Source organism: Spirillospora sp. CA-128828 (assembly GCF_050945415.1).
Classification (GTDB): Bacteria; Actinomycetota; Actinomycetes; order Streptosporangiales; family Streptosporangiaceae; genus Spirillospora.
Genome location: NZ_CP191986.1, coordinates 2,950,386 through 3,007,222, shown reverse-complemented (window position 1 = coordinate 3,007,222; position 56,837 = coordinate 2,950,386). Strand labels below are relative to the sequence as shown.

At 72.4% G+C, this 56,837-nt stretch carries 54 protein-coding genes (2 of these 54 cut by a window edge); 22 read left to right on the top strand and 32 right to left on the bottom strand.

Annotated features, from left to right (window positions below; genetic code table 11):
- Positions 1–194 carry the final stretch of an ABC transporter ATP-binding protein gene (locus ACQPXG_RS14970; RefSeq protein ID WP_433468277.1) on the top strand. It extends 1,081 nt beyond the left edge of the window, so only the last 194 of its 1,275 coding nucleotides appear in the window; the start codon falls outside the window, past its left edge; the stop codon is at positions 192–194.
- On the opposite strand, the gene ACQPXG_RS14965 is transcribed toward ACQPXG_RS14970, so the two are convergent.
- Complete coding sequence (locus tag ACQPXG_RS14965; protein ID WP_433468276.1) at positions 195–1,604, bottom strand: PLP-dependent aminotransferase family protein; 1,410 nt, start codon at positions 1,602–1,604, stop codon at positions 195–197.
- Positions 1,605–1,687: 83 nt separating this feature from the next.
- Between ACQPXG_RS14965 and ACQPXG_RS14960 the strand changes: the two genes are divergently transcribed.
- The gene (locus ACQPXG_RS14960; protein WP_433468275.1) at positions 1,688–2,293 is read left to right on the top strand and encodes a TIGR03086 family metal-binding protein; all 606 of its coding nucleotides are present in this window, start codon (positions 1,688–1,690) and stop codon (positions 2,291–2,293) included.
- On the top strand, positions 2,290–2,709 hold the full coding sequence (locus ACQPXG_RS14955; RefSeq protein ID WP_433468274.1) for a hypothetical protein: 420 nt from the start codon (positions 2,290–2,292) through the stop codon (positions 2,707–2,709). Before ACQPXG_RS14960 ends, ACQPXG_RS14955 begins: the two co-directional genes overlap by 4 nt.
- Here the strand turns inward: ACQPXG_RS14955 and ACQPXG_RS14950 are convergent.
- Positions 2,658–3,050 (bottom strand): MerR family transcriptional regulator, encoded by a 393-nt coding sequence (locus ACQPXG_RS14950; protein ID WP_433468273.1) that lies wholly within the window; start codon positions 3,048–3,050, stop codon positions 2,658–2,660. The genes ACQPXG_RS14955 and ACQPXG_RS14950 overlap by 52 nt on opposite strands.
- A gap of 129 nt (positions 3,051–3,179) precedes the next feature.
- Between ACQPXG_RS14950 and ACQPXG_RS14945 the strand changes: the two genes are divergently transcribed.
- Positions 3,180–4,049 carry an LLM class F420-dependent oxidoreductase gene (locus ACQPXG_RS14945; protein WP_433468272.1) on the top strand — a complete coding sequence of 290 codons (870 nt, stop codon included), beginning with the start codon at positions 3,180–3,182 and terminating at the stop codon, positions 4,047–4,049.
- A gap of 18 nt (positions 4,050–4,067) precedes the next feature.
- Here the strand turns inward: ACQPXG_RS14945 and ACQPXG_RS14940 are convergent, their stop codons facing one another.
- From ACQPXG_RS14940 to ACQPXG_RS14910, 7 genes are all read right to left on the bottom strand, one after another.
- Positions 4,068–4,520, bottom strand: a complete 453-nt coding sequence (locus ACQPXG_RS14940; RefSeq protein ID WP_433469971.1) for a GtrA family protein — start codon at positions 4,518–4,520, stop codon at positions 4,068–4,070.
- An 80-nt stretch (positions 4,521–4,600) separates the two neighbouring features.
- The gene (locus ACQPXG_RS14935; protein ID WP_433468271.1) at positions 4,601–5,806 is read right to left on the bottom strand and encodes an MFS transporter; all 1,206 of its coding nucleotides are present in this window, start codon (positions 5,804–5,806) and stop codon (positions 4,601–4,603) included.
- 33 nt (positions 5,807–5,839) lie between these two features.
- A complete protein-coding gene (locus tag ACQPXG_RS14930) occupies positions 5,840–7,066 on the bottom strand; it encodes an NAD(P)/FAD-dependent oxidoreductase (protein WP_433468270.1) in 1,227 nt (408 codons plus the stop codon).
- A gap of 112 nt (positions 7,067–7,178) precedes the next feature.
- A complete protein-coding gene (locus tag ACQPXG_RS14925) occupies positions 7,179–8,453 on the bottom strand; it encodes a deoxyguanosinetriphosphate triphosphohydrolase (RefSeq protein ID WP_433468269.1) in 1,275 nt (424 codons plus the stop codon).
- Positions 8,454–8,486: 33 nt separating this feature from the next.
- Positions 8,487–9,254, bottom strand: coding sequence for a YdcF family protein (locus ACQPXG_RS14920; protein ID WP_433468268.1), 768 nt, complete (start codon positions 9,252–9,254; stop codon positions 8,487–8,489).
- A gap of 139 nt (positions 9,255–9,393) precedes the next feature.
- Positions 9,394–12,090: a pyruvate, phosphate dikinase gene (gene ppdK, locus ACQPXG_RS14915; protein WP_433468267.1), complete on the bottom strand. Its 2,697-nt coding sequence runs from the start codon at positions 12,088–12,090 to the stop codon at positions 9,394–9,396.
- A 366-nt stretch (positions 12,091–12,456) separates the two neighbouring features.
- The gene (locus tag ACQPXG_RS14910) at positions 12,457–13,665 is read right to left on the bottom strand and encodes an RNA-guided endonuclease InsQ/TnpB family protein (RefSeq protein WP_433468266.1); all 1,209 of its coding nucleotides are present in this window, start codon (positions 13,663–13,665) and stop codon (positions 12,457–12,459) included.
- 155 nt (positions 13,666–13,820) lie between these two features.
- Here ACQPXG_RS14910 and ACQPXG_RS14905 point away from each other — a divergent pair, with 155 nt between their 5' ends.
- A complete protein-coding gene (locus ACQPXG_RS14905) occupies positions 13,821–15,707 on the top strand; it encodes a glycoside hydrolase family 15 protein (RefSeq protein WP_433468265.1) in 1,887 nt (628 codons plus the stop codon).
- A gap of 66 nt (positions 15,708–15,773) precedes the next feature.
- Here ACQPXG_RS14905 and secD read toward each other — a convergent pair whose 3' ends face one another.
- Positions 15,774–18,038 (bottom strand): protein translocase subunit SecD, encoded by a 2,265-nt coding sequence (secD, locus tag ACQPXG_RS14900; RefSeq protein WP_433468264.1) that lies wholly within the window; start codon positions 18,036–18,038, stop codon positions 15,774–15,776.
- A 61-nt stretch (positions 18,039–18,099) separates the two neighbouring features.
- Positions 18,100–18,519, bottom strand: a complete 420-nt coding sequence (locus tag ACQPXG_RS14895) for a hypothetical protein (RefSeq protein WP_433468263.1) — start codon at positions 18,517–18,519, stop codon at positions 18,100–18,102.
- Between the two features lie 299 nt (positions 18,520–18,818).
- Here ACQPXG_RS14895 and ACQPXG_RS14890 point away from each other — a divergent pair, with 299 nt between their 5' ends.
- Positions 18,819–19,493: a hypothetical protein gene (locus ACQPXG_RS14890; RefSeq protein WP_433468262.1), complete on the top strand. Its 675-nt coding sequence runs from the start codon at positions 18,819–18,821 to the stop codon at positions 19,491–19,493.
- Positions 19,494–19,599: 106 nt separating this feature from the next.
- Here ACQPXG_RS14890 and ACQPXG_RS14885 read toward each other — a convergent pair whose 3' ends face one another.
- The 3 genes from ACQPXG_RS14885 to ACQPXG_RS14875 form a co-directional block, all read right to left on the bottom strand.
- Complete coding sequence (locus ACQPXG_RS14885; RefSeq protein ID WP_433468261.1) at positions 19,600–20,988, bottom strand: glycine--tRNA ligase; 1,389 nt, start codon at positions 20,986–20,988, stop codon at positions 19,600–19,602.
- 176 nt (positions 20,989–21,164) lie between these two features.
- Positions 21,165–22,583 carry a DUF1906 domain-containing protein gene (locus ACQPXG_RS14880; RefSeq protein WP_433468260.1) on the bottom strand — a complete coding sequence of 473 codons (1,419 nt, stop codon included), beginning with the start codon at positions 22,581–22,583 and terminating at the stop codon, positions 21,165–21,167.
- Positions 22,584–22,713: 130 nt separating this feature from the next.
- Positions 22,714–22,998, bottom strand: a complete 285-nt coding sequence (locus ACQPXG_RS14875; protein ID WP_433468259.1) for an antibiotic biosynthesis monooxygenase family protein — start codon at positions 22,996–22,998, stop codon at positions 22,714–22,716.
- A 28-nt stretch (positions 22,999–23,026) separates the two neighbouring features.
- On the opposite strand from ACQPXG_RS14875, the gene ACQPXG_RS14870 reads away from it, so the two are divergent.
- The 7 genes from ACQPXG_RS14870 to ACQPXG_RS14840 all read left to right on the top strand — a co-directional run bounded on the left by ACQPXG_RS14870 (position 23,027) and on the right by ACQPXG_RS14840 (position 28,693).
- On the top strand, positions 23,027–23,335 hold the full coding sequence (locus tag ACQPXG_RS14870) for a DUF6703 family protein (protein ID WP_433468258.1): 309 nt from the start codon (positions 23,027–23,029) through the stop codon (positions 23,333–23,335).
- Positions 23,336–23,367: 32 nt separating this feature from the next.
- Positions 23,368–24,318 (top strand): metal ABC transporter substrate-binding protein, encoded by a 951-nt coding sequence (locus ACQPXG_RS14865; protein WP_433468257.1) that lies wholly within the window; start codon positions 23,368–23,370, stop codon positions 24,316–24,318.
- The gene (locus ACQPXG_RS14860) at positions 24,315–25,034 is read left to right on the top strand and encodes a metal ABC transporter ATP-binding protein (RefSeq protein ID WP_433468256.1); all 720 of its coding nucleotides are present in this window, start codon (positions 24,315–24,317) and stop codon (positions 25,032–25,034) included. Before ACQPXG_RS14865 ends, ACQPXG_RS14860 begins: the two co-directional genes overlap by 4 nt.
- Complete coding sequence (locus ACQPXG_RS14855; RefSeq protein WP_433468255.1) at positions 25,031–25,930, top strand: metal ABC transporter permease; 900 nt, start codon at positions 25,031–25,033, stop codon at positions 25,928–25,930. Before ACQPXG_RS14860 ends, ACQPXG_RS14855 begins: the two co-directional genes overlap by 4 nt.
- Complete coding sequence (locus tag ACQPXG_RS14850) at positions 25,927–26,313, top strand: Fur family transcriptional regulator (RefSeq protein WP_433468254.1); 387 nt, start codon at positions 25,927–25,929, stop codon at positions 26,311–26,313. The genes ACQPXG_RS14855 and ACQPXG_RS14850 overlap by 4 nt, the downstream gene beginning before the upstream one ends.
- A 224-nt stretch (positions 26,314–26,537) precedes the next feature.
- Complete coding sequence (locus ACQPXG_RS14845; protein WP_433468253.1) at positions 26,538–28,151, top strand: M4 family metallopeptidase; 1,614 nt, start codon at positions 26,538–26,540, stop codon at positions 28,149–28,151.
- A gap of 116 nt (positions 28,152–28,267) precedes the next feature.
- Positions 28,268–28,693, top strand: coding sequence for an OsmC family protein (locus tag ACQPXG_RS14840; RefSeq protein ID WP_433468252.1), 426 nt, complete (start codon positions 28,268–28,270; stop codon positions 28,691–28,693).
- 60 nt (positions 28,694–28,753) lie between these two features.
- On the opposite strand, the gene ACQPXG_RS14835 is transcribed toward ACQPXG_RS14840, so the two are convergent.
- Both ACQPXG_RS14835 and recO read right to left on the bottom strand, forming a co-directional pair.
- Entirely contained in the window at positions 28,754–29,560 is an 807-nt protein-coding gene (locus ACQPXG_RS14835; protein WP_433468251.1) for an isoprenyl transferase, read from the bottom strand.
- A complete protein-coding gene (gene recO / locus ACQPXG_RS14830; RefSeq protein WP_433468250.1) occupies positions 29,557–30,333 on the bottom strand; it encodes a DNA repair protein RecO in 777 nt (258 codons plus the stop codon). The genes ACQPXG_RS14835 and recO overlap by 4 nt, the downstream gene beginning before the upstream one ends.
- Positions 30,334–30,518: 185 nt before the next feature.
- On the opposite strand from recO, the gene ACQPXG_RS14825 reads away from it, so the two are divergent.
- Positions 30,519–31,559, top strand: coding sequence for a M4 family metallopeptidase (locus ACQPXG_RS14825; protein ID WP_433468249.1), 1,041 nt, complete (start codon positions 30,519–30,521; stop codon positions 31,557–31,559).
- 2 nt (positions 31,560–31,561) lie between these two features.
- Entirely contained in the window at positions 31,562–31,816 is a 255-nt protein-coding gene (locus ACQPXG_RS14820; protein ID WP_433468248.1) for a protealysin inhibitor emfourin, read from the top strand.
- A gap of 44 nt (positions 31,817–31,860) precedes the next feature.
- Here the strand turns inward: ACQPXG_RS14820 and ACQPXG_RS14815 are convergent, their stop codons facing one another.
- The 4 genes from ACQPXG_RS14815 to ACQPXG_RS14800 all read right to left on the bottom strand — a co-directional run bounded on the left by ACQPXG_RS14815 (position 31,861) and on the right by ACQPXG_RS14800 (position 36,654).
- Positions 31,861–33,057, bottom strand: a complete 1,197-nt coding sequence (locus tag ACQPXG_RS14815) for an erythromycin esterase family protein (protein WP_433468247.1) — start codon at positions 33,055–33,057, stop codon at positions 31,861–31,863.
- A 252-nt stretch (positions 33,058–33,309) separates the two neighbouring features.
- Positions 33,310–35,022, bottom strand: coding sequence for a 2-isopropylmalate synthase (leuA, locus tag ACQPXG_RS14810; protein ID WP_433468246.1), 1,713 nt, complete (start codon positions 35,020–35,022; stop codon positions 33,310–33,312).
- 242 nt (positions 35,023–35,264) lie between these two features.
- Positions 35,265–36,041 (bottom strand): dimethylargininase, encoded by a 777-nt coding sequence (gene ddaH, locus ACQPXG_RS14805; RefSeq protein ID WP_433468245.1) that lies wholly within the window; start codon positions 36,039–36,041, stop codon positions 35,265–35,267.
- Between the two features lies 1 nt (position 36,042).
- Positions 36,043–36,654: a hypothetical protein gene (locus tag ACQPXG_RS14800; RefSeq protein WP_433468244.1), complete on the bottom strand. Its 612-nt coding sequence runs from the start codon at positions 36,652–36,654 to the stop codon at positions 36,043–36,045.
- Between the two features lie 101 nt (positions 36,655–36,755).
- Between ACQPXG_RS14800 and ACQPXG_RS14795 the strand changes: the two genes are divergently transcribed.
- Positions 36,756–37,580: a hypothetical protein gene (locus ACQPXG_RS14795; RefSeq protein WP_433468243.1), complete on the top strand. Its 825-nt coding sequence runs from the start codon at positions 36,756–36,758 to the stop codon at positions 37,578–37,580.
- A gap of 30 nt (positions 37,581–37,610) precedes the next feature.
- On the opposite strand, the gene era is transcribed toward ACQPXG_RS14795, so the two are convergent.
- The 3 genes from era to ACQPXG_RS14780 all read right to left on the bottom strand — a co-directional run bounded on the left by era (position 37,611) and on the right by ACQPXG_RS14780 (position 44,296).
- The gene (gene era / locus ACQPXG_RS14790; protein ID WP_433468242.1) at positions 37,611–38,534 is read right to left on the bottom strand and encodes a GTPase Era; all 924 of its coding nucleotides are present in this window, start codon (positions 38,532–38,534) and stop codon (positions 37,611–37,613) included.
- Between the two features lie 199 nt (positions 38,535–38,733).
- On the bottom strand, positions 38,734–42,111 hold the full coding sequence (locus ACQPXG_RS14785; RefSeq protein WP_433468241.1) for a BTAD domain-containing putative transcriptional regulator: 3,378 nt from the start codon (positions 42,109–42,111) through the stop codon (positions 38,734–38,736).
- 52 nt (positions 42,112–42,163) lie between these two features.
- Positions 42,164–44,296 (bottom strand): MMPL family transporter, encoded by a 2,133-nt coding sequence (locus ACQPXG_RS14780; protein WP_433468240.1) that lies wholly within the window; start codon positions 44,294–44,296, stop codon positions 42,164–42,166.
- 132 nt (positions 44,297–44,428) lie between these two features.
- Here ACQPXG_RS14780 and ACQPXG_RS14775 point away from each other — a divergent pair, with 132 nt between their 5' ends.
- Positions 44,429–44,764, top strand: coding sequence for a cytidine deaminase (locus tag ACQPXG_RS14775; protein WP_433468239.1), 336 nt, complete (start codon positions 44,429–44,431; stop codon positions 44,762–44,764).
- 86 nt (positions 44,765–44,850) lie between these two features.
- Here the strand turns inward: ACQPXG_RS14775 and ACQPXG_RS14770 are convergent, their stop codons facing one another.
- From ACQPXG_RS14770 to ACQPXG_RS14755, 4 genes are all read right to left on the bottom strand, one after another.
- Positions 44,851–46,191 carry a hemolysin family protein gene (locus ACQPXG_RS14770; RefSeq protein WP_433468238.1) on the bottom strand — a complete coding sequence of 447 codons (1,341 nt, stop codon included), beginning with the start codon at positions 46,189–46,191 and terminating at the stop codon, positions 44,851–44,853.
- Positions 46,191–46,667: an rRNA maturation RNase YbeY gene (ybeY, locus tag ACQPXG_RS14765; RefSeq protein WP_433468237.1), complete on the bottom strand. Its 477-nt coding sequence runs from the start codon at positions 46,665–46,667 to the stop codon at positions 46,191–46,193. Before ybeY ends, ACQPXG_RS14770 begins: the two co-directional genes overlap by 1 nt.
- A complete protein-coding gene (locus ACQPXG_RS14760) occupies positions 46,664–47,740 on the bottom strand; it encodes a PhoH family protein (protein ID WP_433468236.1) in 1,077 nt (358 codons plus the stop codon). Before ACQPXG_RS14760 ends, ybeY begins: the two co-directional genes overlap by 4 nt.
- A 121-nt stretch (positions 47,741–47,861) precedes the next feature.
- Positions 47,862–48,206, bottom strand: coding sequence for a histidine triad nucleotide-binding protein (locus ACQPXG_RS14755; protein ID WP_433468235.1), 345 nt, complete (start codon positions 48,204–48,206; stop codon positions 47,862–47,864).
- A gap of 301 nt (positions 48,207–48,507) precedes the next feature.
- Between ACQPXG_RS14755 and ACQPXG_RS14750 the strand changes: the two genes are divergently transcribed.
- Together ACQPXG_RS14750 and ACQPXG_RS14745 are read left to right on the top strand one after the other, a co-directional pair.
- On the top strand, positions 48,508–49,095 hold the full coding sequence (locus ACQPXG_RS14750) for a SigE family RNA polymerase sigma factor (protein WP_433469970.1): 588 nt from the start codon (positions 48,508–48,510) through the stop codon (positions 49,093–49,095).
- Positions 49,092–49,787, top strand: a complete 696-nt coding sequence (locus ACQPXG_RS14745) for a hypothetical protein (RefSeq protein WP_433468234.1) — start codon at positions 49,092–49,094, stop codon at positions 49,785–49,787. Before ACQPXG_RS14750 ends, ACQPXG_RS14745 begins: the two co-directional genes overlap by 4 nt.
- A gap of 6 nt (positions 49,788–49,793) precedes the next feature.
- On the opposite strand, the gene ACQPXG_RS14740 is transcribed toward ACQPXG_RS14745, so the two are convergent.
- From ACQPXG_RS14740 to hrcA, 3 genes are all read right to left on the bottom strand, one after another.
- Positions 49,794–50,525, bottom strand: a complete 732-nt coding sequence (locus ACQPXG_RS14740; RefSeq protein ID WP_433468233.1) for a 16S rRNA (uracil(1498)-N(3))-methyltransferase — start codon at positions 50,523–50,525, stop codon at positions 49,794–49,796.
- A gap of 96 nt (positions 50,526–50,621) precedes the next feature.
- Complete coding sequence (gene dnaJ, locus ACQPXG_RS14735) at positions 50,622–51,758, bottom strand: molecular chaperone DnaJ (RefSeq protein WP_433468232.1); 1,137 nt, start codon at positions 51,756–51,758, stop codon at positions 50,622–50,624.
- Positions 51,759–52,769 (bottom strand): heat-inducible transcriptional repressor HrcA, encoded by a 1,011-nt coding sequence (gene hrcA, locus ACQPXG_RS14730; RefSeq protein ID WP_433468231.1) that lies wholly within the window; start codon positions 52,767–52,769, stop codon positions 51,759–51,761.
- A gap of 204 nt (positions 52,770–52,973) precedes the next feature.
- Here hrcA and ACQPXG_RS14725 point away from each other — a divergent pair, with 204 nt between their 5' ends.
- A complete protein-coding gene (locus ACQPXG_RS14725) occupies positions 52,974–53,786 on the top strand; it encodes a DUF3097 domain-containing protein (protein ID WP_433468230.1) in 813 nt (270 codons plus the stop codon).
- Positions 53,787–53,799: 13 nt separating this feature from the next.
- On the opposite strand, the gene hemW is transcribed toward ACQPXG_RS14725, so the two are convergent.
- Positions 53,800–55,008, bottom strand: a complete 1,209-nt coding sequence (gene hemW / locus ACQPXG_RS14720; RefSeq protein WP_433468229.1) for a radical SAM family heme chaperone HemW — start codon at positions 55,006–55,008, stop codon at positions 53,800–53,802.
- A gap of 39 nt (positions 55,009–55,047) precedes the next feature.
- Complete coding sequence (locus ACQPXG_RS14715; protein WP_433468228.1) at positions 55,048–55,488, bottom strand: hypothetical protein; 441 nt, start codon at positions 55,486–55,488, stop codon at positions 55,048–55,050.
- Between the two features lie 156 nt (positions 55,489–55,644).
- On the opposite strand from ACQPXG_RS14715, the gene ACQPXG_RS14710 reads away from it, so the two are divergent.
- Together ACQPXG_RS14710 and ACQPXG_RS14705 are read left to right on the top strand one after the other, a co-directional pair.
- Positions 55,645–56,610 (top strand): hypothetical protein, encoded by a 966-nt coding sequence (locus ACQPXG_RS14710; protein WP_433468227.1) that lies wholly within the window; start codon positions 55,645–55,647, stop codon positions 56,608–56,610.
- A gap of 86 nt (positions 56,611–56,696) precedes the next feature.
- Positions 56,697–56,837 carry the 5' end (the start) of a hypothetical protein gene (locus ACQPXG_RS14705; protein WP_433468226.1) on the top strand. The gene runs 1,266 nt beyond the window's last position, so 141 of the gene's 1,407 nt are visible here — the first part of the coding sequence; the start codon lies at positions 56,697–56,699; the stop codon falls past the right edge of the window.

Below are 56,837 nucleotides of genomic sequence, written 5' to 3'. Positions count from 1 at the left end.
TGCTCGGGAGGGCGCCCGAGGAGGTGGACCCGGCCGAGGAGCACGCCGGCCACCACCGCCGATCCGACCTGGTGTTCCGCATCGCGCCCGGCGGCCGCCCCGACCGGGGTGACCATGTCGCCCTGACCGTCGACATCGGCCGCGTCCTGTTCTTCGACGCGGCCGGCCGGCGCGTCACGCCCGTCCACCGCTAGTCAGGCCAGGATCTCGCGCAGCCTGCGCATTCCGTCCTCGATCTCGGACGGCGTCACGGCCCCGTAGCCGAAGACCAGGCCCGGCGCGGGCGGCCCCGACACGGCGAACTCCGACAGCGCGAACAGCCCGACGCCCGCGTCGAGCGCCTTCGCGGCGATCGCGGCGTCGTCCGTCCCGTCCGGGAGGGTGGCGCTCAGATGCAGCCCCGCCTCGGACGGAGCCAGGGTGAGCCGGTCCCCGAGCAGGCCCCCGGCCAGCTCCGTGACGCGCTCGTGCCGCGCCAGGTACTCGCGGCGCGACCTGCGGATGTGCCGGGCGAGCAGGCCCTCGTCCATGAACCGGGCGAGCGCCGCCTGCGCGGGCAGCTCGGCGTGCCAGGACGAGACGTACCGCGCCATCCGGAAGGCGTGGTGCAGCGACGGCGGCGCGACGAGGAACCCCAGCCGCAGCACCGGCCGCATGATCTTGGAGAAGGTGCCCGTGTAGAGGACCCGGCCGTCCTCGTCGAGGCTCTGCAGCGGCTCGATCGGACGTCCGCCGTACCGGTACTCGGTGTCGTAGTCGTCCTCGACGATCACCGCGTCGCGGCGCCGCGCCCAGCCGAGCAGCGCCCGGCGGCGCGGCAGCGACATCGGCATGCCCAGCGGGAACTGGTGGGACGGCGTGACGTAGACGGCCCGCGCCTCGCCGGGCAGCGCGTCCACCCGCAGCCCCTCCGCGTCGACCGGCACGCCCCGGACCCGCATCCCGGCGGCGGTGAGCAGCATCCGCACCGGCGGGTACCCAGGATCCTCCACGGCCACCACGTCGCCCGGTTCGAGCAGCACCCGGACGATCAGGTCGATCGCCTGCTGGATGCCGGCGGTGACGACGATGTCGTGGCCGTTCGCCCGCACCGACCGGGAGAGGCCGGCGTGCCGGGCGATCGCCTCGCGCAGTGCGGGCAGGCCCGCCGGGTCGCCGGCGGAGGCGGGGTCCGCCAGCGACGACGGCCGCAGCAGCCCCGCCATGATCCGCCGCCACGCCTCGTACGGGAACAGCCGCACGTCGGGCAGACCGGCGCGGAAGTCCCACCTGATCCCCGGCATCCGCGGCGGCCAGGCCGACACCTCGTCCCAGATCCTCCGCGGCCGCAGCGGCGACGCGGCCGGCGCGCTCCGGGCGGCGGACCCGGTCTCCCGGACGAACGTCCCCGCGCCCACCCGGCTCGTCAGGAACCCCTCGGCGGCGAGCCGGTCGTAGGCGACGCCGACCGTGTTGCGGGAGATCGCCAGCCGTCTCGCCAGCTCCCTGGTCGGGGGCAGCGCCTCCCCCGCGCGCAGCCGGCCGTCCAGGATCGCGGTGCGCAGCTGCCCGTAGATCTGCCCGGCGAGGTCGCGCCGGCCCACCAGGCTCACGTGCAGGTCCACGGCACCGACCCTAAATCGGCTCAATCATTCTTCGCAATTTTGGACCTTTACCTGGGCCTCTCGTGGTTCCTAGCGTGGGCCGTATGGATCTGCTGACCGAACTGCTCACCACCGACTTCCGTCCACTCGACCGGAAGGCGGCCGACCTCTATCTCGGCACCGTCGCCCAGGTGAAGCCGGACGCGCTCACCCTGCCCACGCCTTGCCCCGACTGGACGCTGCACGGTCTCCTGCGCCACCAGGTCAGCCAGGACGAGGGCTTCGCCGCCGCAGCCCGGGGCGAGGGCGCACGGCTGTCCGCCTGGCGCGCAGGCGACCTGGGCGACGACCCCTACGCCGCCGCGAGGACCTCCGCCGACCTCGTGACGCGCGCCTTCGAGGACGTGGCGCTGGACGCCGAACTCGTTCTCCCGGAGATCCGGGACGGCGGCGCGTTCCCGGCGTCCCTGGCGATCAGCTTCCACTTCGTGGACCTGGTCGTGCACGCGTGGGACGTCGCGGCCGCGATCGGCGTCCCGTGGGAGCCGCCGGAGGAGCTCGTCACCGCGTCCCTCAAGGTCGCGGCCATCGTCCCCGAGGACGGCCGCGGCCCCGGCGAGTCGTTCGCCCCGTCCGTCCCCTCCACGGACGGCACCCCGCCGGAGGACCGCCTCCTGTCCCTCCTCGGCCGGTCCCCCTCATGGCGATGAGAAGCCCTTGGCGCGCCGGCCCGGCCGGCGGAGACGGGCCGGTCCTCGTCAGCGTCACCGACTTCACCTGCGCGAATCCCCTCGACCTGCCGAAGGTCTTCCGCGCGGGCATGGACCTCCGCCGGGCCTGGCCGGACCTGGAGGGCGCCGTCGGCGTCTGGCTCTGGGCCCGCCCCCTGCGACGCAGATGCGGCTCGGTCTCGGTCTGGACGGACGAAGCGGCACTGCACCGCTTCGTCGGCTGGCCCCCGCACGTGGCGATCATGCGCCGCTTCCGGAACCGCGGGACGATCCACGCCCACACCTGGGAGGCGGACCGCTTCGACCCCGCCGAGACCTGGGCACGGGCCGGGCGGCTGCTGGCTCAGGCCGAGGCGCCGGCGGGCGCGATGTCGCAGCCGGCGACGTCGCGGTAGAAGCCGATCTTCATCTTGACCTGCTCCTGCTGGATGCGCAGCGTGGCGATCTGCTCCTCCACGCGGCGGTCGTGCTCCTGGAGCAGTTCGAGCCGCTCCTGGACGGTCTCCGTGCCGCCGCGGGCCAGTTCGGAGTACCGCAGCATCTCGGCGATCGGCATCCCGGTGCCGCGCAGGCAGCGCAGCATCCCGAGCCACTGCAGGTCGTCGTCGCTGAACACGCGCCGCCCGGACGCGTTCCGCGCGATGCCGGAGAGCAGCCCGATCTTCTCGTAGTAACGCAGCGTGTCGATGCTGAAACCGCTCTTCTCGGCGGTCTCGGCGGGAGAGTAGGAGCTCACGCCGTCCAGGATCGCACCTGGAGTGCGCTCCAGGTCAACGCCCGGCTGACGGGCCCGCTTGACCTGGAGCGCACTCCAGGTCCCAGAGTGGAAGGTGACAGCCGACTACGAGAGGCGCGAGGGACGGTCATGCGCATCGGACTTCAGATACCGAGCTTCACCTTTCCCGGCGGACCCGAGCAGATCGGCCCGGTGTTCGGCCGCATCGCCCGCGAGGCCGACCAGGGCGGGCTGCACTCGCTGTGGGTGATGGACCACTTCTTCCAGATCGGCATGGTGGGCGCGCCGGAGGAGCCCATGCTGGAGGGCTACTCCGCGCTCGCCTACGCGGCCGCGCTCACCGAGCGGATCACGCTCGGCACGATGGTCACCGGCGTCACCTACCGGCACCCGGGAATCCTGGTCAAGACGGCGACCACGCTGGACGTCCTGTCGGGCGGCCGCGCGTGGCTCGGCATCGGCGCGGCGTGGAACGAGGAGGAGTCGCGGGGCCTCGGCATCGCGTTCCCGCCGACGGCCGAGCGGTTCGAGCGGCTGGAGGAGACGCTGCGGATCGCCCAGCGGATGTGGGAGGGCGACGAGTCGCCGTTCGAGGCCGAGCACTACCGGCTGGAGCGGCCCCTGAACTCGCCGCCCGCGCTGCGGCGCCCGCACCCGCCGATCCTCATCGGCGGCGGCGGAGAGAAGAAGACGCTGCGGTTCGTCGCCAGGTACGCCGACGCGTGCAACCTCTTCGACGGTGACGAGCTGCCGCACAAGCTGGACGTGCTCCGGGAGCACTGCGAGCGCGAGGGTCGCGACTACACCGAGATCGAGAAGACGTCGCTGAGCTACTTCACCAGCCAACCGTCGGTCGACGCGGCCGTGGACACCATCGGGCGGCTGGCGGAACGCGGCATCGACCACGCGATCTTCTCCCAGGGCACCGGGCAGGACCTCGCCGGCATCCTGGCCGAGGCGCACACCCAGACCGAGAAGATCGTCCCGGCGGGGCGGTGAGAGCGGGGGTCGGTGCGGCTAGGCGGCCGCGGGCGTGAACACCCACTTCTTGTACGACCAGTAGCGGAACGCCGACCCGAGGCCGACGCCTGCGAGCAGCCCGAGGTTGTAGGCGATCCCGCCGTGCAGGCCGAGGGTGTAGTAGGTGAAGCCGGTGCACAGCACCTGGATGAGCACCCCGACGCCGTTCAGCGCGAAGAAGATCGCGACCTCCCGGCCGGAGCCGTCGCTGTCCCGGTGCCGGAACGTCCAGAACCGGTTGAGCAGGTAGGACGACAGCGTGGACACCGCGGCCGGCACGACGACGCTGGTGACCGGGCTGCCGCCGAGCCACGCGCGCATCAGGTTGGCGCCGAAGATCATGATCAGAGTGCCGACGCACCCCACGAAACCGAAGCTGAGCAGTTCGCCGAGGAATGTTCGGTAGGCAGGGGTGGACGAGACCGTTTGGTCCGGTCTTGACCGCTGCATGGTGTTCACTCGCCCAGACCTTACCTGAGTAGGACATTTGCGGAGTCACAACCCCGCCACAGATCGGAATCCCCGGACGGTCAGCGTCCCGCCGTTGCGGTCGCCGGGGCGAGCACGACGATCAGGCCGACCAGGACGACGGGCACCGTCAGCGCCCACGTCAGGCCCACCCCCTGGGCGATGAACCCGATGACGGGCGGGCCGCCGAGCAGGCCGAGGTAGCCGACCCCGGTGACCCGGGAGATCCCGGCCGCCGCGGGGACGCCGGGGATGTTGCCGGCCGCGCTGAAGGTGACGGGCGCCACGACGGCGGCGCCGAGGCCGAACAACGTGAATCCGGCCACCGCCGCCGTCGGGTCGCCCGCCGCGAGGCCGAGCCCGAGGCCGAGCGCGGCGACCAGCGACCCGGCCCGCAGCACCGGGACGGGCCCGAACCGGGCCACGACCTGGTCGCCGGTGAGCCGCCCGACGGTCATCGCCACCGCGCACCCGGCGTAGCCGAGCCCCGCCACGCCGGGCCCGGTGCCGAGGTTCTCCCGCAGGTAGACCGCGCTCCAGTCGGCCATGGCGCCCTCGCCGACGAACGAGCACAGGCCGATGATCCCGAGCAGTGCCAGCGGCCACCGGCCCGAGGCCGCGGACCCCCTCCGGGAGGTCTTCCCCCCGGAATGACGCGCGCCGGGCACGTCCTCGTCCGGCTCGGGAAGGGCGTCCGCGGAACGGTCCAGCAGGCCCCGGCAGCCGAGGACCACCAGGACGGCCAGCACCCCCGCCGCGGCCGCCAGGTGCAGCGGGACCGGGACGTCCGCGTGCGCGGCGCCCGACCCGATCAGCGCGGCCAGCAGCGTCCCCACGCTGTAGGAGCCGTGCAGCCCGGACATGATCGGACGGCCGTAGCCGCGTTCCACGGCCACGCCCTGGGCGTTCATCGCCACGTCCATCAGGCCGAGCGAGGCGCCCATCAGCAGCAGGGAGACGATCAGCGCGCCGAGGTTCCCGGCAAGGCCGAGCGGGACCAGCGACAGGGCGGCGGCGACCCCGGCGGCGGTGGTCGTCGTCGCGCTCCCCCACCGGCCGACGATCCGCCCGGCGAACCGGACGGCGGCCACGACGCCGACGGGAGCGCCGAGCAGCGCGACGCCCATCGCGCCCTCGCCCAGCCCGAGATGCTCCTTGATCTGCGGGATGCGGGCGACCCAGGCGGCGCCGAGCAGGCCGTGCGCGGCGAACGCCAGCGTCACCGCGACGCGCGCCCGGCCGAGCGTCGCGATCTCGTCCGTGACCACCCGGTCGACTGTACGTGGCCTACCGGACGCGCCTCAGGCCAGTTCGGCGAGCGGCACGCCGGGGTCGGCGAGACGGGCGGTGTCCACCGGGCGCCCGGAGCGGATCAACGCCTGGACGTCCCCGGTGACGTCCCACACGTTCACGTTCATCCCGGCGACGACCCGGCCGCCCGACAGCCAGAACGCGATGAACTCCCGGCCCGGGACGTTCCCGCGGTACACGACCTCGTCGTACTCCCCCGGCGCCGCGACGCCGGACGTCTCCATGCCCAGGTCGTACTGGTCGCTGAAGAAGTACGGGAGCTGGTCGTAGACGACGTCCTGGCCGAGCATGGCGCGGGCGGCGGCGGGCCCGCCGTTCAGCGCGTTCGCCCAGTGCTCCACGCGGACCCGGCGGCCGAGCACCGGGTTGTAGGCGTTGGCCACGTCCCCGGCCGCGTAGATGTCGGGGTCGGACGTGCGCAGCGACTGGTCGACCAGGATCCCGTCCGACACCTCCAGGCCGGCCTCCTCGGCGAGCCCGCTGTCGGGCCGCACCCCGATGCCGACGATCACGACGTCCGCGGGCACCTCGGCGCCGCCGGAGGTCACCACCGCCGACACCTGCCCGGCACCCCAGAACCCGGCGACGCCCTCGTCCAGCCGCAGGATCACGCCGTGCTCGCGGTGCAGGTCGGCGAACATGCCGCCGAGCTCGGGCCCCATGGCGGCGTGCAGCGGCGTCGGCTCCGGCTCGATGACCGTCACGTCGTTGCCGTACCCGCGGGCGGCGGCGGCCGTCTCCAGCCCGATCCAGCCCGCCCCGGCGACCACCACGCGGCGGCCGCCGTGTGCGAGCGCCTGTTTCAGCGCCGCCGAATCGGCCATCGTCCGCAGGTAGTGGATGCCCTGCAGCTTGGACCCGGGCACGTCCAGCCGCCGCGGAGACGCGCCCGTCGCCAGCAGCAGCCTGTCGTAGGAGATCGGTTCCTTGGTGGACAGCCGGACCTGGTGCGCACCCCGGTCGATGGACGCGACGGACGTGCCGACCCGCAGTTCGACGTCGTGCTTGTCGTACCAGTCGGCCTCATGGACATGTGCCTTCTCGCGGGCTTCCTTGTCCAGCAGGAACCCCTTGGACAGCGGTGGCCGCTCGTAGGGCCGCTCGATCTCCGCACCGACCAGCAGCACTCTGCCCGCGAAGCCCTCCTCGCGGAGCGTCTCCGCCGCCTTCGCACCCGCCAGGCCGGCGCCGGCGATGACGAACGTCTCCTCGGGCATGGCGACCTCCTGTAGTTGACCTGTAGCTATCCCTACAGCGGCCTCTGTAACGAGACAAGGGCCACCGTCGGGCGCGTCGGGGCGGATTTCTCCCCGAACTTCGCACCGGACCTCAGTGCGCGCGTCCGCCCAGCAGGCGGTGGCGGGCCATGGCGGACAGGTCGGTCAGCGAGGCGATCTGGTCGATGACGGCCCGCAGCCGTGCCGCGTCGTCGCCGGCGTCCACGAACGCGTCGCGGAACCCGGGGTCGAGGCTGCCGGGCGCGCCGGCGAGCATCAGCTCGGCCAGCTCGGTGATCAGCGTCCGCTGGCGCGCCCTGATCTCCTCGTGGCTGATCCACACGTAGTGCGCCGTGATGCCCTTGAGCAGGGCGTTCTCCAGCCGCTGCGGCCGCGGGACGATCAGTTCCGCGGCGTACCGGGTGAGCGGCCGGTCGCCGTAGGCCTCCCGGGTCGCGGTCTCGGCGGCCATGCAGAACCGCCCGATCAGGGTGCTGGTCAGGTTCTTGAGAGCGGCGAGGCTGCGCGGGGTGCCGTCGTAGCGGTCGGGCCAGTACGGCTCGGCGAGCAGCGTCGCGAAGCACTCCTCCAGCTCGGCCAGGCCCGCGTCGGGGCAGTACAGCTTCGCCGCCGTGGCGGCGACGAGCCGGCGCTCGGCGGGATCGGCGAGCCGGACGAAGTCGATGTGCCCGGCGACCAGCGCGTCCTCCAGGTCGTGGACGGAGTACGCGACGTCGTCGCTCCAGTCCATGACCTGGGCCTCGAAGCACGTCCGGCCGGGTTCGGCGCCGTCTCGCACCCAGTGCGCCACGTCCGCGTCGTCGTCGTAGACGCCGAACTTGCCGTTCACCGCCGCGGCCTGGGGCCACGGGTACTTCATGGCGGCGTCCAGCGCGGCGCGGGTCAGGTTGAGGCCGACGCTGCGGCCGTGCAGGGGCGGGCCGTCCAGGGCGAACGACTTCGGTTCCAGCCGGGTCAGGACGCGCAGGCTCTGCGCGTTGCCCTCGAAGCCGCCGCAGTCGCGGGCGACGATGTCCAGCGCGTACTCGCCGTTGTGGCCGAACGGCGGATGCCCGATGTCGTGGGACAGGCACGCCGTCTCCACCAGGTCCGGGTCGCAGCCGAGCGACTTGCCCAGCTCGCGGCCGACCTGGGCGCATTCGAGCGAGTGGGTGAGGCGGGTGCGCAGGCTGTGCACGGTGTCGGCGGCGGCGTCCGCGCCGGGCGAGGCCACCTGCGTCTTGGCGGCCAGCCGCCGCAGCGCCGCGCTGTGCAGGACGCGGGCCCGGTCGCGTTCGAACGCCGTCCGGTCCCGGCGCTTGGGGGGCTCGGGTGCCCAGCGTTCCCGGTCGCGGCCGGTGTAGCCCTTGTTCGCGTTGCTCGTCATGTCCCTATCCAGGGTAAAGGGGCGCGAGGGGCGTCAGCGGCGCGGTGACGTGGAAGGGGCCGACGAAGGGGTCCCGGAGGGGTCGATGTGAATGCGCTTGATGGTCTCGTCCGGCACCTGGACGCTCTTGCCCAGCAGCACGTACGACAGGTACCCGCCGGTCTCCCGGACGATGTAGTGGAACTGGGTGTCGCGGGTCTGCACGCTCGGGCCGCTGCGGGTGGGCGATGCGGCGGCCTTGATGCCGTTGTCCTCGGCCATCTTCTTGGCGCGCAGCCCGTGCCACGGGTCGGTGACGATCACGCCGGACGACCAGTGGTGCCGGCCGAACTCGTCGCCGACGGCCTTCATGCTCTCCAGCGTGTCGCGCCCGACGGGGACCGCGAAGACCTTGGACGCGGGAACGCCGCCCTTCTCGATCAGCCAGGCGCGGCCGGCCCCCGCCTCGGTGTAGTTGTCGCCGGTGGCCTGACCGCCGACGGTCACGATGGCGGGCGCGACGCCGTCCCGGTAGAGGTCCAGAGCGTGCTGGAGCCGCCATTTCAGCGTCGGCGATGGCACCCCGTTGTACTGCGCGGCGCCCAGCACGATGATCGCGTCGGAGCGGGGCCGCTCGTTCTGGCGGGCCTGGTACCAGATCCGCGTCCCGACGGTGACGGGCGTCAGCACGGCGATCGCGAGCAGGCCGATGACGACGCTCACCGGGATGGTGAACCAGAGCGACCGGCGGCGCCGGCGGCGCTTGCGCGGCCGGTCCTCGGACTCGTCCGTCCCGGGTTCGCCGGGCAGAGACTCTGGCAATTCGACTTCCAACGTCATCGCATCGGCCACGTTAGTGAGATGGTCCGGCCGGCGTGCGAAGTTCGCGGTCACGGCGTGTCGCGGCGCTCACATCCGTCGCCGGCCGGTCCCCGGACCTGCGCGGACCGGCCGGCGCGGATCAGCGGCTGTCACTGCCGCCCGCCGCGTTCGCCGCCTCGATGGCCGCCCGCCCCGCCTCCAGCCGGGCCACGGGGATGCGGAACGGCGAGCACGAGACGTAGTCGAGGCCGACCTCGTGGCAGAAGTGGATCGAATCGGGGTCGCCGCCGTGCTCGCCGCAGATGCCGAGCTTGATGCCGGGCCGCGCCTTCCGGCCCTCCTCGGCGGCGATGCGGACGAGCCGCCCGACGCCCTCCCGGTCGAGGGTCTCGAACGGCGACACCCCGAAGATGCCGAGCTCCAGGTAGCGGGAGAAGAACGCCGCCTCGACGTCGTCGCGGGAGAAACCCCAGGTGGTCTGGGTGAGGTCGTTGGTGCCGAAGGAGAAGAACTCGGCGGCCTCGGCGATCTGCCCTGCGGTCAGCGCGGCCCGCGGCAGCTCGATCATGGTGCCGATCAGCGCCGGTACGTCCACCCCGGTGGACTCCCTGACCCGGTCGAGGATGCCGCGCGCCTCGTCCCGGACGGCCTCCAGCTCCTGGACGGCGCCGACCAGCGGGATCATGATCTCCGGGCGCGGATCTCCGCCGGCCCGCCGGCGCGCCGCCGCGGCCTCGGCGATCGCGCGGACCTGCATGCCGAACAGACCGGGAATCGCCAAACCGAGCCGCACACCGCGCAGCCCCAGCATAGGGTTCTGCTCGTGCAGTCGGTTGACTGCGTCGAGCAGTCTCCGGTCCTTGGCGTCCGCGTCGTCGCCCGCGAGCGCGACCCTGACCGACAGCTCGGTGATGTCGGGGAGGAACTCGTGCAGCGGCGGGTCGATGAGCCGGATCGTGACGGGCAGTCCGTCCATGGCCTCGAAGATGCCCTCGAAGTCGCTCCTCTGCAGCGGCTCCAGGGCGTCCAGCGCGGCCTGCCGCTCGGTGTCGTCCTCGGCGAGGATGAGCTCCTCGACGAGCTGCCGCCGGTCGCCGAGGAACATGTGCTCGGTGCGGCACAGCCCGATCCCGGCCGCGCCGAACCGGCGGGCCCGCGCCGAGTCCTCCGGGTTGTCGGAGTTCGCGCGCACCTTCAGCGCGGCCCGCGAGTCGGCGTGCTCCATGACGCGGTCCACCGCCTTGACGAGGTCGCTGTCCCCGGCCGACAGCCGGCCCTCGAAGTACTGGACGACGGGCGAGTCCTCGACGGGCACCTCGCCGAGGTAGACGTCGCCGGACGACCCGTCGATCGAGATGACGTCGCCCTCGCTCACCGTGACGCCGCCGGGGGCGGTGAAGTGACCGCTCTTGACGTCGACGTCCAGTTCCTCGGCGCCGCACACGCACGTCTTGCCCATGCCGCGGGCGACGACGGCGGCGTGCGAGGTCTTCCCGCCGCGGGACGTCAGGACGCCCTTGGCGGCGACCATGCCGGAGAGGTCGTCCGGGTTGGTCTCGCGGCGGACGAGGATCACGTCCTCGCCCTGCCCTGCCAGCTCCACGGCCCGTTCGGAGCTGAACACGGCCTTGCCGACGGCCGCGCCGGGCGAGGCGTTCATGCCCTTGGTGAGCCTCTTGACGCCGTCCACCTTGCTGGCGAAACGCGGGAACATGAGCTGGGCGAGCTGGTCGCCGGTGACGCGCCTGGCGGTCTCGTCCAGGTCGATGAGCCCCTGGTCGAGCAGCTGGCAGGCGATCCGGAACGCCGCGGCGGCGGTCCGCTTGCCGACCCGGGTCTGCAGCATCCACAGCTTTCCGCGCTCGATCGTGAACTCGATGTCGCACATGTCGCGGTAGTGGTTCTCCAGCGTCTCCATGATCTCCAGGAGCCGGTCGTAGGACGCCTTGTCGATCCGCTCCAGCTCCGTCAGCGGGACGGTGTTGCGGATGCCGGCGACGACGTCCTCGCCCTGCGCGTTCTGCAGGTAGTCGCCGTAGACGCCCTGCTGGCCGGACGCGGGGTCGCGGGTGAACGCGACGCCCGTCCCGGAGTCCATGCCCATGTTGCCGAAGACCATCGAGCAGATGTTCACGGCCGTGCCGAGGTCGGCCGGGATGCGCTCCTGGCGCCGGTACAGGATGGCGCGGGGCGCGTTCCACGACTTGAACACCGCCTCGACGGCGAGGTCCATCTGCTCGCGCGGATCGTCCGGGAAGCCCCGGCCGGCCTGCTCCCGGACGATGGCCTTGAACCGGTCGACGAGCTCCTTGAAGTCCTCGGCGGTCAGGTCCACGTCGTCGTCGCTGCCGCGGGCCCGCTTGGCGTCCTCGACGGCCTCCTCGAACAGGTCGCCGTCGATGTCCAGGACGGTCCTGCCGAACATCTGGATCAGCCGGCGGTAGGAGTCCCACGCGAACCGCTCGTCGCCCGCCTGAACGGCGAGGCCGTGCACGGACTCGTCGTTCAGCCCCACGTTGAGGACGGTCTCCATCATGCCCGGCATGCTGAACTTGGCCCCGGAACGTACGCTGACCAGGAGCGGGTCGTCGCTCTGGCCGAGCTTCTTGCCCATCGCCGACTCCAGGTCGGCCAGGTGCCGGTTCACCTCGCCCGCCAGCCCCTCGGGCAGGCTCCCGTGCTCGAGGTAGTACCGGCAGGCCTCCGCGGTGATCGTGAAACCGGGGGGCACGGGCAGGCCGAGGTTGGTCATCTCGGCCAGATTGGCGCCTTTGCCGCCCAGCAGATCTTTGAGGTCCTTGTTTCCCTCGGTGAAGTCGTACACGAACTTCGGCACGGGGAGCTCCTTCTCGCTCCGGTTCCCAGCGGCAGTTCCGGACCCGCCCGCACGGGGGCGCGCGGCACGCGTTCCCCCAGGCGGCAGCGGGTCCGCCGCCCTGTTTGCGGGGACTGTACCCGCGAACTCAGGACATGCTCGGCGCCCGGTGTGCCGCGCGGTGTTCTCCCAGCTCAGACCCCGGATAATGGTCTATTCCAATAGGTCTATTCCACTGCGGAGACCGGGGACGCACACGGGCCCGGACGCCCGTCCGGGAACAGCTCGCACCAATGACATACCCACTGCGCGGGAGAGGGAATGATGGATCAAGGAGGTGAGGTTTTGACTTCTCCCCGGGCCGAAGCAGGGGGATTCCCGGACGGCCTACGGCCGTCCGCCGCCTGCGCGACCCGGATCACTCCGGGGGGCTTCCTGCTTCGCCGCCGACCGCGTCCGGGAGGTCCCGGCCCGTCTCACATCAGCTCCACAGGCCGACACCGAAAGTCCTTCGGCCAGGATGTTCTTGGCGGCGTTGACGTCCCGGTCGTGCCGGGTGCCGCAATCAGGGCACGTCCAGTGCCGGGTGGAAAGGCTCAGCCGGGCGAGCAGATGCCCGCACTGCGAGCACGCCTTGGAACTGGGGAACCAGCGATCGATGACCACGAGCCGACGTCCCCACTGGGCCGCCTTGTACTCCAGCAAGGTACGGAAGGTGCCCCACCCACAGTCGGAGATGTGCTTGGCGAGGCGGCGGTTGCGGACCATTCCGGCGACGTGAAGGTCTTCGATCACGATCACGTCATAGCGCCGTGTGAGCTCGGTCGTGGTCTTGTGCAAGAAGTCCTCGCGGGCGCGCTGAACCTTGCCGTGGGCGGCAGCGACCTTGCGTGCGGCCTTCTTGCGGTTGGCGCTACCCCTGCACTTGCGGGCCACGCGCCGCTGGTACCGGGCCAGGTTGCGCTGCTTGCGCTCCAGGTGGCGCGGGTTGGCGATGCGTTCTCCGTCACTCGTCACGGCGAAGTCGTTGATGCCCAGGTCCAGCCCGGCGTGGCTACCGGTCATCTCCAACGGGTCACGGTCGTGAGCGTCGACGGCGAACGACGCGTGCCACATGCCGTCCGGTTCGCGGGACACCGTCACCGTGGTCGGATCGATAGAAGCGGGGTCGATATGGTCCCAGGACCACACGAACCGCAGCGGCCCGGACATCTTCGCCAGGAACAGCTCAGCATCCCTGTACCGGAAAGCCGACCGGGTGTAGGTCGCCGATTGGCGGCCGTTGCGAGACTTGAACCTCGGGTAGCGGGCCCGCCCGGCGAAGAAGTTGACAAACGCCGTGTACTGGTGCCGCAGCGTCTGCTGGAGCGGGACCGAGGACACCTCGCACAAGAACGCGAACCCCGGGTCGCGTTTCAGCTCGGTCAGGTACCGGTCGGTCTGGGCGTAGGAGGTCGTCGCGCGTTCGACCCGGTAGCGTTTGGTCCGCCATTCCAGGACCTCGTTCCACACCTTGCGTACGCTTCCGAACGTGCGGTTCAGCAGTACCGCTTGTTCGGGGGTGGGATAGACCCGCACCTTGTATGCCGTACGCATGTTCGAACTTTACGACAGAGCTTCATGATCTATAAGCGTTTTCGGAAGGAGCGGTTCATGCACCCTGCGCACTCGGGGCCGTCCCGTCGGGGCGGCTCCGAAGGGGGCCAGGTTCCTCTCCGGTCCAAGGACCGGGGGATCACCTGGAGGTCCAGGTGAGACCGAAGGTCGCCGGCGGCCGGGCTGCGGATCCGTTCGCCCCCATAGCCGATTTCGGATTCCTGTCCGACTGCGAGACGACCGCCCTGGTCGCGCCGAGCGGCAACATCGAGTGGATGTGCCTGCCGAGGATGGACTCGCCGAGCGTGTTCGGCTCCATCCTGGACCGCGACGCCGGCTATTTCCGGGTCGGCCCGGCGGGCGTGGAGGTGCCCGCCGCGCAGCGCTACATCCCCGGCACCATGGTGATGGAGACCACCTGGTGGGTGCACGGCGGCTGGCTCGTGGTGACGGACGCCCTGCTGATGGGGCCCTGGCACCACGAAACGGAACGGTCCCACACCCATCGCCGGGCGCCCACGGACTACGACGCCGACCACGTCCTGCTGCGGATGGTCCGGTGCGTGAACGGGCAGGTCCAGGTCCGGCTCGACTGCATGCCGGTGTTCGACTACGGCCAGACGCCCGCGCGCTGGGAGCACACCGGCTCCGGCTACCACGAGGCCGTCGCGCGCGGAAACGGAGTCGGGCTGCGGCTCACCACCGACATGAACGTCGGGTTCGAGGGGTCGCTCGCCACCTCCCGGACGCTGCTGAAGCAGGGCGAATCCCGCTTCGTGGCGCTGTCGTGGAGCGAGCACGAGGCGCCCTCGTCCTGGGAGGACGCACAGGAGCGGCTCGTCTGGACCGTTCACCACTGGCAGCACTGGCTGGACCGGGGCCGCTTCCCCGACCACCCGTGGCGCAGCCACCTGCAGCGCAGCGCGCTCACCCTGAAGGGGCTGACGTTCGCCCCGTCCGGCGCGGTGGCGGCCGCGGCCACGACCTCGCTGCCGGAGACGCCGGGCGGCGACCGGAACTGGGACTACCGCTACACCTGGATCCGCGACTCCACGATGGCGCTGTGGGCGTTCTACACGCTCGGCTACGACTGGGAGGCCAACGACTTCTTCTACTTCATCACCGACGTCGCCGAGGCCGCCGAGGGCAAGCTTCAGATCATGTACGGGCTGGACGGGCGGGAGGAACTGCCCGAGTCCACGCTCGAACATCTCACCGGCTACGACAACGCCCGCCCCGTCCGCATCGGCAACGAGGCGTACATGCAGGCGCAGCACGACGTGTGGGGCGCGATCATCGGCTCCATCTACCTGTTCGTGCGGCGCCGGGACCGGCTGGACGACCGGCTCTGGAAGATCGTCGTCCGGCAGGTGGAGGACGCCCTCGCCAACTGGCGGACGCCCGACTGCGGCATGTGGGAGGTGCGCGGCGAACCGCAGCACTTCACCTCGTCCAAGATCTTCTGCTGGGTGGCGGCCGACCGCGGCGCCCGGCTCGCCCGGGTCCGCGGCGACCAGGAGCGGGCGCGCCGCTGGCAGGCGGCCGCCGACGAGATCCACGCCGACGTGCTCGCCAACGCGCTGGACGAGCGGGGCGTCTTCACCGCCCACTACGGCGCGACGGCGCTGGACGCCTCGGCGCTGCTGATCCCGCTGCTCGGCTTCCTGCCCGCCGACGACAAGCGGGTCCGGGAGACCGTGCTCGCCATCGCCGACGAGCTGTCGGAGGACGACCTCGTCCTGCGCTACCGGGCCACGGAGACCGACGACGGCTTCGAGTCGGAGGAGGGCACGTTCACGATCTGCTCGTTCTGGCTGGTCAGCACCCTGGTGATGATCGGTGAGCTGGAGCGGGCCCGGGCCCTGTGCGAGAAGCTGCTCTCCTACGCGAGCCCGCTGCAGCTGTACGCCGAGGAGATCGACCCGCACACCGGCCGTCACCTCGGCAACTTCCCGCAGGCGTTCACCCACCTGGCCCTGATCAACGCGGTCATGCAGGTGATCCGGGCCGAGAACGACGAGCCCCAGCCGCCCCTGGCCTGACCGGCCCGCGTGGCCGGGTCCCTTCCCGGCCACGCGGTGCCCGCCCGGCGGCGGCGCCGAGCGCGGTCAGACGACGGCGCCTGAGCTGTCGGATGTGCGGTGGACGGGCTTCGCCTTCGCCTGGGGCGGCGGGGCCTTCGCGTAGCGCTCCAGGACGACGGCGAGCGGCGTCGCCGTGAAGACGCTGGAGTAGGTGCCGACGACGATGCCGATCAGGAGCGCGACGGCGAAGTCGGTCAGCGAGTCGCCGCCGAGGAAGGCCAGCGCCGCCAGGATGAACAGCGCGCCCATCCCGGTGTTGATCGTCCGCGGGACGGTCTGCAGGGTGCCCCGGTTCGCGATGTCGGCGAACCGGCCCTTCGGGTTCGCCGCCCACATCTCGCGGACGCGGTCGAACACGACGACCGAGTCGTTCACCGAGTACCCGATGATGGTGAGCAGCGCGGCGAGGAAGACCCCGTCGATGGGCCTGCCGAGCCACGCGAAGATCCCGGTGACGATCGTGATGTCGTGGAACATGGCGATGACCGAGCCGGCCGCGAACGTCCAGCGGAACCGGATCGTCAGGTAGGCGAGTTGCACCAGCAGGGCGACGCCGAGCGCGATGAGCGCCTTGGTCCGCAGTTCGCTGCCGAGGCTCGGGCCGATCAGCTCGTCGCGCTGCTTGGTGGCGCCGCCGCCCTTCTCCGCGAGGGCGTCATGGACGCGCTTCTCCTCCGCGTTGGTCAGGCCGGCCGTCCGGACGGAGATGTCGTCCTTCCCGGACGTCTGGACGACCGCGCGCGGGAAACCGGCGTCGGCGACGGCGGCACGGGCCGTGTCGATGTCGACGTGCCTGCTCGTGGAGTACTCGACGAGGCGCCCGCCCGTGAACTCCACGCCGAAGTTCAGCCCGCGGCTGAAGATCCCGGCCGCCGCCAGGACGACCGCGAGCGCCGAGATCCCGAGCCACAGCCGGCTGCGTTTCATCAGGTCGGGGCCGCTGTTCTCCAGCCACCGCCGGATCCGCCCGGCGCCGGCGAGGCCGCCGGCCCTGCCCTTGCTGAGCCTCGGCATCCGCGCGGCGGCCGCGTCGGTGAGGACGCGGCTGAGCAGCATCGCGGAGACCAGGGAGCCGAGCACACCGATGGTCAGCGTGACGCCGAAGCCCCGGACGGGGCCGGAGGCCAGGAAGAACAGCAGGCCGCCGGCCAGCAGCGTGGTGACGGCCGAGTCGGCGATCGCGGACCACGCCTTGGTGAACCCGACCGCCAGCGCCGCCCGCGCGCTGCGGCCCGGGGCGGCGGCGCGCTCCTCCCTCGCGCGTTCGAAGGCCAGCACGTTCGCGTCGATCGCCATGCCGATGGCGAGGACGAATCCGGCGAGGCCCGGCAGCGTCAGCGTCGCGCCGACGGCGACGAGGGCACCGTAGGAGATCAGGGCGTATCCGGCGAGCGCGACCGTGGCGAGCAGGCCGGCGAGCCGGTAGACGGCCACGATGAACAGGCCGGTGAGGACGATGCCGATGACCGCCGCGCGGGCGCTGGCGTCGATGGCCTCGTCGCCGAGCGTCGGGCCGACCACCCGCTGCTCGATGATCTTCACGGGGACGGGCAGCGACCCGCCCTGGATGAGCGCCGCGAGATCCTTGGCCTCGCCGGCGCCGAAGTCGCCGGTGATCTGGGTGGAGCCGCCGGTGATGCCGACCCCGCACGGCACGCTCTCGGTCACCTGCGGGGAGGAGATCACCTTGCCGTCCAGGACGATCGCGACGCGCCGCTCGTCACCGGCCGCGCAGGCGGCCTTGGCGGTGATCTTCTCCCAGGTCCGGCCGCCGTCGCCCTTGAACTTGACGTTGACGGCCCAGCCGCCGGTGTTCTCCGGGTCGTAGGAGGCGTTCGCCTCGCCGACGCCGGCGCCGGTGAGCGCGGCCGGGCCGATGAGGACCGGCCGCCCGCGCTCGTCCGGGAGCAGCTGCTGCCCGCTGCCCGCCTTGCCGGTGTTGGGCAGCACGGGGTGGGCGGTGAGCTGCGCGGTCTTGCCGATCGCGGCGGCGGCGCCGGCCGGGTCCTGGACGTCCGGCAGCTCGACGATCAGCCGCCGGTCGCCGGACCGGGTGATGGACGACTCGGCGACGCCCAGCGCGTCGACGCGGCGGTGCAGCACCTCCCGGGCACGGTCGGTGGACTCCCGGTCGGCCTTCACCGTCGGGGAGTCCTGCGTTTCGAGGACGATCTGGGTGCCGCCGCGGAGATCGAGGCCGAGGCGGGCGGGTGTGGACCAGGCGAAATAGAACGATGTGGCGAGCACGGCGAACGCCAGTACCGCCCGCACCACGTTGGCGCGAGTCAAAGGGAACCTCCACACGGGGGATTCGGCACCGCACGTCGGCGCGCGGTACCGGGGACAGAACTCAGATCCGTGTGGAAGCGGGTGGTGCGCGCCCGCGCGGCACGCCCCAGGGGACGACGCCGGCCGACGCGTGCGCGGAGCCGGGCCGGGTGACCCGCATGGCCGGTGGCCGGACCTCGACGCCGGACGCCGGAAGCACCGCGTGGGCCGTCTGGGCGTTCGGTGCCGCCGCGCCCGCGACATGGAGCGCGACAGCGGTGATGACGACCTGGACCCGGCCCGGGCCGCGCGGCTTGGTGGAGATCCGGGTGCGGGCGGGCGCGCTCTGGACCGGCGCGGTCCGGGCACCGGAGATCGTCCCGGTGGAGGGCGTCCCGCCGTGCGCACCGGCGCCGGCGGGCCCCGTGACGAAGCCGAGGAGGCCCAGCGCGACGATGAGCAGCCGGACGACGGACGGGACGGGGCGGCGCGAGTCGCGCATGCCGCCTCCTCCCCGATCGCCTGCGGAGCGTCCGCCCGGCCGTTCCCGCCAACCTAGCCCAGGATCGCCGGGATGCGGATGCCCTTCGCGCTCAGCGGGCGGACCACGGTGGAAAGGGCACGTCAAGACGGGGCGGCGTGACAAAGACCTTCCCCACCCCCGTTCGTACGGCCTTACCAGCAGACACTGGCGCGTGTCCCAATCCGGCCAGGCCGCATTCGGCCGCCATCCATTGCCCGGACCTCATACGCGAATTACTTTCGCGTATGCCCACCCCGAACCGGACAGAGGAGTTTCCGGTGGCACGTATCAGACAGACCGCGATCATCGGGACCGCCGCCCTGGCCGTCCTCGCCGCGGGCATCGCGCCCGCGTCGGCCGCGACCACGACGGTCCGCAAAGGCTCGGCCACGGCCGACGCCTACTCCGGCAACGTCCAGGCCTCGCTGCTCGGCACCGCCACGGTCTCGACGTCGATCGGCAGCGGTTCCTGCACCGAGTCGACGATGACCGGGTCCATCAACTCCGACGGCAGCAACCTCAGCGTGAGCAGCGCCACCTTCAGCGGCGACGGCGGCGGCCCCTGCACCGGGAGCACGAGCGCGACGATCGAGACCCAGAACCTGCCCTGGGCGGGCGGCAGTGTCGCCTACGACGCCGGGCACACCGGCGGCCGCGACGCCACGGTCACGATCGCGAACTTCAGCGTGAAGGCCACGGTGAACATCTTCGGCGGCATCACCTGCCAGTTCGGCGGCAACCTGACCGCCAACGGCTTCAACGGCGACAACGCCTCGCGCCCCGACACGAGCAGCTCCGAGGCGCAGGTCGGCGTCCAGAACGCCCAGGTCAGCAAGACCGGCGGCAGCTTCCTCTGCCCCTCCACCGCCACCGTGACCGCGAACTACGCGCTGAAGGGCGAGACGGCGGCCGGATCCGGCACCTACGACCAGTCCCTCTACGTCACGGGCTGACGGGCGCTCCCCGGGAAGAACGCTCCCACGAGGACACGCTCCCTGACGCTCCCAGAAGCGGGCCGCCCCACGACCGGGGGCGGCCCGCAGCGGTGCCGGGCGGGTGTCAGCAGCCGACGAGCTGCGCGGCGAGGAACGCCTCGACCTGGCCGATCGCGATGCGCTCCTGGCTCATCGAGTCGCGCTCCCGGACGGTGACCGCGTCGTCGTCGAGGGTGTCGAAGTCGACGGTGACGCAGAACGGGGTCCCGATCTCGTCCTGGCGGCGGTAGCGGCGGCCGATGGCGCCGGCGTCGTCGAAGTCGACGTTCCAGTTGCGGCGCAGCCGCGCGGCGAGGTCGCGGGCCTTCGGCGACAGGTCGGCGTTGCGCGACAGCGGCAGCACCGCGACCTTCACCGGGGCGAGCCGGCGGTCGAGCCGCATGACGGCCCGCTTCTCCAGCTTGCCCTTGGCGTTGGGCGCCTCGTCCTCGGCGTAGGCGTCCATCATGAACGTGAGCGTGCAGCGGTCGACGCCGGCCGCGGGCTCGATCACGTACGGGGTGAAACGGTCACCGGACTCCTGGTCGAAGAACGACAGGTCCGCGCCGGACGCCTTGGAGTGCGTGGTCAGGTCGTAGTCGGTCCGGTTGGCGATGCCCTCCAGCTCGCCCCACTCACTGCCGACGAAGTCGAACTTGTACTCCACGTCCACGGTGCGCTTGGAGTAGTGCGACAGCTTCTCGGCCGGGTGCTCGTACAGCCGCAGGTTCTCCTTGCGGATGCCGAGGTCGACGTACCACTGCATGCGCTCGTCGATCCAGTACTGGTGCCATTCCTCGTCGCTGCCGGGCTTGACGAAGAACTCCATCTCCATCTGCTCGAACTCGCGGGTCCGGAAGATGAAGTTGCCGGGCGTGATCTCGTTGCGGAACGACTTGCCGATCTGCCCGATGCCGAACGGCACCTTGCGGCGCGCGGACTGCTGGACGTTCAGGTAGTTGATGAAGATGCCCTGCGCGGTCTCGGGACGCAGGTAGGCCAGGCCGGACTCGTCCTCGACGGGGCCGAGGTAGGTCTTCAGCAGGCCGTTGAACATCTTCGGTTCGGTGAAGGAGCCCTTCACGCCGCAGTTCGGGCAGGAGATGTCGGCCAGGCCGTTCGCCGGCGGGCGGCCGTGCTTCTCCACGTACGCCTCCTCCAGGTGGTCGGCCCGGAAGCGCTTGTGGCAGGACTGGCACTCGGTGAGCGGGTCGACGAACGCCTGGACGTGGCCGCTGGCCTCCCAGACCTCGCGCGCCAGGATGACGCACGAGTCGAGGCCGACGATGTCGTCGCGGCCCTGCACCATGGACTTCCACCACTGGCGCTTGACGTTGTTCTTCAGCTCGACGCCGAGCGGCCCGTAGTCCCAGGACGCGCGGAGCCCGCCGTAGATCTCGCTCGACGGGTAGACCAGCCCCCGCCGCTTGGCGAGGTTGACGATCGTGTCCAGCACATCGGAACGGCGTGCCATGAAATATTCTCCATCCGGCTGGCGGTCGGCGGGACAGTGAGTGCGCCCCCGGTCCCGCGCGGGAACGGCGGGCGGCGGCGAGTGTGATCCCCGGTGATGTGCCCCGGCGCGGTCGTCGCCGGCGCCGGAGAGTGCTCCCAGCTTAGGGCACCGGGGCGGCTGAGCAGGCCCGAGTGCTAGTAGACGCGCCCATCGACGATGTTGCTGTCGATGTTGAGCCGCACGCCGCCGTGCCTCTCCTTGTGGGCTCCGCGGTACTGCTTGATGCGGCGGTGCGGGGACCACCAGTGGTCCGGCAGGAACGGGTCGCCGTAGACATCGGCGCGGCCGTCCCAGTTGGCGAACCAGACGCAGGCGGGCCTGCTGATCTGCGCCCGGCCCACGTCCCGGATGCCGGACTTGGCGCTGCTGTAGAGGCAGGGCTGGTAGCCCTCGGCCTGCAGCCGGTCGACCCACTTGTCCACGAACCGAAGGACCGCGGCCTTGCACGCGCTCTTCTTGTGGTTGTACGCCTCCATGTCGAAGTAGATCGGCCTGCCGTCCGGAATGCCGAGCGCCCGGGCCTTGCGGGCAGCGTCCACGGCGGACCTCGCTCCCTCCGAGGCCGCGTTCTTGGCGGTGAAGCGCTGCGGGCGGCTGCCGCAGGGGGCCTGAAGGCCGACGTAGGTGGGGGTGATGCGGTAGCCCATCCGGCGCACCTGTTTCACCCAGGAGGCGGTGAGGTTCGGCTGGGCGCATCCACGCGCCGCGCCGCCGATGTAGATGTTGGTGACCTTGAACGAGGGCCGCCACGCCTTCATGGTGGCGAGGGAGGGGGCCGTGCAGGTGTCGAACCCCTTGCCGCGCACCCACGGGCGCTCCAGCGCCTGGTCCGGCACCGTCCCGTTGCCCGGTGCCGCGCCGGCGCCGTCCGCCGCACCCGCCTCGGACGGCGTGCTCTGACCGAACGGCGTGTCCGGAACGCGCGGCGTGCTCTCGGCGAGCGGCGCGCTCTGGTCCGGCGCCTCGGGCGTCGTGGTCGCCATCCGGCGGACGTCGGATCCGGGCGGCGCGGCGGAGAGGCGCGGTGCGGCGGTCCAGCTCGCGGACAGCCGGGCGCCGCGCAGCATGCGCTGGAGCCGCCCGGGATCCGACCCGTACACGCCGGTGATCGTGACCCCGGCCTCGGGAAGGGCGAGGCGCGTCTCGTGGTCGACGGTCGGCGCGACGACGAGGGAGGCGAGCTTGTCGCCGCGCACGACCGTCCGCGCGGCCCGCCCGTCCCCGGCCGGCTCGATGTGCACGGCCTCGGTGCGGCCGACGACGCGGGCCGGGCAGTCGGGCTGCGGCCCGGGCCGGCCGAGGTAGACCGCGTGCCGGTCGTAGCGGACGCAGCGGGCCGGGTCCCGGTCGAGCCGGTGCACCTCCCAGCCCGCCGGCACGGGGACGCGCAGGCCGCGGTACTCGACGACGCGCGGGCCCTCCAGGCTCCCGGCCGGGCCGGTCAGCGCGGCGGGCCGGTGGGACGCCGGCCGCCCGGGGACCGTCCCGGCGACGGCGAGGGCGGCGGCGACCGCGCCTCCGGAGAACACGCTGAACAGGACGGCGCGACGCATCACATCTCCCCCGGCGGACCACGGCATGATCGTGTGCGGCAAGGATGACCATGGCCGGGGTGCCCGAAACCGGGGCAGGACGCTTCTTGCCCGGCGGTTTCCCGCATTCTGAAGGTGGCCGCCGCGGGGCTCAGGCGGAGCTGACGACCTCGTAGGCGCCGGGTTCGTCCACCGCCAGGGCGGCGAGCGGCATGAACTGGAGCCGGACGCCGTACTCGCCGAGCGCTCGGCGGTAGTGCCCGGCGCCGTCCCATTCGGTGACGAGGGCCCACAGGCCGGGGTCGTCGACGGTCCTGGCGAGGCGGCCCGAGCGGAAGCCGGGGCTCGCGGACAGCGCCGTCAGCACCGCGGTCATGCCCTCGGCGAAGCGGTCGGACTCCTCGCCCGGCACCCGGTACCGGGTTATCGCGATCATCCGTCCATCCTGGCAGTACGTTGGGCACGTGGAGACGAAAGGTGAGCGGGGAACGGGGCTGCGGGCCGTCGTCGAGCGGCGCAGCGCGGCGGCGGTGGTGTTCCTGCACCGGCTGCCGCGGTGGATCCTGCTCGCCGCGGTGTTCGTACTGCTCGTGATCGGCATGGCCGGGACGGGCTGGGTGGCCGCGGCCGGGCTGCTGGTGCTCGCCGCGGCGCTGGGCTGGTTCGCCTATCTCAACTGGCCCTCGCTGGACGGCTCGGGCCGGGTGCTGCGGCTCGTCGCGCTGGCGGTCCTCGTGGGGTTCGCCCTGGGGCGCGGCATTGGCCGGTTTTGACAACCATTTTCATCTTCGTCCATAATCGCGACGTGTCCCGTGTCCGCAGGCCCCTCCGAGCCCTGCCCGCGACGGCCCTGGCCCTGGCCGGGCTCGCGGCGGGCCTCACCGGCTGCGCCGACGCGGACGCGGACGTCCCGCCCGGCAAGGCCGCCGTCGTCGCGTCCTTCTACCCGATGGCGTGGCTGGCCGGGAAGGTCGGCGGGGACGACGTCTTCGTCCGGACGCTCACCAGGCCCGGAACGGAGCCCCACGACCTCGAACTGACCGCCCGGCAGGTCGCGCAGGTCGCGGACGCCGACTTCGCCGTCTACGTCAAGGGCGTCCAGCCGGCCGTCGACGACGCCGTCCGGGGGCATGCGAAGGCCAGGTCGCTCGACGCCGCGAGCCTGGTGCGGACGCTGCCGCCGCCCGGCGAGACCGACGACGAAGAGGCCCACGACGGGATACGGCACCGGGAGGCGTCCTACGACCCGCACATCTGGCTCGACCCGAGCCGGATGGCGACCGTGGCGACCGCGCTCGGCGACCGGCTGGCCGCCGCCGACCCCCGCCACGCGTCCGGCTACCGGGAACGCGCACGGTCCACCGCCGAGGCGCTGACCCGGCTCGACCGCGAGTTCCATGACGGCTTGGAGTCCTGCGCGCGGCGCGAGATCGTCACCGCGCACGCCGCGTTCGGCTACCTGGCGGACCGCTACGGGCTGCGGCAGATCCCGGTCGCCGGCGTCGACCCGTCCGGCGAACCGTCCCCGAAGCGGCTGGCCGGGCTGACCCGGCTGGTGTCCGCCACCGGCGCGACGACGATCTTCACCGAGACGCTGGTCAGCCCGAAGGCCGCCGAGTCGCTGGCACGGGAGGCGGGCGTGCGCACGGCCGTCCTGGACCCGGCCGAGGGCGTCGAGGACGGCGCGTCCGGCGACTACATGACGATCATGCGACGGAACCTGGGGACCCTGCGTCCCGCCCTGGAGTGCACATGACCGAGGACACCGCTCCGCCGTTCGCGATGACCGGCGGGCTCGTCCGGCGGGACGGCCGCGAGGTGCTCGCCGGCATCGACCTGCGGGTGGGGGCCGGCGACGTGCTGGCGATCCTCGGGCCGAACGGGGCGGGCAAGTCCACGCTGGTCAAGGCGCTGCTCGGGCTCGTCCCGCTGGCCGCCGGCCGGACCGAGATCTACGGCGAGCCGCCCGCCCGGTTCCGGGACTGGAAGCGGATCGGCTACGTCCCGCAGCGGCTGCCGATGGGCGGCGGCGTGCCGGCGACCGTCCGGGAGATCGTGGCGTCCGGGCGGGTGGCGCGGCGGTCCCGGTGGCGGCCGGCGCCGTTCGCCGACCGGGCGGCCGACCGCGCCGCCGTCGACCGCGCATTGGAGACGACCGGCCTCACCGGACGCGCCCGGGACTCGGCGCACCTGCTGTCGGGCGGCCAGCAGCAGCGGGTGCTCATCGCCCGCGCCTTGGCCGGGGAGCCCGACGTCTTCGTGATGGACGAGCCGACCGCCGGCGTGGACGCGGGCAGTCAGGCGGCGCTCGCGTCGGCCCTGCACGGGCTGGCCCGGGACGGACGAACCGTCGTCCTCGTCGCGCACGAGCTGGGGCCGATGGAACCGCTCGTCACCCGCACCGTCGAGCTGGGCCACGGCCGCGTCGTCCGCGAGGCCGGCGTCCCGCAGACCCTCGAAAGGCCCGCGTGAGCGAGATGCTGCAGTACGACTTCATGCGCGTCGCCCTGGTGATGGCGGTGCTCATCGGGCTGAGCGCCCCTGCCGTGGGGACGTTCATCGTCCAGCGCAGGCTGTCGCTGCTCGGCGACGGCATCGGCCACATCGCGCTGACCGGCATCGGGCTCGGGCTGCTCACCAGCACCTCCCCCGTCCTCGGCGCGCTGGTCGTGTCCGTCGTCGGCGCCGTCGCGATCGAGGTCCTGCGGGCCCGCAGCCGCAGCGGCGCCGACGTCGTGCTCGCCCTGCTGTTCTACGGCGGCCTCGCGGGCGGCGTGATCCTGACCAACGCCAACGGCGGCGGGTCGGCGAGCCTGCAATCCTACCTGTTCGGCTCGATCAGCAGCGTGACGGCGGCCGACCTGTACGTGGTCGCGGGGCTCGCCGCGGTCGTGCTCGCCATCGTCGCGCTGTTCGGCCGGGAGCTCTTCCTGCTGTGCCAGGACGAGGAGGTCGCGCGGGCGGCCGGGCTGCCAGTCCGGTTCCTCAGCGTGCTGATCGCGGCGACCGCCGCGGTCACCGTGGTGATCTCGATGCGCGCGATCGGGCTGCTGCTGGTCAGCGCCCTGATGATCGTTCCGGTGGCGGCGGCGCAGCAGCTCACCCGCGGGTTCTGGAGCACCATGCTGGGCGCTATGGGGATCGGTGTACTGTCGGCCGTGACGGGCCTGGCGGGTTCCTTCCAGTACGATCTCCCCCCGGGCCCCTCGATCGTGCTGCTCGCGCTGGCGGTGTTCGTGGTCGCGGTCGCCGGGGGTTCGGTGGTGCGCCGCAGGCGCGCCCGCGCCGCCGCGGCCGGGGACGCCGTCCCCGCCGGGCCCGGCGTCGAGAGCCGCATGGATGCCGAGGCGGAGGTGCTAGGGGGATGACGACGGCCCGCCGGGACGCGGTCCGGCAGGTGCTCGCGGGCTGCGAAGGCTTCCGCAGCGCGCAGGACATCTACGCCGACCTGCGCGCCGACGGCTCCAAGATCGGCCTCACCACCGTCTACCGGGCGCTGCAGGCGCTCAGCGACGCCGGCGAGGTCGACGTGCTGCGCACCGACGAGGGCGAGGCCGTCTACCGCGCCTGCCGTACCGAGCAGCACCACCACCATCTGGTCTGCCGCGGCTGCGGCCGGACGGTCGAGGTCGAGGGCCCGGCCGTGGAGCGCTGGGCGGACGCGATCGCCGCCGAGCACGGCTTCGTCGAGATCACCCACACGGTCGAGGTCTTCGGGACGTGCGCCGACTGCAGCGCCCGGGCCTCCTGACCCGCCCCTCCCCCCGATGGGTCCTTCCGACGAGGGGTTTCTGAACGCCGGCTGAAGGTCCGCTGACCGGCGGCAAGGCTCGCAGTTCACACGCTCCGTAGGCGTTTCTTGGCAAATTGTCACATCTACTTCTGAGTAGCTATATGTCATAAATGTCCCGTCGCCACGGCTGGCCCGACGGCGGGCCTCGGGGGAGTGCGTGGCGCCCGCACGAGAGGGCGTTCATGACAAGACGGGCGTTCACCAGCCGAAGGGCCGTGCTCCTGGCCTCGGCGACCCTGCTCGCGGCGAGCGGCACCGCGCTGCCCGCGTCGGCGCGGCAGGCACCGTCCCCACCCGGCCCGCGGGCCGCCGCGGAGCACGCGCTGCGCGCGCTCACCGGACGCGGCGCCGAGGTGCGCGGCGGCGCCGGCCAGGCGTTCCAGGTGGTCCGGGTCACGATGGACCGGGACGGCACCTCCCACACCCGGATGACCCGGACCTACAACGGCACGCCCGTCCTGGGCGGCGACATCGTCGTCCACCAGACGGCGTCCGGCAAGTGGCGCGGCAGCAGCCTCACCCTCGCCAAGGCGCCCGCCGACTCCAGCCCGCAGGTCTCCGCCAAGACCGCCGAGAAGCGCGCCGTGACCAAGCAGCGCAAGGTGGACGGCTCCCCCGCGCTCGTCTTCGAGTCGCGCACCGCGGACCACCGGCCGCACCTCGCCTGGCGTGTGCAGACCGTCGGCAAGCAGGCCGACGGGACGCCCAGCCGCGTGTTCACCTCGGTCGACGCCGCGACCGGCAAGGTCCTGCTGCGCGAGGAGACGGTCCGCACCGAGGCCGGCGACGGCAAGTCGCTCTACACCGGGACGGTCCCGCTGGAGACGACGAAGTCCGGCAGCACGTACCAGCTGAAGGACCCGACGCGCGGCGGCACCTACACCGGAGACGCCGAGAACAAGACCGACCTCTGCTTCCTCCTCTGGTGCATCCAGCGGGCCCCCGCCACGCTGTTCACCGACGCCGACAACCACTGGGGCACCGGCACGACCTCCAGCCGCGCCACCGTCGCCGTGGACGCCCAGTTCGGCACCAGCATGACCTGGGACTTCTACAAGAACGTCTTCGGCCGCTCCGGCATCGCCGGCGACGGCAAGGGATCGTTCAACCGCGTCCACTACGACAACGGCTACGCCAACGCGTTCTGGGACGACTCGTGCTTCTGCATGACCTACGGCGACGGTGACGGCTCCCAGCTCGGCCCGCTCACGTCCCTGGACGTGGCCGCGCACGAGATGAGCCACGGCGTCACGAGCTCGACCGCCAACCTCACCTACAGCGGTGAGTCCGGCGGGCTGAACGAGGCGACGTCCGACATCATGGCCGCCGCCGTCGAGTTCTACGCGAACAACGCCAACGACAAGGGCGACTACCTGGTCGGCGAGGAGGTCGTCCTGCCCGCCTTCGGGCAGCCCGCGCTGCGCTTCATGGACAAGCCCAGCAAGGACGGCAGCTCCGCCGACTCCTGGTCGTCGAACACCAAGAACCTCGACGTGCACTACTCCTCGGGCGTCGCCAACCACTTCTTCTACCTGCTGTCCGAGGGCAGCGGCGCGAAGGCGATCAACGGCGTCTCCTACAACAGCCCCACGTCCAACGGCTCCACCGTCACCGGCATCGGCCGGGACGCCGCCACGAAGATCTGGTACCGGGCGCTGACCACGTACATGACGTCCTCGACCGACTACAAGGGCGCGCGCACCGCGACCCTCAACGCGGCCAAGGACCTCTACGGCGCGGGCAGCACCCAGTACAACACCGTGGCCGCCGCCTGGTCCGCGGTGAACGTGAGCTAAGGCTCCCGTCCCCGGGCGCAACGCCCCGCACCGGCCGCTAGAAGGTGAGCCGCCGGCGCGGGGCGTTACGGCGGTTCGGGTGATCCGCTCACCCGGCCATGGTGAAGAATCGGGGCATGGCTACGACACGTACCGCAAACGCGCATTGGGAAGGCTCTCTGCTGGAGGGCCAGGGGACCGTTTCGCTGGATTCCTCGAAGCTCGGCACCTACGACGTGACCTGGGCATCGCGGTCCGAGGAGCCGGGCGGCCGGACGAGCCCCGAGGAGCTCATCGGCGCCGCGCACTCCACCTGCTACTCGATGGCCCTCTCGCACGCCCTCGCGGGCGCCGGGACCCCGCCGGAGAAGGTGGACACCAAAGCCGAGGTCACGTTCCAGCCGGGCGAGGGCATCACCGGCGTCCACCTGACCGTCCGGGCGAGCGTGCCCGGCCTGTCCGCGGCCGACTTCGAGAAGTTCGCCCAGGACGCCAAGGCAGGCTGCCCGGTAAGCAAGGCCCTGGCAGGCACCACGATCACCCTCGACGCCAGCCTGGTCTAGGACGACTCGGCGGCGAGAACCGGCGCACCAAGCCCGGCCGCCGCACGCATTGGTGGTTGGTCAGGCGCTCCCAGGCGCCTGCCCAACCACCAAGGAATTAGGCACCGCTCCGCCGTAGCGGCGGTCGCGGGAGGCGTAGATCTCGCAGGCGTGCCACAGGTGGCGCCGGTCGAAGTCGGGCCAGAGGGTGTCGAGGAACACCATCTCCGCGTAGGCCGACTGCCAGAGCAGGAAGTTGGACGTGCGCTGCTCCCCCGATGAGCGCAGGAACAGGTCCACGTCCGGGATGCCGGGCTCGTCCAGGTAGCGGGCGAAGACCTTCTCGTTGATCTTGTCGGGGTTGAGCCGGCCGTCCCGGACGTCCCGGGCGATCGCCGCCGCCGCGTCCGCGATCTCGGCGCGGCCGCCGTAGTTCACGCAGAACTGCAGGGTGAGGATGTCGTTGTGCCGCGTCATCTCCTCGGCCGTCTCCAGTTCCTTGATGACGCTGCGCCACAGCCGCGGCCGCCGGCCCGCCCACCGCACCCGCACGCCCATCGAGTGGAGCTGGTCGCGGCGGCGGCGGATCACGTCCCGGTTGAAGCCCATGAGGAAGCGCACCTCGTCGGGCGAGCGCTTCCAGTTCTCCGTCGAGAACGCGTACGCCGACAGATACGGGACGCCGAGCTCGATGGCGCCCATGATCACGTCGAAGAGCGAGTCCTCGCCGCGCCGGTGCCCCTCGGTGCGGGGCAGCGCGCGTTCCTTGGCCCAGCGGCCGTTGCCGTCCATGACGATGGCGACGTGCCGCGGCACCAGGTCCGCGGGGATCGGGGGCGGCGTCGCGCCGTCCCGATGCGGTTCCGGAGGCGATACGGCCCTGCTCAAACTCTCTCCCTGTCGGTGTCGTCGTCGCGCGCTTCACCGCGCGTCTCGCGTTCCACATGGCGCAGCGAACGGATCCCGTGCTCCAGATGCCACTGGAGGTAGGCGGCCACCAGCCCGCTGGTCTCCACCCGGTGCCGCTGCTCGCTGCCGTCGGCGTACTCCCAGTCGCCGCGCAGCAGCGCCAGCATCAGCGCGAACGTCGGCGGCGCCGGGGTGGCGGCGCCCGGCCGGCGGCAGTTCGCGCACACGGCGCCGCCCGCCGCGATGGCGAACCCGCGCAGCCCGCCGCGGCCGCCGCACCGGCAGCACTCGTCGAGCGCGGGCGCCCAGCCCGCGACCGACAGTGAGCGCAGCAGGTAGGCGTCCAGGACGAGCCGGGGGTCGTGGGCCCGCTCGGCGAGCGTCCGCAGCCCGCCGACCAGCAGCAGGAACTGCCGCAGCGCGGGCTCGCCCTCCTCGCTCGTGAGCTTCTCCGCCGTCTCCAGCATCGCCGTCCCCGCCGTGTAGCGGGGATAGTCGCTGACCAGCGCCTCACCGTACGGGCGCAGCGTCTCGGCCTGCGTGATCAGGTCGAGGGAGCGCCGCTCGTACAACTGGAGGTCCACGTGCGTGAACGGCTCCAGCCGCGCGCCGAACCGGGACTTGGTCTTGCGGACCCCCTTCGCCGCGGCGCGGATCCGGCCGGTGCGCCGGGTCAGCACCGTCACGATGCGGTCGGCCTCGCCCAGCTTCTGGGTGCGCAGGACGATGCCTTCGTCGCGGTACAGGGTCACCCGTTCATTCTGACGCACGCCGCCGGATGCGTCGGCGCAGCGTCCGGGCATCTCCCCAGGATCTTCACAAGTCGCCCGGGCGATGTCGCTGCGCTGCATAACAATCACGTACCGTGACCGGATTCGGCCGTAGCGTCCCGCCGAAAGTTGTGGCTCGAATCACAAGGAACTGGCAGCGTTGTGGCATGAGATGCCACATCGTGCCACCGCACATGCTGGAGCGGATCGCCCGCGACGCCGACGACCCGGCGATGCGCGACCGAGCCCGACGTACGCTGGCGCTCACCTCCGCGCAGTTCACCGAACGCCGGACGACCGCGGCCGGGGCCCCCTCCCCGTCCGAGGACTTCGTCCCCGACCGGACGATCAACGACGCCGGGCACGGCGAGGAACTGCCCGGCCGGACCGTCCGGGCCGAGGGAGCCCCCGCCACCGGCGACCAGACCGCCGACCGCGCCTACGACTGGCTCGGCGCCACCTTCGACTTCTTCGAGGCGGCGTACCGGCGGAACTCGATCGACGGCGCCGGGCTCAAGATGATCTCGACGGTCCACTACGGCGAGAAGTACGACAACGCGTTCTGGAACGGCGAGCAGATGGTGTACGGGGACGGCGACGGCGTCCTGTTCACCGACTTCACCGGCCCCCTCGACGTCACCGGCCACGAACTCGCCCACGGCGTCACGCAGTACACCGCGAACCTGGAGTACTACGGCCAGTCCGGTGCCCTCAACGAGTCCATGTCGGACGTGTTCGGCTCGCTCGTCAAGCAGTGGCATCTCGGTCAGACCGCCGATCAGGCCGACTGGCTCATCGGCCAGGGCCTGCTCGCCGCGAGCGTCCACGGCGTCGCGCTGCGCTCGATGAAGGAGCCCGGCACCGCCTACGACGACCCGCAGCTCGGCAAGGACCCGCAGCCCGCCCACATGGACCACTACGTCGAGACGTACCGCGACAACGGCGGCGTCCACATCAACTCGGGCATCCCCAACCACGCGTTCTACCTCGCGGCCACCGGCATCGGCGGCAACGCCTGGGAGAAGGCCGGCCGCGTCTGGTACGACACGCTCACCGGCGGCTCCCTGGCCACCGACGCCGACTTCGCCGGATTCGCCGCGGCGACGGTCCAGACCGCGACCGGGCTCTACGGCGCCGACGCCGTCGAGACCAAGGCGGTGAGCCGGGCCTGGACGGGGGTAGGGGTGCCCTTGGAGGCGAACGGATAGCAGTGAAAGTGACAGTCGTCCGCAGCGGGGGGTTCGCGGGAATCGAACGGCGCGCCGAGTCCGACAGCGTCAGCGATCCCATGCTGTCGAGGCTCGTCGGCCGCGTCGACCTGAAAACCGTCCCGCCGCCGGGCCGAATCCCCGACCAGTTCCTGTACGAGATCGACATCGACGGCGACCGGACCACCGTCGGCGAGGCCCAGCTCCACGGCCCCCTCCGCGAACTCGTCCACCACGTCCTCGGCCGAGCCCGCTGAGCGTGCCGCTCCGCCCCTGGCGGTCGGGCCGGGGGTGGGAGCGGCTAGGGCCGCGGGACGTCCTTGATGAACACGATCCCGTCGCTCCCGGCCAGGTGGTCCGGGTCGAGCGGGGAATAGCCGTAGTAGGGGGACACGCGAGGGACGGGAGGCTCGTCGCCGATGGCGGTGGCCAGGCGGCGGGCGTCGATGAGGCGGCGGTCGTCCGGGAGGGCGTACAGAAGGCCTTCGACGGTGTCGCGGGGCGGGGCGTCCACTCCATGGTGCCGGATCGTGCCCAGGGCGGTGGCCAGGAAGGCGTACTCCTGGCCCAGGCGGGTGCTCACGAGCGCACCGGCACCCCACCACTCCACCGGCGGGCCGCCCATCCGCATCGTGCTCTTGGCACGCTGGAGATGACCGTTGTGGCCGTTGACGAACGCCGCACCTCGTTCGGCGATGGCGAGGAGATTCCCGGCCATCATCTGGCTGCGCAGGCCCACCAGCCACGCCATGCGGGCGGATGAGGTGTCGGCCATCCAGAAGTGGTAGCGCAGCAGGCCGGTGGCGGTGCGGCCGTACAGGCGCGCCCGGTCCCGGTCGTCCCGCGAGGCGGCCGAGTCCGGCGCCTGCCCGTCGAGCAGCACCACGAGGTCGTCGGCCAGCAGCCGCAGCTCCCTGGCGTCGGACGAGCGCCCCACCGACCGGGACGGGTCCATCATCGCGCCGGGATCGGTCCACCGCTCGTCGGCGCCGAGCAGGCGGTCGAGCGTTTCCGCGGTGCAGGGGAGCAGGTCGGCGTCCACCCGGGACGCGAGGTGACCGTGGAGCGCGGTGAGGGCCTGCCGCGGGCTCGCGGCGTGAGTGATCTCCAGCGGGCCGTCGAAACCGGCGAAGCGCACCCGCTCGGACGCGGGCCGGCCGTCGTTGTGGTCGCGCATCCAGCGCACGAGTTCGCGGTTGCCCGCGAACGCGCCCCACCCGTGGCTGAAGCCGCGCTCCATGGCCTCATCGAGGGTGCCCTTGCCGGAGGTGACGTAGTCGTCCACGACCAGGCCCATCATGCAGTCGCTCTCGATCGCGAACGTCCGGTAGCCCTCGTGCTCGACGAGCCGGCGGAAGAGGTCGTTCCGCACGTCGAGCAGGATGTCCGCACCATGGGTGGGCTCGCCCAGACCGAGCAGCCGCGGCCGGGCCGGGAGCAGGCTCATGACGGCGGCGGCGTCGACGGCATGGGCGGCGTCCTTGATTCCGGTAACCATGACTTAAACGGTATCGTTGAAGCTCGTTTGGAGACTTTGTAGCGATCTTGCCGAGGTCATGGCTGAAAAGCCTCAAACAGCTGGTCGCATGAGTGATCCCGGCTCGCTGTGAGCAAAGGTCAGAACGGCGAAAGCCGCCCTGCGTGAGGGCGGCTTTCGTACGACCTGAAAGGGGAACGTCAGGCGGTCCGTCGGGCACGTGACGGCGTCCAGCCCGCCTGCGAAGATCACCCCGACATGCGGGGCTCGTCGTTACGCTTCTTGCGCGCGGGCCACCCGGTTGACGGCGGACAGCATCGCCTTGAGGGACGCGGTGACGATGTTGCCGTCGATGCCGACGCCCCACACCGTGGTGCCGTTCACGTCGCACTCGACGTAGGCGGCCGCGCGCGCGTCGCCGCCCGCGCTCATCGCGTGCTCGGCGTAGTCCAGCACCCGGACGTCGACGCCGACCGTGGCGAGGGCGTCCTCGAACGCCGAGACGGGGCCGTTGCCGACGCCCTCGATCTCGCGGATCTCGCCGTCCACCCGGACGTCGCAGCTGAGCGCGTCCTTCTCGTCGACCAGGGACGTCGTCCGGTGGGCCAGCAGCCCCGCGCGCGGTCCGTTCGCGAGGAACTCCGACTCGAAGATCTCCCACATGCGCTCGGCGGTGACCTCGCCGCCCGCGCTGTCGGTGTGCTCCTGCACGACCCGGGAGAACTCGATCTGCAGCCGGCGCGGCAGCTCCAGCGAGTGCTCGGTCTTCATGATGTAGGCGACGCCGCCCTTGCCGGACTGGCTGTTGACCCGGATGACGGCCTCGTACGTCCGGCCGACGTCGTGCGGGTCGATCGGCAGGTACGGGACCTCCCAGCCGTACTGCTCCACCGGTGCCCCGGCGGCCTCGGCGTCGCGCTTCAGATGGTCGAAGCCCTTGTTGATGGCGTCCTGGTGGGAACCGGAGAACGCGGTGTAGACCAGGTCGCCGCCGTAGGGGTGCCGCTCGTGGACGGGCAGCTGGTTGCAGTACTCGACCGTCCGGCGGATCTCGTCGATGTCGGAGAAGTCGATCTGCGGGTCGACGCCCTGGGTGAACAGGTTCAGCCCGAGCGTCACCAGGCACACGTTGCCGGTGCGCTCGCCGTTGCCGAACAGGCAGCCCTCGATGCGGTCGGCGCCCGCCATGTAGCCCAGCTCGGCGGCGGCGACGGCCGTCCCGCGGTCGTTGTGCGGGTGCAGGGACAGGATGACGGAGTCCCGGTAGGCCAGGTTCCGGCTCATCCACTCGATCTGGTCGGCGTAGACGTTCGGGGTGGCCATCTCGACCGTGGCCGGCAGGTTGACGATGACCTTCTTGTCCGGGGTCGGCTTCCACACGTCGTTGACGGCGTTGCAGATCTCGACGGCGTACTCCAGCTCGGTTCCGGTGAACGACTCCGGCGAGTACTGGAAGAAGATCTCGGTGTCGCCCATGTCCTCGGCGAGCTTGGCGCACAGCTTGGCGCCCTCGACCGCGATCGCGGTGATGCCGTCGCGGTCCTGCCCGAACACCACGCGGCGCTGCAGCGTGCTGGTGGAGTTGTACAGGTGGACGATCGCCTGCTTGGCACCGCGGACCGACTCGAAGGTCCGCTCGATCAGCTCGGGACGAGCCTGCGTCAGCACCTGGATGACGACGTCATCGGGGATGCGGTCCTCGTCGATGATCTGCCGGACGAAGTCGAAGTCGGTCTGGCTGGCCGCCGGGAACCCGACCTCGATCTCCTTGTACCCCATCCGTACCAGCAGCTCGAACATCTTGAGCTTGCGGTGGGCGTCCATCGGGTCGATCAGCGCCTGGTTGCCGTCGCGCAGGTCCACCGCGCACCAGCGCGGAGCCTCGGCGATCACACTGTCGGGCCATGTGCGGTCGGTCAGCCTGATGGGCGCGAAGGGCTTGTAGCGCTGGAAGGGCATACCGGAAGACTGCTGTTGCGGATACATCCGTTGAGATCTCTCTGCTCGAACCTCGCGGCCGACGTCCACGTCGAAGTCCCGCAGCGAGGGAGCCGACCTGGTTACAGGCCCCCGCTGCGGCCGCTAAGGAGGAGCAGCTCACGCAACACGTTCGCCAAGTTAACAGATGCCATCCGTGTTACGGAAACGACGTCCGGATTCTGAGACGTCCCTGCCCCTCCGCCGTCCCATCCAGAACGCCGTCCGGTCGGCGGGCCATTCCCGGCGGGTCAGGGGACGAGCACGGAGAGGCAGGTCACGCAGCCGTCGAGGGCCTCGAACTCGCTGATGTCGACGCTCGTGACGCGCAGCCCGTCCTCCGCGAGCCGCGCGGCGGTGCGCGGCGCCGATGCGGACATGAGCACATGGTCGGGCCCGAGCACCACCACGTGGGCGCCCTCCGGCTCCTGGACGACGCGCAGGAACGGCAGCACCGAGGTGTCCACCATGTCGGGGACGCCGATCAGCTCGCCGTCCGGCAGCGCGGTCATCGCCGACTTCAGGTGCAGGCAGCCGCTGATGTCCACCGGGACGACCTTGCGCCCGCCCAGCAGATGTGCGAGCCGGCAGATGCCCTCCTCGTTCGTCCGGTCCCCGCGTCCGACGTAGACGGTGTCGCCCACGGCGAGGACGTCCCCGCCGTCGAGGGTGCCCGGCGCCTCGATCCGCTCGACCCGCAGGCCGAGTTCCCGCGCCGCCTGCTCCGCGCCCGCGACCTCGTCCCGGCGGCGCTCCTCCCCGGACCGGCCGAGGATGGCCAGGTCGCCGAAGACGAGCAGGGCGTCCTCGATGAACACGGCGTCGGGCAGGTCGTCGGCGGGAGCGACGGCGCGGACCTGCCAGCCGGCCGACCGCAGCGCCGCGACGTAGGCCTCGTGCTGGCGCGCCGCCAGGGCGGCGTCCACCGGACGGGGCACCGCATGCGTGACGATCCCCTCGGCGAGGCGCGGGCCCGGCTCCCGGACCAGCGCCCGGCCGGCCGCGTTCGGGCCGGTGGCGGGATTCATCTCAGCGTGCCGCCCCTTCCGTGGTCACGATGACACCGAGCGCGTAGGCGCGGGACATGCCGAGCAGGTCCGCGACGCCGTGCAGGGCGAGCCGCTCCCCCTCGCCGAGCGAGCCGTCCGCGAGCCCGATCCGGACGGCCTGCGCGAGGAACCACTCCTTGGCCTCCACCGCGAGCAGGACCCCTGCCTGGGCGACCTCCTGCTCCAGGAACGTCCGGCGCAGCGCGAGGTCGGCGTCCACGGCGTCCCCGTCGTACTCGGGCTCGCCGTACCCGGTCACCGTCGTGATCGCGCGGGCGCGGGCCGCGGCGTCGGAGGGGTCCCCGGCGCGCAGCACCAGGGCCGCCGCCGCGCGCATCCCCGCGGCGAGCGCCTCGGCCATCTGCCGCGCGGTCGGCGTCCGCAGCGCCGAGACGGGGAAGCGCCCGCGGCACGTCCGGCATTCCACGGCATGGGCGAGCCGCCACAGCGGCACCATCGGGACGAAGAACACCGAGAACCAGCGGCGCCCGGCGCGCCTCCGGTAGGCACGGTCACCCCCGCACTGCGGGCAGTGGAACGTCCCCTCACTGACAGTGCGGAACACCGCCGTCAGCCCGAAAACGAGCAACACCGGGGCTCTCCTCCCATAACGGACCTCGTTCCAAACTACCGATCCCCGGGCCCCGACGTGGCCGTCCCGGCCAATGCCGCGCCTGCGTTTACGCTGGGTTCATGACCGGTGACCTGGGATCCGACGCGGAACGGGCGCGCCCGCGCCCGACCTTCCTGCCGCCCGTCGACGGCTATCCGCCACAGCCCGGCGACCCGGCCGAGGCCGCCGTCGCCGAGCCCGGCCCGTATCCGCCGCGGCGCGGCACCGCCTGGATCGCCGCCGTGATCGCCGCCGCGTCGACGCTGCTGGTGTCGGCGTTCCTGCCATGGGCGCGCGCCGAGGTCGTCGTCGACCTGTTCGGACGCACGCTCACCCGCGACATCGGCAGTGTGGCGGGCATCGACGCCGACGACATCGTGCTCGCCGTCCCGGTCCTCGCGGTGATCGCGATCGCGCTGGCCGCCTGGGACCTGATCGGACGGGACGCGCGGATCGGCACGCTCGCCGCCGTCCCCGGCATGCTCGCCCTGCTGGTCTCCGGCGTCTTCGTGCTGCGGCTCGGCGACGTCCGCGACCGGCTGCCCGCCACCGGCCTGGACGTCGGCTACCAGATCACCGTCCGGTACGGCTGGTACCTCGCGGTCATCACGTCCCTGTTCGTGGTGGGTTTCAGCCTGGCCCGCCCCATCAGCGAACGGGTGTCGAAGACGCAGGGGCAAGCAGACCAGAACCCTGCGCAGTACCTCTACACGGACCAGCAGTACGCCGGCTGGCAGTACGCCGACCAGGGGTATTCGACCGGCGAATACCCCGCATGGCCCTCAGAAGACGAGGCGTGGGGCCGCCGCGAACCCGCGGGGGAAGAGACCCCACCGAATCAGGGAGACCCCCAGAAGGATCGGGATCCCTCCGAGGAGGCGCCCCCGGGGCACGAGCCGAAGTGACGGTCGCTTCGGCTCCGCCCAGGGCGCGGGTCAGTCGGGGAAGCCGAGGCGGCGGAGCTGTTTGGGGTCGCGCTGCCAGTCCTTCAGGACGCTGACGCGCAGATCGAGGAAGACCTTGGAGCCGAGCAGCGCCTCGATCTGCCGCCGCGCGGCCGCGCCGACCTCGCGCAGCCGCGCGCCCTTGTGCCCGATGATGATGCCCTTCTGGCTGGGACGCTCGACGAACAGGTGCGCGTAGACGTCGATGAGATCGTCGCGGCCCTCGCGCGGGGCCATCTCGTCCACGACGACGGCGATCGAGTGGGGCAGCTCCTCCCGGACGCCCTCCAGCGCGGCCTCGCGGATCAGCTCGCCGACGAGGACCTGCTCAGGCTCGTCGGTCAGGTCGTCCTCCGGGTAGAGCGGCATGCCCTCCGGCAGGTGGGAGATCAGCAGGTCGCCGGCCAGGCCGACCTGGAAGCCGCTCTCGGCGGAGCACGGCACGATGTCGGCGAACTCCCCCAGCCCGCCGACCGCGAGCAACTGCTCGGCGACCCGCTCGGGCGCCGCCAGGTCGGTCTTGGTCACGATCGCCACCACGGGCGTCTTCTTCACCCCCGCCAGCTCCCGGGCGATGTACCTGTCCCCCGGCCCGACCGGCTGGTCCGCGGGCACGCAGAACCCGATCACGTCGACCTCGGTCAGCGTCGACCGGACGAGGCTGTCGAGCCGTTCCCCGAGCAGCGTCCTCGGCTTGTGCAGGCCGGGCGTGTCGACCACGACGAGCTGGGCGTCCGGCCGGTGCACGATCCCCCGGACGGCCCGCCGCGTCGTCTGCGGACGACTGCTGGTGATCGCCACCTTGGTCCCCACCAGGGCGTTCATCAGCGTCGACTTGCCCACATTCGGCCGCCCGATGAAACAAGCGAAACCGGCCTTGTAGCCTGCGGGCACATCACTTCCCAGAGCTGTCACCCCCCAATTGTCGCCCACCCCAAGCCCGCAACGCCCCCGAAGACCCCCACGGCCCGAAGCTCAGCCACAACCACGGGCCGGGCGGCCGCAGCGACACGTCACGACCGGCACGGTCACAAGGCCCTCAGCCGTGGCGTGAGGATCGACCGGCTCGTGCCGGGGGTTCCAGGGGGTCACCCCCTGGGCTAACACAGCACGGTCACGCCGCACCCGCACCGTGGCGTGAGGATCGACCGGCTCGTGACGGGGGTTCCAGGGGGTCACCCCCCTGGGCGGACACAGCCTTCTCGACCCAGTAGGCGGCGCCGAGGCGGCCGGCCACCTCGGCCGCCCTGCGGTAGTGGGCGGCGGCGACGGTCGCGGGGCGTCCCAGGTAGTGGGCGAGATCGCCGAGGATGTGCGCGACCGGGCCGACCGTGGCGACGGCGGTGGCGCCGCCGGTGAAGTGATCCTCGTACGGCAGCAGCGCGGCGTAGGCGTCCTCGGCCATGGGACGGTCGTCGAGCGCCACGGCGCAGAGCCCGCGGATCGCCATGGTGAGGTCGAAGAAGTAGTCGAGCCGGACGGGTCCCGCCCCGGACGCGACCCGCCGGGCCTCGGCGGTGCGGCCGGCGGCGGCCAGGGCGAGGGCGTGCACGTCCGCGGTGGCGGCGACGTGCCCCCACTGCTCGTGCAGCCAGGCGGCCTCGTCCAGCATCTCCCCGGCCCGGCCCTGGACGACCCGCAGGCAGAACGGGCCGAGGACCGCCATGCCGCGCTCGCTGAACCAGATCCGGGTCCGGCCGATGGCGGCGCCGACCTCCGCGAACGCCCGTTCGGCCTCGTCGGCCGGCGCGGCGAAGGCGCGCACCAGGCCCTCGTACCAGTCCGAGATCCGGGCGAGCAGCGGCAGCCCGTACTGGTCGGCCAGCCGCCGTCCCTCCGCGAGGCTCCGGTGCGCGGCGGGCAGGTCCAGCGCGGCGACGTTCGCCTGCTGCAGTTGCAGGTGGGCGAGGACGCGGTAGGTGCCGAGGTCGTGCTCGGTGGCCAGGTCGAGCAGCTCCGACGCGATCCGGATCCGCCCGGCGAGCCCGTCCGCGGAGCGGTAGTGGTTGATGTAGGCGCCGTTGAGCGCGGCGGCGATCAGTTCCGGCGCGTCCAGTGCACGGGCCGTGCGCAGCGCCTCCTCGGAGGCCCTGGCACCCCGGTCGTGCTGCTCGCCCTCCAGTTCCATCGCGAGCGTGGTCAGCAGCCGGACGCGCAGTTCCCGCTCGTCCGCCGGGAGCCGCGCGAGCGCCTCGTCGGTCGCGTCCACCACGGCCTGGTCGAGGCTGCCGTACTCGCGGCTCGTCCACAGCGTGGGGACGTCGAAGCCCGCGATGATCCGCGCGAGCAGCCGGACGTCGCCGAAGGCGCGGGCGTCGGCGATGGCGGCGCGCCGCCGGTCCCTGGCGTCCACGACCTGCCCGGCGAGCGCGGTCGAGCGGATCGCGGCGGCCTCCGCCTCCAGCCGGTCCCGGGTCGCCTCCGGCCCCTGCGCGCGCAGCGTCTCCACGGTCCGGACCCACAGGTCGGCCGCGGCGGCGTGCGCGTAGCGGGCCTCGGCGGCCGCGGCGGCACGGCGGGCGTACCTGACGGCCCTGGCCGGGTCCGTGCCCGCTTCGAGGTAGTGGTGCGCGATCGCGGCGGCCTCGTCGGGGGCGTGCCGTTCGAGGGCGGCGGCGACCCGGCCGTGCAGCCGGGTCCGGCGGGCCCGCGAGACACCGTCGTAGAGGGTGTCGCGGACGAGCGCGTGCGCGAACCGCATCCGGCCGGGCGCGGGCTCGGTGACCAGGCCGGTGCCGAGGCCCGCCTCGACGGCGTCGATCACCGTCTCCTCGCCGCCGGCCAGGTCGGACAGGACGCGCAGGTCCGCGTCCCGGCCGATGACGGCGGCGTCCCGCAGCACGGTCTGGACCGGGCCCGGGAGCCGGGCGATGCGGCGCCGCAGCACGTCCCCCACACCGGCGGGCACCTGGCGCGTGGCGGCGGACAGGCCCTCGGCGTCCAGCAGCCGGGCCGTCTCCCGGGTGAAGAACGGGTTGCCGCCGGTCCGTTCGGCGATCGCGGTCAGCTCGGCGTCGTCCAGGGCGGTGCCGCACGTGGCGCGGACCAGCACGGCGACCTCGGCCGGCGACAGCCCGCCCAGCTCGATCCGCGCGGGCTCGCAGCGGGCGAGCGCGGCCAGCGCGGCGGCGAGGCCGTCCGGGACCTCCGTCTGCCGGAACGTGGCGAGCAGCAGGACGCGACGGTCCCGGAGCCTCCCGGCGAGCCGCACCAGCAGGGCGAGCGTCTCCTCGTCGGCCCAGTGCAGGTCGTCCAGGACGAGCAGGAGCGGCGCCGTTTCCGCGACGCCGGCGAGGTAGTCGCCGACGGCCAGGTGGAGCCGGAACCGCCCGGTGCCGACGTCGCCGCCGGCGGGGCCCGTGACGGCGTCGTCCAGCAGCGGGCCGAGGCGCTCGATCAGCTCGCCGGCGGGCGGGGCGGCGGTGGCCAGCTCGCGCAGCAGCTCGGCCCAGGGCCAGGCCGCGGGTGCTCCCCCGGTCTCCGGAGCCCGCCCCCAGGCGCAGGTCCAGCGCCGGCCGGCGAGATCGCGCGCGAGCCTCTCGGCGAGCGCGGTCTTGCCCATGCCCGCGTCGCCGCCGACCAGGACGACGCCGCCGCGGCCCGCCTCGGCGCCGCGGGCGGCGTCCTCCAGGCGGGCCAGTTCCTGGACGCGCCCCACGAAGGCGGGGCCCTCCATGGGCTCGGGCGCCAGCCGCAGAGCCGGACGGACCGGCACCGGTTCCGTCCCGCCCAGCGCCGGCGACTGAGCGAGGATGTCGGTCTCCATGCGGCGCAGGGCCGGGCCGGGGTCGACGCCGAGTTCCTCGGTCAGCGTCGCCCGGGCGCGGCGCAGGGCGGCGAGGGCGTCGCCCTGCCGTCCGGCCTGGTAGAGGGCGAGGGCCAGCAGCCGCCACGCCTCCTCGCGCAGCGGGTTGTCGGCCGCATGGGCCTCCAGGTCGGGGACCGCCTCGGCGGCGGACGCGAGCCGGAGCATCGCCGCGCCCCGCCGCTCGACGGCGAGGCGGCGCCGCTCGTCCAGGCGGGCGGCCTCGGCGGCGGCCCACGGCAGGTCGGCGAACTCGGCGTAGGCGGGCCCGCGCCACTCCGCGAGCGCGGCCTCCGCGCGGCGGCGCGCCTCCGGCGGGTCGCCGGGCAGCAGCTCGGCGGCCTCGTCGATCAGCGCGTCGAACCGCCACGCGTCGACGGCCCCGTCCGGCAGCCGGAGCGCGTAGCCGGGCGGCTCGGTGACGAGGACCCGCGCGGGCGTGCGCGGCGGGCGGTCCGGTTCGAGGGCGCGGCGCAGATGCGAGACGAAGGACTGCAGGCCGGCGGCGGCGCGGGGCGGGGCCGTGCCCGCCCACAGGTCGTCGACGAGCCGGTCGGCGGGCACCATCGCGCCCCGCGCGGCGACGAGGCGCGCGAGGACGGAGCGCTGCCGGGGACCGCCGAGGTCGGCGGCAACCCCCGCCACCTCGGCGCCGAAGGCCCCGAGAACGCGTACGACAGGCGACATGTCCCGATCAGCCTAACCGGGACATGCCGCACCATCGTGATCACTCCCCCGGTTACGCGTTGCTGGGCTCGGGCTCCCGCTCGGCGGTCCCGGCAGGCTCGGCCCCGCCGTGCAGATCGATGTCCGGCAGGACGCGGGCGAGCGGCCGCGGCAGCCACCAGTTCGCGCGCCCGAGCAGCGCCATCGTGGCGGGCACCAGCACCAGCCGGACGACCGTCGCGTCCAGCGCCACGGCGACCGCGAGCCCGACCCCCATCTGCTTGATCACCAGCCCGGGGTCGGCGGCGAAGCCGAGGAACACCGCCACCATGATCAGCGCCGCGCTGGAGATGACCCGCCCGGTCGCGGCGAGGCCGCTGGTGACCGAGCCGCGCGCGTCGCCGTGCAGCAGCCACTCCTCCCTGACCCGCGAGAGCAGGAAGACCTCGTAGTCCATGGACACGCCGAACAGGACCGCGAACATCAGCAGCAGGATGAACGACGACACCGGCACGCTGTGCGGCAGGCCGAGCAGCCCGGCGCCCCAGCCCCACTGGAACACGGCCGTCAGCACCCCGTACGCGGCGCCGATCGACAGCAGGTTCATCGCGGCCGCCTTCAGCGGCGCCAGCAGCGACCGGAACACGATCATCAGCATGATGAAGGACGTGGCGACGACCGCGCCGATCACGGGCCAGAGCCGGTCGGACAGCATCCGGGACAGGTCCACGTAGGCGGCGGTCAGCCCGGTGATCTCCGTCCCCGGCGGCAGGACGTCCGCGCGGATCCCGTTGACCAGTCCGGTCACCCGCTGGTCCTGCGGCCCGTACTCCGGCGTGACGATGATCACGGCGGCGTCGCGGCGCGGGGACAGCTGGGGCGGCGACACGGCCGTGACGCCGTCCGTGCGGGCGAGGCGCTCCCGCAGGCCCGGCAGGGCGCCCTGGTCCGTCTTCTTCAGGTCGACCGCGACGATCAGCGGGCCGTTGGCCCCGTCCCCGAACCCGTCCGCCACCAGGTCGTACGCCTGCCGGACGGTGTTGGACGTCGGCTCGCTGCTCGCGTCGCTCGGCCACGTCCGCATGCCGAGCGCGGGCGCGGCGAGCGTGAGCATCAGCACGGACGCGGCGAGCAGCCACGGCCACGGGTGCCGCCCGACATGCCCGGCCCACCGCCGCACCCGCGGCGACTCCACGCTGATCGTCGCGCCGGCGGCCCGGTCGCGGCGGCGCAGCACCCGGCGCCCGGCGAGGCCGAGCACGGCGGGCAGCAGCGTGACGGCGCTCAGCACGGTCGCGGCGACGACGAGGCCGGTGGTGAAGCCCATCGTCATGAAGACCGGGATCCGGGACAGCACCAGCCCGCACAGCGCCAGCAGCACCGTGAACCCCGCGAAGAGCACCGACAGGCCGGCGGTCGCGATGGCGCGGCCCACCGACTCGGGGACGTCGAGCCCCTCCGCCAGGCCCTCGCGGTGCCGGGTCAGGACGAACAACGCGTAGTCGATGCCGACGCCCAGCCCGACCATGGTGGCGAGCGTCGGCGCGGTGGTCGCGACGTCGGTGAACGCGGCCAGCAGCGTGATCCCCGACACGCCCGCGCCGAGGCCCGCCAGCGCGACGGCCAGCGGCAGCCCTGCCGCGACCACCGACCCGAACGCCAGCAGGAGGATGATCAGCGCGGCCACGATCCCGATGCCCTCGGCGACACCGCCGGGCGCCGTCACGTTCTCGGGGACCTGGCCGCCGAACTCCACCTGGTAGCCGGCCGCGTCCAGGTTCCGTGTCGCCGACCGCAGCAGGTCGAGCGTGTCCTTGGGCTTCAGGTCCGTGACCGGCACGGAGTACCGGACGGTCAGCAGCGCGGTCGCGCCGTCCTTCCCGACCTGCGCCGGATCGACCTCGCTGACATGCGGCAGCCCGCGCAGCTCGCCGGACGCCGCGGCCAGCTTCGCCTGGTCGACCGTCCCGGACTTCGCGTGCACGACGACCCGGGCGTCCGCCCCGGACAGTGCCGGGAACCGTTCCTTCAGCAGGTCGGTGGCCTGCTGCGAGCCCGTCCCGGCCAGCGTGTAGTTGTCGTGCAGGGCGCCCCCAGCGACGCCGGCCAGGCCGGCCATCGCCGCCACGAGCACCAGCCACACCACGATGAACCGCCAGGGCCGCAGGGCGGCGGCCTTCCCCAGGCGGTAGAGCAGTCGGGACATCACTTCTCCCCCAGAACGACATTGTTCGACGCCCTACAGCCTCACGCGCGCCCCTTGCCGTCCACTTGGCACCGACTTGCGGACCTCAGTACCGCCCGCCGTGCCCCCGCGCGGTCCCCGTACGCTGGGGGCGTGAGCGAGCTGAACGCCGAGGACGCGAAGATCATCACCCTGGCCAGGTCGGCGCGGGCCCGCACGGGTGCCGCCGAGGGCGCCGCCGTGCGCGACGAGACGGGCCGCACCTACTCCGCCACGAGCGTGGACCTGCCGTCCCTGAAGCTGTCGGCCCTTAAGGTCGCGGTCGCGATGGCCGTCTCCAGCGGCGCCGAGGACCTGGAGGCCGCCGCCGTCGTCACCACCGCCGAGACGCCGGACCCCTCGGACGTCACCGCCGTCCACGACCTCGGCCCCAAGGCTCCCGTCCTCGTGGCCGCCCCCGACGGCACCCTCCGCACCACCCTCACCTGACTGACCCGCGTCCCCGCAAGAACGTGCCGGGCCAGCCCTTGCCGGGCTTGAAGCTCACCGCAGCGCCACGCCACAAACCCGCACGGTCACGACGGACCCGCACCGTGGCGTGAGGATCGACCGGCTCGTGACGGGGGGTCCGGCGGGTCGCCCCTCCGGATGAGCACAGTCCCGATGCGGTTGCGGCGGCCGGCGATGGTCTCGGCCTTCAGGGAGAGGACGGGGCCGTCCTCGCCGGTGGCGATCTCGGCGGTGGAGCCCTCGATGGGGACGCGGCCGAGGGCGTGGGCGAGCAGGCCGCCCACCGTCTCGACGTCCTCGGCGTCGATCTCCACGTCGAACAGCTCGGCGAGGTCCTCCACGGGGAGCCGGGCGGTGACGCGGGCGGCGCCGTCCTCCAGCCAGGTCACCGGCGGGATCTCCACGTCGTACTCGTCGGTGATCTCACCGACGATCTCCTCCAGGATGTCCTCGATGGTGACGAGGCCGGCGGTGCCGCCGTACTCGTCGATGACGATCGCGACATGGGTCTGCCGGGCCTGCATCTCGCGCAGCAGCTCGTCGATCGGCTTGCTGTCGGGGACGTAGGTGGCCGGCCGCATGACGGAGTCGACCGTCTCGACCGACTCGCCCTCGCGGTGCTCCTGGCTGCGGCGGACGACGTCCTTGAGGTAGGCGATGCCGACCACGTCATCCTCGTTCTCGCCGACGACGGGGATGCGCGAGAACCCGCTGCGCAGCGCCAGCGACATCGCCTGCCGCAGGGTCTTCGTGCGCTCGATGAACACGATGTCGGTGCGCGGCACCATCACCTCGCGGACGAGGGTGTCGCCCAGCTCGAACACCGAGTGGATCATCTCCCGCTCGACCGGCTCGATCAGGCTGCGCTGCTCGGCGAGGTCGACCAGGTCGCGCAGCTCGGCCTCGGACGCGAACGGGCCCTCCCGGAAGCCCTTGCCGGGCGTCAGCGCGTTGCCGAGCGCGATCAGCAGCCGGGGCAGCGGCCCGAACACCCGCGTCACCGGATGGATCACCGCGGCGCCGGCCAGCGCGATCCGGTCGGCGTGCTGGATGCCGAGGGTGCGCGGCCCGACCCCGATCACCACGTAGCTGACCACGATCATGATCGCGGCGGCGGTGACGTAGGCCCGCCAGGTCTCGTCCAGCCAGGAGATGCACAGATCGGCGACGATCACGGTGGCGACCAGCTCGCAGCCGATCCGCAGCAGCAGCACCATGTTGACGTAGCGGGCCGGGTCGGCGACGACCTCGGCCAGCCGTACCGCGCCGCGCCGCCCCTCCCGGAGGGCATCCTCGACGGTGACGCGCGACACGCGGGCGAGCGCCGCCTCGGTGCCGGCCAGCAGGCCCGCCATGAAGACCAGGCCCACCGCCAGGGCGGACAGCCACGCCTGCGCGGTGTTCATCAGCCGCCGCGTTTCTCCCGCCAGGAGGTGAGGAGCTCGGCCTGCAGGCCGAACATCTCCCGGTGCTCCTCCGGCTCGGCGTGGTCGTAGCCGAGGAGGTGCAGGATGCCGTGCGCGCACAGCAGCTCCAGCTCCGCCTCGGTGCCGTGCCCCGCCTCCCGCGCCTGCCGCTCCGCGACCGCCGGGCACAGGACGACGTCGCCGAGCAGCGCGGGGTCCGTCTCGCCCTCCTCGTCCGCGCCGCCGGACATGTGGCCGGGGCGCAGCTCGTCCATGGGGAAGGACAGCACGTCGGTGGGGCCCGGCTCGTCCATCCACTTCTCGTGCAGCTCGGTCATCGCGGCCTCGTCGACCAGCAGCACCGACAGCTCCGCCAGCGGATGGACGCGCATCCCGTCGAGGACGTGGCGGGACAGGCCGGCGAGCGCCTTCTCGTCGACCGGGACGCCGGACTCGTTCAGCACCTCGATGGTCACTGCCGGCCCCGCTTGCGGGAGCCGCCGCGCGCCGCGCCCTGCTTGAGCTCGGGCACCTGCTTCTCGTCGAACCGGTTGTAGGCGTCGACGATGTCGGTGACCAGCTTGTGCCGGACGACGTCGCGGCTGTTCAGCCGGCAGAAGTGGATGTCCTCCACGCCGTCCAGGATCTCCTGCACGACGCGGAGCCCGCTCAAATGCCCGTTCGGCAGGTCGACCTGGGTGACGTCGCCGGTCACCACGACCTTGGACCCGAACCCGAGCCGGGTGAGGAACATCTTCATCTGCTCGGGCGAGGTGTTCTGCGCCTCGTCCAGGATGATGAACGAGTCGTTCAGCGTCCTTCCCCGCATGTACGCGAGGGGGGCGACCTCGATGGTGCCGGCGGCCATCAGGCGCGGGATCGAGTCGGGGTCGACCATGTCGTGCAGCGCGTCGTACAGCGGGCGCAGGTACGGGTCGATCTTCTCGTAGAGCGTCCCCGGGAGGAACCCGAGCCGCTCCCCCGCCTCGACGGCCGGGCGCGTCAGGATGATCCGGTTGACCTTCTTCTCCTGCAGCGCGCGGACGGCCTTGGCCATTGCCAGGTACGTCTTGCCGGTGCCCGCCGGGCCGATGCCGAACACGATCGTGTGCTTGTCGATCGAGTCGACGTAGCGCCGCTGGTTCAGCGTCTTCGGGCGGATCGTGCGGCCGCGGCTGGACAGCACGTCGAGGGTGAGGACCTCCGCGGGACGCGCGTCGGTCTCGCCGCGCAGCATCGCCAGGCTGCGCTCGACGGCGTCCGGGGTGAGCTGGGTGCCGCCCTTCAGCAGTTCGAGCATCTCGGTGAAGAGCCGGGAGACCAGCTCGGTCTCGTCCTCGGGGCCGGTCACGGTGATCTCGTTGCCGCGGACGTGGATGTCGATGTCGCTGCCGAACGCGCGCTCCACCGCATGGAGCAACTCATCCCGGGAGCCGAGCAGGCTCACCATCGAATGGTCGTCCGGCACCACGATCTTGATCTGTGGGCGCGAGCCTGCCGGGTCGTCGCGCCCCGTGCGAGTTGACCTCGTGTGAGTTGATTCGACCATCAGCCGGGCCTTGCGGCCTTCGGACCTGCCTTCTGTCTGCTCCGGGTGTCTGGGTGTGCCGGTTCCATCGTACCGACGACCCCCGACAGGCCACCGATGGTTTTCTCGCGGCGGAACCGGCTCAGCCGGGCGGCCAGTTCAGGCCACGTCCGCCCAGCACGTGGGCGTGCACGTGGAACACGGTCTGGCCCGCCTGGGCGCCGGTGTTGAACACGACCCGGTAGCCGGTCTCGGCGATGCCCTCGTCCACCGCGACCTGGTGGGCCTCGCGCACCATCTCGGCGAGCAGCTCGGCGTCGGAGGCGGCGAGCTCACCGACGGTGGGGTGGTGGTCACGCGGGATGACCAGCACGTGCGTGGGCGCCTGGGGGTTGATGTCGCGGAACGCGACGGTCCCCGCCGACTCCCGGACGATCTTGGCGGGCACGTCCCCGGAAACGATCTTGCAGAACAGGCAGTCGGTCATCTGTCTCCCCTCCAGTACGGTCCGTGACCGCCCCGGAATCCTATCGAGACCAGCGCGGGCATGGCTTCCCGCGCCGCGCAGTGGATAGGGTTTTCGGTGATCAACCTTCGGCGCCGGTCGGCATTCCGACCGGTCACTGGTTAAGGTTGTCAGCTCAAGGCGTACCCCCCGGTTCGCAAGGCATTGCGGCGCCCTCGCCCGGCCGGGGAACGCCCGGTTCACGCCGGCCGAGCGCGACCGTCCGAATGGACGGCGGGGGGCCGGCAAAGGCGGCGGATAGGTGACCGAGGCAAACCAGGACATGCCCTTTCGTAAACCGGACGACGAGGGTGCGCGTCCAACTGACGTGACCGAGACCCTCGTGGCCAGGGGCACGGCGGGAGCGGTGGCCGCCGCCTGGGATGCCGACCAAGCGGTGACCGCGCTCTACAGCGCCAACTACCGTTCGCTCGTGCGCCTTGCGGCCATGCTCGTCCGGGACGCGGGGACGGCCGAGGAGGTCGTCCAGGACGCGTTCGTCGCCATGCACGGCGGCTGGCGCCGGCTCCGCGATCCCGACAAGGCACTGTCGTACCTGCGCCAGTCGGTGGTCAACCGGTCGCGATCGGTGCTCCGGCACCGCGCCGTCGTCGAGAAGTACGCCCCGAAGGGCTTGCCGGACGCGCCGAGCGCGGAGGCCGGGGCCATCGGGGAGCTGGAACGCTCGGCGGTCATCGACGCGCTGTCCCGGCTCCCCGCCCGCCAGCGGGAGGCGCTCGTCCTTCGCTACTACGCCGATCTGTCCGAAGCGGAGATCGCCAACGCGATGGGCATCTCCCGCGGCGCCGTGAAGAGTCATACGGCGCGCGGCATGACCGCGCTACGCAACGTCCTGGAGCAGTTCTCATGACCACCGACCCCCACGACGAGCACGGCGAGATCCTGCGCCGCGCCCTGCACGCGGAGGCGGACTCGGTCAACCCCGCGGGCGACGGCCTGGAGCGCATCCGGGCCCGCATAGCCGACGGCCAGGGCCGCCGGTTCGGTCTCGGACGGTTCGGCCCGGCCCGCTTCGGGTTCGACCGGTTCACCGTGAACTGGGCGCGCCCCGTCCTCGCCGTGGCCGCCGCCGTCGTGATCGCCGGGATCGGCGTGACGGCCCCGCAGACGATCGACCTGATCCAGCAGTCGGTGGGCAGCAACAGCCCGTCCGGCGGCGGGCACGACAGCACCGACGGGGACCGGACGGGCGCCGGGGGCGGCCCGGAGTTCCCCGTCCCGTCGTCGGCGGGCGGCAGCGCGTCCGGCAGCCCGAGCACCTCGCAGACGCCGAGCCCGAGCACCTCGCCGGGTCTGTCGTCCTGCAGCATCCCGTCGCCCGGGGCCTCCGCGGCCACCGCCTCGCCCGGCACGGCGACCACCCCGGCCCCGGCCGCCACACCGTGCCCGAGCGAGACGCCGTCGCAGACGCCGACCACGACGCCGACGCCGCCCACGTCCACGACGCCCGACCCGGGCAAGCCGACCGACCAGCCGACGCCGCCCGCGTCGAGCGAGCCCGCGAACACCACCGAGCAGGGCGCGGCCGGGACCTCTCCCTGACAGGCGCTACCAGCGGCCGGTGGCGGCCAGCAGCACGCTGGCCGCGGCGACACCGGCCGTCGAGGTGCGCAGGACGGTCGGGCCGAGCCGGGTGGCGCGCCCGCCGGCGTCGCGGAACCGGTCGAGTTCCTCGCCGCTGATCCCGCCCTCCGGGCCGACCACGAGGACGATCTCGCCCTCGGCGGGCGGCTCCACCGCGCTCAGCGGCGCCTCGGCCTCCTCGTGCAGGATCAGGGCCAGCGACGCGTCGGCGATCCGTCCGGCGACCTCTTCGGTGGACGCCAGCTCCGGCACCTCGGGCAGCCGGCCGCGCCGGGCCTGCTTGCCTGCCTCGCGGGCCGTCGCGCGCCAGCGCCCGAGGGCCTTGTCGCGGCGTTCCGGACGCCACCGGGTGACGCACCGGGCCGCCGACCACGGGACGATCTCGTCCACGCCGACCTCGGTCATGGTCTCCACGGCCAGCTCGCCCCGGTCGCCCTTCGGGAGGGCCTGGACGACCACGAGGCGCGGCGAGGGCGGCGGCTCTCGGTGCCGGACCAGCACGTCCAGGGTGAGGGACGCGCGGTCGGCGGCGGTGACGACGCATTCGGCGAGCAGTCCCTCGCCGTCGGTCAGGTCGACGCGCTCACCGGGCCGCAGCCGCCGCACCGCCGCGGCGTGCCGCCCTTCGGGCCCGTCCAGCAGGACCCGGTCGCGTTCGAGCGCGTCCGTCCCCGCGAGGAAGACCGGCGGACTCATGCGCGCACTCCCGGTTCATGTGCGGGGTTCATCTGGGCCCCCCGGATGCTCCGAATCGCCGCGGCGGCCCTCCTGGTAGGCCGCCGCCACTGCGCTTCAGTGCTGGTTGAACACGTCCTTTATGCGGGAGAACACGCCGCTGCGCTGCCCGGGGGCGAACTTGCCCGGGGGGCGTTCCTCGCCGCGCAGGGCCGCGAGGCGGCGCAGGAGCTCCTCCTGCTCCTCGTCCAGCCGGTTCGGCGTCTCCACGTTCACGTGGATCATCAGGTCGCCGCGGCCGCTCTCGTTGAGGTGCCGGACGCCCCGGTTGTAGAGCGTGATGACCTGCCCCGACTGCGTGCCGGGCTTGATGTCGACGCTCTCGGCCGCGTCCAGTGTCTCGATCGTGACGCTGGTGCCGAGCGCCGCCGCCGTCATCGGGATCTCGACCGTGCAGTGCAGGTCGTCGCCCTCCCGCTCGAAGATCGGGTGCGGCTTCTCCACGATCTCCAGGAACAGGTCGCCGGGCGGGCCGCCGCCGGGGCCGACCTCGCCCTCGCCGGCGAGCTGGATGTGGATGCCGTTCTCCACGCCGGCCGGGATCTTGACCTTGACGGTGCGCCGGGTGCGGACCCGGCCGTCGCCGGAGCACTCGGTGCACGGGTTGCGGATCACCGAGCCGAACCCGCCGCACGCAGGGCACGGCCGGGCCGTCATGACCTGGCCGAGGAAGGAGCGCTGGACCTGCTGCACCTCGCCGCGGCCGTGGCACGTCTCGCAGGTCTCCGGATGGGTGCCGGGCGCGCAGCCCGAACCCTCGCAGGTGGTGCAGGCGACCGCGGTGTCGATGGACAGCTCCCGGGTCGTGCCGAACGCGGTCTCGCCGAGGTCGAGCTCGACCCGCAGCGTCGCGTTCCGGCCGCGGCGGGCCCGCGACCGCGGGCCCCGCGACGTCGCGGTGCCGAAGAAGGCGTCCATGATGTCGCTGAACGGGAATCCGGCGCCGCCGAACCCGCCGGCCCCCGGACCGCCCGCGGACGCGAACGGATCCGCGCCGAGGTCGTACATCTCGCGCTTCTTCGGATCGGAGAGCACCTCGTACGCCTGGGTGATCTCCTTGAACTTCTCCTGCGTCTCCGGATCCGGGTTGACGTCCGGGTGGAGTTCCCGCGCGAGCCGGCGGTAGGCCCTCTTGACCTCGTCGGCGCTGGCGTCCCGCCGGACGCCCAGGGTCGCGTAGTAGTCGTTCGCCACTTACGACCCCGCCAGGATCTGTCCCACGTAGCGTGCCACTGCCCGTACCGCTCCCATCGTGCTGGGGTAATCCATGCGTGTAGGCCCGAGAACTCCAAGCCGGGCCAAGGTGAGATCGCCCACCCCGTAGTCGGCGGCGACCACCGAGGTCGATCTGAGCCCCAGGTCGGGGTTCTCGGTGCCGATCCGCACCGTAACTGTAGAGGAGTCGCCGGTCTCGCCGAGCAGCCGCATCAGGACGACCTGCTCCTCCAGCGCCACCAGCACCTCCCGCAGGCTCTGCGAGAAGTCCACGGCGGCGAGGTTGGCCGCCCCGGCGAAGACGATCTTCTCCTCGTGCTTCTCGACGAGTGTCTCCAGCAGGACGGACAGGACCGCCGCCGCGATCGGCCGGTCGTCCGGCCCCACCTTGTCGGGCAGGTCCGCGACGGCGGCCGGGACGTCGCCGAGCCCGAGCCCGTCCAGGCACGTGTTGAGCAACGCCCGCAGGTGCCCGATCGATTCCTCGGAGATCGACCCGGTCTCGATGACGCGCTGCTCCACCCGGCCGGTGTCGGTGATCAGGACGAGCAGCAGCCGCCCCTCCGCGACGGGGACCAGCTCCACGTGCCGCACCGACGAGCGGGTCAGCGACGGGTACTGGACCACCGCGACCTGCCGGGTCAGCTGCGCCAGCAGCCGCACCGTCCGGCCGACGACGTCGTCGAGGTCGTACGCGCCGGACAGGAACGTCTCGATCGCGCGGCGCTCGGCGACCGACAGCGGCTTGATCGTGGACAGCCGGTCGACGAACAGCCGGTAGCCCTTGTCGGTGGGGACGCGCCCGGCGCTGGTGTGCGGCTGGGCGATGTAGCCCTGCTCCTCCAGCACCGCCATGTCGTTGCGGATGGTCGCCGGCGACACGCCGAGGTTGTGCCGGTCCGCCAGCGCCTTGGAGCCCACCGGCTCGTTGGTGGAGACGTAGTCCTCGACGATGGCGCGCAGGACCGCGAGTTTCCGGTCGTCCAGCACGTTGTCACCTCCTTCGTCCGGCCGGCCCGTGCAACTGGCACTCCTTACTCCCGAGTGCCAAGTCTACGGCCCGGAGGGCTCGGCTGGAGCGCCCGCGCACTCCCCGCATGGCTGCGCGATCCTATCCGTATCGGGCGCGGACGCCACGCCGGGAGACGAGGGACGACGCCGCCCGGGCCTCCCGCCGGGTTAATGTGCGGACCCGTGCGGAGTAAGAACTACGGAAACGACGTGCTGGCCGGCGACTGGCGCAGGCCCCGCAAGGGACAGATCCCCGAGGTCCCGGCGGAGCCGGGACTGGTGGCCGAGGACCCCGGCAGCGGCTTCTGCGGGGCCGTCGTCGGCTGCGACAAGTTCGGCGTCACCCTGGAGGACCGGTTCGGCAAGCGCCGGGTGTTCCCGCTGACCAAGTCCGGGTTCCTCATCGACGGCGAGCCGGTCACCCTGGTCAGGCCGGGCGCCGCGCCGAGGGGCCCGGCGCGCTCGGCGTCCGGGTCCGTCGCCGTCGAGGGCCTGCGGGCACGGGTGGCCAAGGAGAGCCGCATCTACGTGGAGGGCGTCCACGACGCGGAGCTGGCCGAGAAGATCTGGGGCCACGACCTGCGGGTCGAGGGCGTCGTCGTGGAGTACCTCGAAGGCGTGGACGACCTGCCCGCCATCGTCGAGGAGTTCGCCCCGGACGAGGAGCGCCGACTCGGCGTCCTCGTCGACCATCTGGTGGAAGGGTCCAAGGAGTCCAGGATCGCGGCGCAGGTCACGTCGCCGCACGTCCTCGTCACCGGTCACCCGTTCATCGACATATGGGAGGCCGTCAAGCCCGCGGCCGTCGGCATCCGCGCCTGGCCCCGCATCCCGCGCGGCATCTCCTGGAAAGAGGGCGTCGTGGCCGAACTCGGCTGGGGCGACGACACGGGCGCGGCCTGGAAACGCATCCTCGCCTCGGTCAACACCTACACCGATCTGGAACCGGCCCTCCTCGGCCGGGTGGAAGAGCTGATCGACTTCGTCGCCGGCTAGTCGCGGGGGCCGGTCAGGTCAGGGTGTGGAGGACGGCGTCGGCCAGGAGGCGGCCGCGTCGGGTCAGGACGGCGCGGCCCCGGTCGTAGGGGGCGCGTTCGATCAGGCCGTCGTCGATCGCTCTGCGGGCGGCCTTGTCGTCGAGGAGGTTCGCCGGGCAGCCCTGGGCCAGGCGGAGTTCGAGCATGATGCGCTCGAAGCGGCGGTCCTCGGCGTCCAGGATCTCCCTGGCGTGCGCGGGCGTGGTGCCCTCGGCCAGGCGGGCGGCGTACGCGGCGGGGTGTTTGACGTTCCACCAGCGCGTCCCGCCGACGTGACTGTGCGCGCCCGGGCCGACACCCCACCAGTCGGCGCCCGTCCAATAGAGCATGTTGTGCCGGCAGGCGGCGCGGGGGTCGGCGGCCCAGTTGGAGATCTCGTACCAGTGCAGGCCGTGGGCTTCGAGCAGCTCGTCGGCGATCAGATAGCGGTCGGCCATGGCGTCGTCGTCCGGAGCGGTCAGCTCGCCGCGTTTGACCTGTGCCGCCAGGCGGGTGCCCTCCTCGACGATGAGCGCGTACGCCGACACGTGGTCGGGCTCCGCCGCCAAGGCCGCCTCCAGAGAGGCCCTCCAGTCGTCGTCGGTCTCCCCTGGCGTCCCGTAGATGAGGTCGAGGTTGATGTGCTCGAAGCCCGCCTTGCGCGTCCACTCGACGACCTGCGGAACGCGTCCGGGCGTGTGCGTGCGCTCCAGGACGGCCAGGATGTGCTCGCGCGCGCTCTGCATGCCGTACGAGACGCGCGTGAACCCTTGCTCACGCAGACGGTGGACGTACGCCTCGTCCACCGACTCGGGGTTCGCCTCCGTCGTGACCTCCGCACCTGGAGCGAGCCCGAACTCGGCGTCGATCGCGGCCAGGACGCGGCCCAGATCCTCCGGCGGCAGCAGCGTCGGTGTGCCACCGCCCACGAAGACCGTCTCGACGGGCAGGTCCACGTCCCCGAGGACACGCCGCGCCATGCGGACCTCCCCGATGGCGGTGTCGGCGTACGAATCGCGGCTCGCGCCCGGCCCCAGCTCCGTCGCCGTGTACGTGTTGAAGTCGCAGTATCCGCAGCGCGTCACGCAGAACGGCACATGCACGTAGAAGGCGAAGGGCCGCTGGCCCAGGCCGGCGAGGGCGCCGCCTGGCAGCGCACCGTCCGCCGGTACGGGATCACCATCGGGAAGAGTCGAGGGCACCCCTCAAGTCTGCCCCGCCTCGCCGCCTGCTCCGTCCGGTCAGGTCTCCGCGAGCTTGCCGCGGAGCCAGTCCGGGATGTGCTCCTCCGCCCGCGGGAACCGGTCGAGGTCCAGGGCGTAGGCGGACGGGGCGAGCGGCGGGGTGAAGTCGGGCTCGCCGTCGTAGTCGAACTCGGCGCTGAAATGGCCGGAGCGCTCGACCTGGAGGCGCGCGGTGAACCAGGCGCCCTTGTCGGCGCGGTACATGACGCGGCGCAGCTCGTCCATCTTCCCGACGGCCTGGCCGGGCGGCAGGGCCGTGCGGCGCCCGCCGTCCGGGCCCTCGACCTCGAAGGAGGCGCTGTCGATGCCGACCGTCGCGCGGAACTCGAAGTCCAGCCGCTCCCAGCCCGCGGGCGCGGCGGAACGCAGCGCGCGGACGGCGCCGTTCACCGTCTCCCGTTCCTTCGCGGAACGCAGAACCTGCTCGGGCTGGGTCACGCTACCTCCGCGAGGTCGGTCCGGGTCGCTTGATCAGGCACCGTACCCGTACGACCGTACCCGCGAACGCATCCGTGCCGGGGGCCATCGCCGTGTCGCAGGTGACACGGCCGGAATGGAGCGTGGCGGCCCACTTGGGTCGATAAGGTCGTCGGGATGCGGAACGAGGGTGCGGGTGGCGGGGGGCGTGTGCCCGTGCGGGTCCTGCTGTGCGGTGAGCCGGGCGGGTGGCACTGGACGGTGGTGGACGACGCGGGCGGCGAGCGGCGTTCGGAGTTCACCGGGGCGGGGACGCGCTGGTCGGCGGGCGGACGGTCCGATCCGGAGCCGGCGTGGTGGCACCGCAGGCTCGCCGAGACGGCCGAGGGGCTGCGGGAGGCGGTCGCCGAGCGGCTGACCGACGCGACGTTCCGCGAGTTCGGCGTCGAAGCCGCGATCACCTGGTTCGCGGTCGACGACCCGGTCGCCTGGGAGGGCATCGTCACCCTCGGGGAGGCCGACCCCGCGCGGTTCCCCGGCCGGGTGCCGCCGTTCGTCGTCACGCTGGAGCCCGGCCGCGGGGCGCTGCTGCCCGACGCGAACCTGCTGTTCTCCACGCGGGCGGCGGACGCCTGGACGACCCTCGACGCGGTCTCGCGGCGCTGCGGCACCCGTCCGCCGAAGTCGTCGTTCCTCTGCGGGTGGGCCGGGCACCGCAGCGTGCGGGTGGGGCGCGGGACGCTGGCGCTGTCCACCGGCCGGGACGAGAACGGCGTGGAACGGCTCGCCGAGATCTGCGGGACGCGGGCGCCCGGGTGGAGCGGCAACCCCGAGATGCGGTTCCGGCTGGACGGCGTCGACCTGCTCGACGAGCCCGCCGGCGACGTCGTCGCGCTGCTGCGGGAACTCGACCACGACATCGTCCGGCGGGGCAGGACCGTCCGGCTGGCCGCCTCGGGGCTGACCCTCTACGAACCGGATCCGTTTCCTGTGGGGGGACACCCCGCACCCTCCGAAAGGGCGGGCCGGTCCGGCTCCCTCCGCTCCGCCGGCGCTCCCCTCCGGGAACCGGACTGGCCGGGCGCGGCGGAACGGTTCACCGGCGTGTCCCTTGGGCCGCCGGCGGCGCTCGCGCCGCTGTGACCGGTTCCTGACGCACACGAACCCGACACCCACGGGCGACCGCGCCGTCATCGGAACGCAACCCCGCCGCCCTAGGTTCGCCGATCATGAGAAGCCGTGCGCGTCATGCCGTGCTCGCCGTGACCGGCGCCGCCCTCGCCGGTGCTCCCCTCGCCCTCACCGCCTCCCCCGCCGACGCCGCCGGGCCGCCCGGCACGATCAGCGTCCACCGCGGCGGCCCCGCCCGG

Coding starts and splice junctions, on each gene's coding strand:
- ACQPXG_RS14745 (WP_433468234.1), top strand. CDS start 49,092: ATGACCACCGACCCCCACGACGAGCACGGCGAGATCCTGCGCCGCGCC.
- ACQPXG_RS14875 (WP_433468259.1), bottom strand. CDS start 22,998: ATGATCGCGATAACCCGGTACCGGGTGCCGGGCGAGGAGTCCGACCGC.
- ACQPXG_RS14710 (WP_433468227.1), top strand. CDS start 55,645: ATGCGGAACGAGGGTGCGGGTGGCGGGGGGCGTGTGCCCGTGCGGGTC.
- ddaH (WP_433468245.1), bottom strand. CDS start 36,041: ATGAATCCCGCCACCGGCCCGAACGCGGCCGGCCGGGCGCTGGTCCGG.
- leuA (WP_433468246.1), bottom strand. CDS start 35,022: ATGTATCCGCAACAGCAGTCTTCCGGTATGCCCTTCCAGCGCTACAAG.
- ACQPXG_RS14955 (WP_433468274.1), top strand. CDS start 2,290: ATGAGAAGCCCTTGGCGCGCCGGCCCGGCCGGCGGAGACGGGCCGGTC.
- ACQPXG_RS14825 (WP_433468249.1), top strand. CDS start 30,519: ATGAGATGCCACATCGTGCCACCGCACATGCTGGAGCGGATCGCCCGC.
- ACQPXG_RS14930 (WP_433468270.1), bottom strand. CDS start 7,066: ATGCCCGAGGAGACGTTCGTCATCGCCGGCGCCGGCCTGGCGGGTGCG.
- ACQPXG_RS14795 (WP_433468243.1), top strand. CDS start 36,756: ATGACCGGTGACCTGGGATCCGACGCGGAACGGGCGCGCCCGCGCCCG.
- ACQPXG_RS14755 (WP_433468235.1), bottom strand. CDS start 48,206: ATGACCGACTGCCTGTTCTGCAAGATCGTTTCCGGGGACGTGCCCGCC.
- ACQPXG_RS14780 (WP_433468240.1), bottom strand. CDS start 44,296: ATGTCCCGACTGCTCTACCGCCTGGGGAAGGCCGCCGCCCTGCGGCCC.
- ACQPXG_RS14925 (WP_433468269.1), bottom strand. CDS start 8,453: ATGACGAGCAACGCGAACAAGGGCTACACCGGCCGCGACCGGGAACGC.
- ACQPXG_RS14850 (WP_433468254.1), top strand. CDS start 25,927: ATGACGACGGCCCGCCGGGACGCGGTCCGGCAGGTGCTCGCGGGCTGC.
- ACQPXG_RS14760 (WP_433468236.1), bottom strand. CDS start 47,740: ATGGTCGAATCAACTCACACGAGGTCAACTCGCACGGGGCGCGACGAC.
- ACQPXG_RS14945 (WP_433468272.1), top strand. CDS start 3,180: ATGCGCATCGGACTTCAGATACCGAGCTTCACCTTTCCCGGCGGACCC.
- ACQPXG_RS14750 (WP_433469970.1), top strand. CDS start 48,508: ATGCCCTTTCGTAAACCGGACGACGAGGGTGCGCGTCCAACTGACGTG.
- ACQPXG_RS14740 (WP_433468233.1), bottom strand. CDS start 50,525: ATGAGTCCGCCGGTCTTCCTCGCGGGGACGGACGCGCTCGAACGCGAC.
- ACQPXG_RS14885 (WP_433468261.1), bottom strand. CDS start 20,988: ATGGCACGCCGTTCCGATGTGCTGGACACGATCGTCAACCTCGCCAAG.
- ACQPXG_RS14880 (WP_433468260.1), bottom strand. CDS start 22,583: ATGCGTCGCGCCGTCCTGTTCAGCGTGTTCTCCGGAGGCGCGGTCGCC.
- ACQPXG_RS14840 (WP_433468252.1), top strand. CDS start 28,268: ATGGCTACGACACGTACCGCAAACGCGCATTGGGAAGGCTCTCTGCTG.
- ACQPXG_RS14910 (WP_433468266.1), bottom strand. CDS start 13,665: ATGCGTACGGCATACAAGGTGCGGGTCTATCCCACCCCCGAACAAGCG.
- ACQPXG_RS14815 (WP_433468247.1), bottom strand. CDS start 33,057: ATGGTTACCGGAATCAAGGACGCCGCCCATGCCGTCGACGCCGCCGCC.
- ACQPXG_RS14960 (WP_433468275.1), top strand. CDS start 1,688: ATGGATCTGCTGACCGAACTGCTCACCACCGACTTCCGTCCACTCGAC.
- ACQPXG_RS14895 (WP_433468263.1), bottom strand. CDS start 18,519: ATGCGCGACTCGCGCCGCCCCGTCCCGTCCGTCGTCCGGCTGCTCATC.
- ACQPXG_RS14770 (WP_433468238.1), bottom strand. CDS start 46,191: ATGAACACCGCGCAGGCGTGGCTGTCCGCCCTGGCGGTGGGCCTGGTC.
- ACQPXG_RS14785 (WP_433468241.1), bottom strand. CDS start 42,111: ATGTCGCCTGTCGTACGCGTTCTCGGGGCCTTCGGCGCCGAGGTGGCG.
- ACQPXG_RS14860 (WP_433468256.1), top strand. CDS start 24,315: ATGACCGAGGACACCGCTCCGCCGTTCGCGATGACCGGCGGGCTCGTC.
- ACQPXG_RS14845 (WP_433468253.1), top strand. CDS start 26,538: ATGACAAGACGGGCGTTCACCAGCCGAAGGGCCGTGCTCCTGGCCTCG.
- ACQPXG_RS14940 (WP_433469971.1), bottom strand. CDS start 4,520: ATGCAGCGGTCAAGACCGGACCAAACGGTCTCGTCCACCCCTGCCTAC.